We start from the raw sequence: 56683 nt of genomic DNA, 5'->3' as shown, positions 1-56683 counted from the left end.
GCGACGGCCAGGCCCGCGCCGAACTGCTGCCGCGCATGTACGGCGCCGAGACCGTCCGGCTCTTCGAGCGCGCCAAGGCCGTCTGGGACCCCGACGACCTGCTCAACCCCGGCATGCTGGTCCGCCCCGCCCCGCTGGACGCCGGCCTGCGCTTCTCGGTGCTGCCGAGGGAACCCGTCGAGGTGGCCTTCGGCTACCCGGCCGACGGCGGCGACTTCCGTGCGGCCGTCCGCCGCTGCGTCGGCGTCGCCAAGTGCCGTACGGCCACGGCGGCGGGACCCGCCGTGATGTGCCCGTCCTTCCGCGCGACCGGCGAGGAGGAGCACTCCACCCGGGGCCGCGCCCGGCTGCTGCACGAGATGCTGGCGGGGGAACTGGTCACCGACGGCTGGCGCTCCACCGAGGTCCGCGACGCCCTCGACCTCTGCCTCTCCTGCAAGGGCTGCCGCACGGACTGCCCGGTCGGCGTCGACATGGCCACCTACAAGGCCGAGTTCCTGCACCACCACTACGCGGGCCGCCGGCGCCCCGCCGCCCACCACAGCATGGGCCGGCTGCCCGAGTGGCTGCGCTGGGTCGCCCGCACCCGCACGGCCCCCCTGCTCAACGCGCTGGCCTCCGTCCCGCCCCTGGCCGCCGCCGCGAAACGGCTCGGCGGCATCGCCCCCGAGCGCCGGCTGCCCCGCCTCGCGTCGCGGACCTTCACCGGCTGGTGGCGGCGCCGCGGACCCGTCTCCCGGTCCGGTGACCTGGTGGTGCTCTGGCCGGACACCTTCACCGAGCACCTGTCCCCCTCGGTCGGCCGGGCCGCCGTCCGGGTCCTGGAGGCCGCCGGGCTCAGGGTGGCCCTGCCGCCGACGCTGCTGCCCGGCCGGGGAGGCATCGCCCGCGGCGGCCGGCCCGTCTCGGCCGCCGCCCTGCTCACCGTCCGCCGGGCCCGGGTCTGCTGCGGTCTGACCTACCTCTCCACCGGCCAGCTCGACCGCGCCCGCACCGTGCTGCGGCGCACGCTGGACCTGATGGAGCCGGTGCTGGCGGCGGGCGTGCCGGTCGTCGTCCTGGAACCCAGCTGTGCGGCGGCCCTGCGCACCGACCTCCCGGAACTCCTGCACGACGACCCGCGCGCCCCCCGGCTCGCCTCGGCCGTGCGCACCTTCGCCGAGGTGCTGGAGCAGCACGCGCCGCACTGGACCCCGCCCGCCGTCGACCGCCCCGTCGCCGGTCAGACCCACTGCCATCAGCACGCGGTCCTCGGCGACACCCCGGACCGCGGCCTGCGCGCCGCCGCGGGCCTGACCGGTGAACTCTCCGGCGGCTGCTGCGGACTGGCGGGCGACTTCGGCTTCCGGAAGGGCCACTTCGAGGTCTCCCGGGCCTGCGCGGAGGACCAGCTGCTGCCCTCGATACGCGAGGCGTCCGAGGACACCGTGATCCTGGCCGACGGCTTCTCCTGCCGCACCCAGCTGGAGCAACTGGCCGGGACCCGCGGCCGGCACCTGGCGGAGGTGCTGGCCGAGGCGCTGGACGACGACACGAGGCGCGAGGGGGAAGGGAAGTGACGGCCCGGCAGCCGGACGCTGTTTCCATAGGTTGAGGTGATCCGCGCACCGTGAAGGAGCCACGTCCATGAGCGTCACCGTCCGTCCGGTCACCCGGGCCGAACACCTCGCCTTCGTGGCGGCCCGCCCCTCGGCCAGCCATCTCCAGCTGCCGTCCTGGGGAGACGTGAAGCGCGACTGGCAGGCGGAGAGCCTGGGCTGGTTCGAGGCGGACGGGCGGCTCGTCGGGGTGGGGCTGGTGCTGCTCAGACCGCTGCCCAAGCTGAAGCGGTACCTGGCCTATCTGCCCGAGGGCCCGGTCATCGACTGGGACACGCCCGACCTGGAGCGGCTGCTGGAGCCGATGCTGGCCCACCTCAAGCGCCGGGGCGCCTTCTCGGTGAAGATGGGGCCGCCGGTGGTCGTGCGGCGGTGGAGTCCGGACGCGGTCAAGGCCGCCATCGCCGACCCGGGGGCGCACCGGCTGCGGGACGTGCCGCCGACCTCGCAGGAGCCGGCCGCGCTCGCCCTCGTCGACCGGCTGCGCCGGATGGGCTGGCGGCAGACCGAGCCCGGCGGCGAGGACGGCTTCGCCGCGGGCCAGCCCCGCTACGTCTGCCAGGTCCCGTTCGCCGGGCGGTCGCTGGAGGACATCCACCGCGGGCTCAACCAGCAGTGGCGGCGCAACATCAAGAAGGCCGAGAAGGCCGGGGTGAAGGTCGTCCGGGGCGGTTACGACGACCTGCCGGTCTTCCACGGCCTCTACGCGGAGACCGCGGAGCGGGACCGCTTCGTCCCGCGCCCGCTGTCGTACTTCCAGCGCATGTGGACGGCGCTCACCACCGAGGACCCCGACCGGATGCGGCTGTACCTCGCCCACCACGACGGCGAGGTGCTCGCCGCGGCCACGATGCTGGTCGTCGGCGGCCACGTCTGGTACTCCTACGGCGCCTCCACCAGCCGCAAGCGCGAGGTGCAGCCCAACAACGCGATGCAGTGGCGGATGATGTGCGACGCCCATGAGCTGGGCGCCCACGTCTACGACTTCCGGGGCATCACCGACACCCTAGAGGAGTCCAACCACCTCCTCGGCCTGCTCCGCTTCAAGGTGGGCGCGGGCGGCGGGGCCGCGGAGTACGTGGGCGAGTGGGACTTCCCGCTGAACCGGCTGCTGCACAAGGCGCTGGACATGTATATGACGCGCCGCTGAAGAGGACCGCCGGGAAGGTGGCCCGGCATGCGAGAAGAGCCCATCTCACCATCCAGGACAGGCCCATGGCCGGTTCACACCCCTGACGGAGGTCTACTACCCTGGACTCGGTAGTACAGGGAGCTGTACATGATCTGATCCGAGCACCAGGACCGCCGTGAGCACCGTCAACACCCCCAGCGCCCCCTCCGCGTCGTCCGCGAAGACGCCCGTGCCCCCGCGGGCCCCGGGCCGTCTCGGCTCGCTCGGCCCGGTCGGGCTGGTGCTGGCCGGCTGCGTCTCGGTGCAGTTCGGCGGCGCCCTCGCGGTGACCCTGATGCCGAGGGCCGGCGCGCTCGGCGTGGTGACCCTCCGGCTGTGCGCGGCGGCCGTGGTCCTCCTCCTGGTCTGCCGCCCCCGGCTGCGCGGCCACTCGCGCGCCGACTGGGGCACGGTGATCGCCTTCGGTGTCGTCATGGGCGGCATGAACGGCCTCTTCTACGAGGCCGTGGCGCGCATCCCGCTCGGCGCCGCCGTCACCCTCGAGGTGCTCGGCCCGCTGACCCTCTCCGTGCTGACCTCCCGCCGCGCGATCAACGCGCTGTGGGCGGCCCTGGCGCTGGGCGGTGTGTTCCTGCTGGGCGGCGGGGGCTTCGGCGGCGTGGACCCGGTGGGCGTGGTCTTCGCGCTGGCCGCGGGTGCGATGTGGGCGGGGTACATCGTCTTCAGCGCCCGCACGGGACGCCGCTTCCCGCAGGCGGACGGCCTGGCACTGGCCATGGCGGTCGCGGCCCTGCTGATCCTGCCGCTGGGCATCGCCACGTCCGGCAGCCGTCTGTTCGACCCCACGACCCTGGGCCTCGGCTCGGCGGTGGCCCTGCTCTCCTCGGTCCTGCCCTACACCCTCGAACTGCTGGCCCTGCGCCGCCTGCCCGCCGCCACCTTCGCCATCCTGATGAGCCTGGAACCCGCCCTCGCCGCCGCCGCCGGTTTCCTCATCCTCGGCCAGGCCCTCTCGGCCGCCGAGGCCGCCGCGATCGCCCTGGTCATCGCGGCCAGCATCGGCGCGGTCCGCACCCAGGTCTCCCGCGTCAGGACGCCGCCCCCGGCCCCGGAGGCGTGAGCCCGGGGCGCCCGGAAATTGTCCGGAAGGGGCGGTGACCTGGCCGTTCAACCGGGGGCGCGGATGTGTACGTTGGCACAGAGCGTCCGCGTCGCGCCCAGGGGCGGCGGTTACAGGTAGGGGAAACGAACGCATGGCACGTGTCGCCGTCATCACCGCGCCCAACATCGGCTACCGCAACACCGGAATGCTGACCGTCGACCTGGCCTTCGAGACCATGCGGCGGCGGATGGGGGGCGGGATCGAGGCGAACTGGTACACGCTGCACGCGCCGGAGACCGTGGCGCTGCGGCCGGGGGCGCGCGGGCACGCGTTCCCGTTCCGGTTCCGGTCGCTGATCGACGAGGTCGACGACCTGCGCGAGCACGACGCCGTGGTGTTCTGGGGCGACTTCCTGCACGCCCGGCACTACCTCGCCCAGGACGCCACCAACCGGCTGCTCGACTTCGGTTTCGCCGAGGACCGGGGCGCCGCCCGGGCCCTGCTCAACCGGACGCTGCTGCTGGCCGACCAGCCCGACGAACTGCTCTCGCGCACCCTCAGCTACGGCGGGACGATCCTGCACAACACGCAGTCCGACTACGAGGACAAGGAGTACGGCCCGCTGTTCACGCGGCTGATGACGCGCAGCCGCCGGGTCTGGGTGCGCGACCCCCTGTCCGCGGCCAAGCTCGCGCAGCTGCGCGGGGACCGTACGACGGACCACTTCGGCTCCGACGCCGCCCTGCTGAACCGCCCCGGCGATCTCGGCCACCTCCCGGTCACGCCCTGGTCCCAGGACCTCCCGCAGGGCGGCGCCATCGGGGTGTTCCTCGGCGCCCGGACCGAGATCCCCGACTGGCTGCCCGGCTTCTGCCAGGGGCTCGCCGAGCGGTTCGGCGCGCCCCTGGAATGGGTCCCGTGGTTCGACCGGGACGTCCCCCCGCGGGCCGAGCACATCGCGCGGCGCCCCGGTGACCCCACCGTCGGCGACCTGATCGGCGTGCTGCCCCGCTACCGCCTCGTCGTCACCGACACCTACCACCTCGCCGTCAACGCGTGGGGCGCCGGCACCCCGGTGGTCTGTGTCGGCGCCCCCGAGCCGGTGCCGACGACCGACGACGACTACCTGACCCTCAGCGATGTGAAGAAGCACGTCTTCCACATGGCGTACGACGCCGCCGACTTCTACCTCACCACCGTCCCGGACAGCCCCGAGGGGCACGCGCGCCGGGCCGACCGGATCGTCCGCCTCGTGGAGGGCGGGGGCGCCGCCGCCGTGGCCGCGCGGATCCGGGAGCACGCCGACCACTCCGCGCACTCGTTCACCGAGACCCTGGCCGCCCTGCTGTCCTGAACGACCGGCCACCGGCCCCGCGCCCGCGGGCCCTCGAAAAATCATGCAAGCACGCTTGATTGTTTCCCGGGGCGCTGCCATGCTCCCCCCATGGCCGACCCGACGCCCGTCATCGACGACCTGCGTGCCGAGAGTGCCCGACTGGACCGGCTGGTGGCCCGGTTGACGCCCGGGCAGTGGGCGCTCCCCACTCCCGCGCCCCACTGGACCGTCGCCCACCAGATCGCCCACCTCGCCTGGACCGACCGCGCGGCGCTGGCCGCCGTCACCGACGCCGACGCCTTCCAGGCCCTGGCCAAGAAGGCGCTCGCCGCGATCGACTCCTTCGTGGACGAGGGCGCGCAGGAGGGGGCCGGACTGCCGTCCGGGGAACTCCTGGCGACCTGGCGGACGGGGCGCGACGCCCTCGACCGGGCCCTGCGCGCCGCCGCCCCCGGTGCCCGGTTCCCCTGGTTCGGGCCGCCCATGGCCGCCGCCTCCATGGCCACCGCCCGCCTGATGGAGACCTGGGCCCACGGCCTGGACGTCGCCGAGGCGCTCGGTGTCACCCCCGCCCCCACCGACCGCATCCGGCACATCGTCCGGCTCGGCGTGCGGACCAGGGACTTCGCCTACGGCGTGCACCGGCTCACCCCGCCCGCCGAGGAGTTCCACGTCCGGCTCACCGCGCCGTCCGGGGAGGTGTGGACGTACGGCCCCGAGGACGCCGCCCAGCGCGTCACCGGCCCCGCCCTCGACTTCTGCCTCCTCGTCACCCGGCGTGCGCACCGCGACGACCTCGCGCTGACCGCCGAGGGCCCGGACGCGGACCGCTGGCTGGACATCGCCCAGGCCTTCGCGGGACCGCCCGGCAGCGGCCGCCCGCCGAAGGGAGCCGCCCGGTGAACCCCTTGCGCATAGGCAACTTCTCCGGCTTCTACGGCGACCGGTCCGACGCCCTGCGCGAGATGCTCACCGGCGGCGAACTCGACGTCCTCACCGGCGACTACCTCGCCGAACTCACCATGCTGATCCTCGCCCGCGACCGGCTGAAGGACCCCTCGGCCGGGTACGCCCGCACCTTCCTGCGCCGGCTGGAGGACTGCCTCGGCCTCGCCCGGGAGCGCGGGGTGCGCATCGTCACCAACGCGGGCGGCCTCAACCCGGCCGGACTCGCCGAGCGCATAGAGGAGTTGGCGCGCAAGCTCGGCATCCCCCTGCGCGTCGCCCAGGTGACCGGCGACGATCTGACCGCCGCCCACCCCGGCGCCCTCGCCGCCCACGCCTACCTCGGCGGGTTCGGGATCGCCGAGTGCCTGCGGGCCGGCGCGGACGTCGTGGTCACCGGGCGGGTGACCGACGCGGCCCTCGTCACCGGGCCCGCCGCCGCCCACTTCGGCTGGGGGCCGGGGCAGTACGACGAACTGGCCGGGGCCGTCGTCGCCGGGCACGTCCTGGAGTGCGGGACGCAGGCGACCGGCGGGAACTACGCGTTCTTCCGGGAGGGGGACGTGCGGCGGCCCGGCTTCCCGCTCGCCGAGATCCACGCGGACGGCAGCAGCGTCATCACCAAGCACCCCGGCACCGGCGGTTTCGTGGACGTGGGCACGGTCACCGCCCAACTGCTCTACGAGACCGGGGGCGCCCGGTACGCGGGGCCCGATGTCACCGCCCGGCTGGACAGCGTCCGGCTGCGCCAGGACGGACCGGACCGGGTGCGGATCGAGGGGGTGCGCGGGGAGGCGCCGCCGCCGACGCTCAAGGTCGGGGTCAACCGGCTCGGCGGCTTCCGCAACGAGGTCGTCTTCGTCCTCACCGGCCTCGACATCGAGGCCAAGGCCGAGCTGGTGCGCGGCCAGCTGACGGACCACCTGGCCGTCTCGCCGCCCGCCGAGGTCCGCTGGGAACTGGTGCGCACCGACCGGCCGGACGCCGGCACCGAGGAGACCGCCAGCGCCCTGCTGCGGCTCGTCGTACGGGACCCGGACCAGCGGGTCGTGGGGCGGGCGCTGAGCGGGGCGGCGGTGGAGCTGGCGCTGGCCAGCTATCCCGGGTTCCACGTGGCGGCCCCGCCCGGCAAGGGGGAGCCCTACGGGATCTTCGAGGACGTGTACGTGCCCCGGGACGCCGTGACCCACACGGCCGTCCTGCCCGGTCCGGGCGGGCGGGTCCGGACCGTCGCACCGCCGCCCGGGACCCGGCCCCTTGAGGCCGTGCCGCCCCCGCCGCCGCCCGAGCCCCTCCCGCCCGGCCCGGCCCGGCGCGCACCCCTGGGGGCCGTCGCCGGGGCCCGCAGCGGGGACAAGGGCGGCGACGCCAACGTGGGGGTGTGGGTCCGTACCGACGAGGCATGGCGGTGGCTCGCCCACGAGCTGACCGTCGAGAGGTTCCGGGAGCTGGTCCCGGAGAGCCGCGAACTGCCGGTCACCCGGCACGTGCTGCCCCGTCTGCGGGCCCTGAACTTCGTCGTCGAGGGCATCCTCGGCGCCGGTGTCGCCTCCCGGCACCGCTTCGATCCGCAGGCCAAGGCGCTCGGCGAATGGCTGCGCTCCCGCCGGCTGGACATCCCGGAGGTGCTGCTGTGACCGTCCTGACCTCGGCCCTGGACCCGGCCGGCCCCGCCTACCGGGCCAACCGCGAGGCCATGCTCGCCAAGCTCGCCGAGCTGGAGGGCGAGCACGCCAAGGCGCTCGCGGGCGGCGGCGAGAAGTACGTGCGACGGCACCGCGACCGGGGGAAGCTGCTCGCCCGGGAGCGGATCGAGCTGCTGCTCGACCCGGACACGCCGTTCCTGGAGCTGTCGCCGCTGGCCGCCTGGGGGAGCGAGTACACCGTCGGCGCCTCGCTCGTCACCGGGATCGGGGTGGTCGAGGGCGTGGAGTGCCTGATCACCGCCAACGACCCGACCGTGCGCGGCGGCGCCAGCAACCCGTGGACCCTGAAGAAGGCCCTGCGCGCCAACGACATCGCCCTCGCCAACCGGCTGCCCTGCATCAGCCTGGTGGAGTCCGGCGGCGCCGACCTGCCGTCGCAGAAGGAGATCTTCATCCCGGGCGGCGCCCTGTTCCGGGACCTCACCCGGCTGTCCGCCGCCGGAATCCCGACCGTGGCCGTCGTCTTCGGCAACTCCACCGCCGGGGGCGCCTACGTCCCCGGCATGTCCGACCACGTGATCATGGTCAAGGAGCGGGCCAAGGTGTTCCTCGGCGGGCCGCCGCTGGTGAGGATGGCCACCGGGGAGGAGAGCGACGACGAGTCCCTCGGCGGCGCCGAGATGCACGCCCGCCGCTCCGGGCTCGCCGACTACTTCGCCGTGGACGAGGCGGACGCCCTGCGGCAGGCGCGGCGGGTGGTGGCCCGGCTCAACCACCGCAAGGCGTACGGCGATCCGGGACCCGCCGAGCCGCCCGAGCACGACCCCGAGGAACTGCTGGGCATCGTCCCCGGCGACCTCAGGACACCCTTCGACCCGCGCGAGGTCGTCGCCCGGATCGTGGACGCCTCCGACTTCGACGAGTTCAAACCGCTGTACGGCACCAGCCTGGTGACCGGCTGGGCGGCCCTGCACGGCTACCCCGTCGGCATCCTCGCCAACGCCCAGGGCGTCCTGTTCAGCGAGGAGTCGCAGAAGGCCGCCCAGTTCATCCAGCTCGCCAACCAGCGGGACATCCCGCTGCTGTTCCTGCACAACACCACCGGCTACATGGTCGGCAGGGAGTACGAGCAGGGCGGCATCGTCAAACACGGCGCCATGATGATCAACGCGGTCAGCAACAGCCGCGTTCCGCACCTGTCCGTGCTCATGGGCGCGTCCTACGGCGCCGGGCACTACGGCATGTGCGGCCGCGCCTACGACCCGCGCTTCCTGTTCGCCTGGCCCAGCGCCAAGTCCGCCGTCATGGGGCCGCAGCAGCTGGCGGGCGTGCTGTCGATCGTCGCCCGGCAGTCGGCGGCGGCGAAGGGGCAGCCGTACGACGAGGACGCGGACGCGGCCCTGCGCGCCATGGTGGAGCAGCAGATCGAGTCCGAGTCGCTGCCCCTGTTCCTGTCCGGGCGGCTGTACGACGACGGCGTCATCGACCCGCGCGACACCCGCACCGTCCTCGGCCTGTGCCTCTCCGCCATCCACACCGCCCCCTACGAGGGCGCGCGCGGTGGCTTCGGCGTCTTCCGGATGTGAGGTCCATGATCCAGACTCTGCTGGTCGCCAACCGGGGCGAGATCGCCTGCCGGATCTTCCGCACCTGCGCCGGCCTCGGCATTCGTACGGTCGCCGTGTTCTCGGACGCCGACGAGCACGCCCTGCACACCCGGCTGGCGGACACGGCGGTGCGGCTGCCGGGCGCGGCGCCCGCCGACACCTATCTGCGCGGCGACCTCATCGTGCGGGCCGCCCTGGCGGCCGGCGCGGACGCCGTGCACCCCGGCTACGGCTTCCTCTCCGAGCACCCCGGCTTCGCCCGCGACGTCCTGGCCGCCGGCCTGACCTGGATCGGGCCGTCCCCGGAGGCCATCGAGGCCATGGCGTCCAAGACGCGCGCCAAGCGGCTGATGGGCCTGGAACCCCTGGGGGAGGTCACCCAGGGGGACCTCCCGGTGCTGGTGAAGGCGGCGGCGGGCGGTGGGGGGCGCGGAATGCGCGTCGTGCGCCGCCTGGACGAGCTGCCCGCCGCTCTGGAGGGGGCGCGCGCGGAGGCCGCGAGCGCGTTCGGGGACGGCGAGGTCTTCGTGGAGCCGTACATCGAGCACGGCCGCCACATCGAGGTGCAGATCCTCGCCGACACCCATGGCACCGTGTGGCCGCTCGGCACCCGCGACTGCTCCCTCCAGCGCCGCCACCAGAAGGTCGTCGAGGAGGCCCCGGCGCCCGGGCTGCCCGACCGGCTCGCGAACGAGCTGCGCGCGCTGGCCGTGCGCGCCGCCCGCTCCGTCTCCTACGTCGGCGCCGGCACCGTCGAGTTCCTGGTCGCCGACGGCCGCGCGCACTTCCTGGAGATGAACACCCGCCTCCAGGTCGAACACCCGGTGACCGAGGCGGTGTTCGGGATCGACCTGGTCGCCGAGCAGATCCGGATCGCCGAGGGCCGCGCCCTGGAGAAGGACCCGCCCCGCCCGCGCGGGCACGCGATCGAGGCCCGCCTCTACGCCGAGGACCCCGCCCGCGACTGGGCCCCGCAGACCGGCACCCTGCACCGCATCGCCGTGCCGCCGGGCGTCCGCCTCGACACCGGCTACACCGACGGCGACACCATCGGCGTCCACTACGACCCGATGCTGGCCAAGGCCGTCGCCCACGCCCCCACCAGGGCGGAGGCGATCCGGCGGCTCGCGGGCGCGCTGGAGGCGGCGGTGCTGCACGGCCCGGTCACCAACCGCGATCTGCTCGTGCGCTCCCTGCGGCACGAGGAGTTCACCGGCGGCCGCATGGACACCGGCTTCTACGACCGCCACCTTCCCGCACTCACCGCGCCCGCCCCCGACCCGCACGCCCCGCTCGCCGCCGCCCTCGCCGACGCCCACGGCCGCTCCCGCTTCGGCGGCTGGCGCAACCTGCCCGCCCGGCCGCAGAGCAAGCGGTACGAGGTGGCGGGCCAGGAGGTGGAGGTCCGCTACCGGCACACGAGACGCGGCCCGGCCGCCGACGGGGTGCGGATCGTGCGCGTCGACGCGAGCACGGTCGTCCTCGAAGTGGACGGCGTGCGGCGGACGTTCGAGGTGGCCCGGTACGGGGACCAGGTGTACGTCGACGGCACCCGGCTGACGGCGCTGCCGCGGTTCCCCGACCCGGCCGCCCAGCTCGCCCCGGGCTCCCTGCTCGCCCCCATGCCCGGCACGGTCGTACGCATCGCCGAGGGCCTGGCGGAGGGGGCGGCCGTGGCGGCCGGCCAGCCCCTGATCTGGCTGGAGGCGATGAAGATGCAGCACCAGATCTCGGCCCCCGCCGCGGGCGTCCTCGCCGCGCTGCACGCCGAGCCGGGACAGCAGGTGGAGCCCGGCCTGCTGCTGGCGGTGGTGCGGCCGGAGTAAGCGGCGCGACGCACCGCGCGAGCAACCACCCACCACCCGCACGCGGAGGAATCGCATGACCACCCTCATCGAATCCGAAGAGCACAAGGCACTCCGATCGGCGGTGTCCGCCCTCGGCACCCGCTACGGCCGCGACTACCTCACCCGCACCGTCGCCGCGGGCAAGCCCCTCACCGAACTCTGGTCCGAGGCCGGCAGGCTCGGCTACCTCGGCGTCAACCTGCCGGAGGCCTACGGCGGCGGGGGCGGCGGCATCACCGAACTCGCCATCGTGCTCGAGGAACTGGGCGCCGCGGGATCGCCGCTGCTCATGCTCGTCGTCTCCCCCGCCATCTGCGGCACCGTGATCTCCCGCTTCGGCACCGAGGCGCAGAAGCGGGACTGGCTGCCGGGGCTCGCCGACGGCTCCCGGCTGATGGCCTTCGGCATCACGGAGCCCGACGCCGGCTCCAACAGCCACCGCATCACCACCACGGCCCGCCGCGACGGCACCGACTGGCTGCTCACCGGCCGCAAGGTCTTCATCTCCGGGGTGGACATGGCCGACGCGGTGCTGATCGTCGGCCGCACCGAGGACGCCCGCACCGGACGGCTCAAGCCCTGCCTGTTCATCGTGCCGACGGACGCGCCCGGCTTCCAGAAGCGGCCGATCGACATGGAACTGAGCGCCGCGGAGAAGCAGTTCGAGCTGGTGCTGGACGACGTACGGCTGCCCGCCGACGCGCTCGTGGGCGACGAGGACGCGGGGCTGCTCCAGCTGTTCGCCGGGCTCAACCCGGAGCGCGTCATGACGGCCGCGTTCGCCGTCGGAATGGGCCGGTACGCCCTCGCCAGGGCCGTCGAGTACGCCCGCGACCGCACCGTCTGGAAGACGCCCATCGGCGCCCACCAGGCCATCGCCCACCCCCTCGCGCAGGCGCACATCGAGCTGGAGACGGCCCGGCTGATGATGCAGAAGGCGGCCCACCTGTACGACGCGGGCGACGACATCGGCGCGGGCGAGGCCGCCAACATGGCCAAGTACGCGGCCGGGGAGGCCTGTGTGCGGGCCGTCGACCAGGCCGTGCACACCCTCGGCGGCAACGGGCTCACCCGCGAGTTCGGGCTCGCCTCGCTGATAACGGCCGCGCGCGTGGCCCGTATCGCCCCGGTCAGCCGGGAGATGATCCTCAACTACGTCTCCCACCAGACCCTGGGTCTGCCCAAGTCGTACTGAGCCGCGGGCCGCCCGGTGCCGCGCGCCGCCTCTGGAAAGATCCCGCGTCGACAGCTCAGGGAGCAGGCATGACCGTACCGATCGGACGCGCGCGGACCCGCGGCGTCGAGACCCTCAGCCTGGACGCCGCCGACCGGCGCAACGCGCTGTCCGCGAGCCTCGTCGCCGCGCTCGCCGACGCGCTGGCCGACTGCGGCGAGGACCCGGGCGTACGGGCCGTCGTCCTCACCCACACCGGCAACACCTTCTCGGCCGGCGCCGACCTGCGCGAGCCACCGCCGCCGCGGGCGCTGGTCGGGCTGCTGCGGCAACTGGTCGAACTGCCCAAACCGGTGGTCGCCCGGGTCACCGGACACGTCCGGGCGGGCGGCCTCGGACTGCTGGCCGCCTGCGACATGGCCATCGCCTCCCGCGCCGCCACCTTCGCCTTCACCGAGGTCCGCATCGGCGTGGCCCCGGCGGTGATCTCGCTGCCCCTGTTGCCGCGCGCCGACCCGCGCGCCCTCGCCCGCCACTACCTCACCGGGGAGCGCTTCGGGTCCGACGAGGCGGTGCGCACCGGGCTGCTCACCGCCGCGGCGGACGACGTGGACGAGGCCCTGGCCCCCATCCTGGACGGGCTGCGCCGCTCCGCGCCCGAGGCCCTGGCGGAGACGAAACGGCTGCTCACGGCTAGGGTGCTGGAGACGTTCGACCGGGACGCGGCGGAGCTGACCGCGCTCTCGGCCCGGCTGTTCGCCTCCGGCCAGGCGCGGGAGGGGATGACGGCCTTCCTGGAGAAACGGGATCCGGCATGGGTGGTGTGACCAGATGAGGACGACGGCCGACCGCGACCGTCTGCCCAAGCAGGACCGCAGCCGGGTCACCCGGCAGCGGCTCCTGGAGGCAGCCGTCGCCTGCCTCGCCGAACACGGCTGGGCGGGCTCGACCGTCGCCGTCGTCGCCGAACGCGCCGGGGTCTCCCGGGGCGCCGCCCAGCACCACTTCCCCACCCGCGAGGACCTGTTCACCGCGGCCGTCGAGTACGTCGCCGAGGAACGCTCCAGCGCGCTGCGCGCCCTGTTCCCCGAGGGCGCGGCGGGCGACCGGCGGGCCGTCGTCAGCGCCCTGGTCGACCTCTACACCGGCCCCCTCTTCCGGGCCGCCCTCCAGCTGTGGGTGGCCGCCTCCAACGAGGAGCAACTACGCGGGCGGGTCACCGAGTTGGAGGCCCGCGTCGGCCGCGAGACGCACCGCATCGCGGTCGACCTCCTCGGTGCCGACGAGTCCCGCCCCGGCGTCCGCGAAACCGTCCAGGGCCTGCTCGACATGGCCCGCGGCCTCGGCCTCGCCAACGTCCTCACCGACGACACGGCGCGCCGGGAGCGGGTGGTGGCGCAGTGGGCGCGGCTGGTCGACGGCGCGCTCGGCTGAGGCGTGCAAGCGGCGGCACCGGCCGTTGTCGGCGGGGGCCGTCGGAGTTCACCGACGACTTCCGTGCGACGGTCGCCGGGGCGCTGGGCGGCCACCGCACGGTGCTGGTGTGGGGCAACCTCTGAGCGGTGAGCGGTGAGCGGTGAGCCAGTGAGCCGGGACACACGCGGATTCCGGTGCGCGCAGTACGCTGTGCGCATGCTTTTGATGCTCGTTCGCCGCCGCCACGTGGACTACGTGCGCGTCACGAGCACGGGCTGTCGGCGCCACCGCGCCTGACCAGCCCCGAATCCTCCTGCACCACTCCCTTGTCCGGCACGCGGGGCCGCCTACCCTGACGCGGCCGAACCGTGCCCCGTACACCCTGCGGACACACCATGACTTCGCACCACGCGACCACCGCGACGTACGACCAACTGCCCGTGATCGACCTCTCGGCCGCGGATCGCGGCCCCCGGGAGCGGGCCCTGCTGCACGACCGGCTGCACGCCGCCGCGCACGACGTCGGCTTCTTCCAGCTGGTCGGGCATGGCGTGCCGGCCGCCGAGAAGGACGCGCTGCTCACCGCCATGCGCGCCTTCTTCGCCCTCCCCGAGGCCGATCGGCTGGCCCTGGACAACGTCAACTCCCCGCACTTCCGCGGCTACACGCGCACCGGCGACGAGCGCACCGGCGGCGCCCGCGACTGGCGCGACCAGCTCGACATAGGCGCCGAACGCCCCGCCCGCGTCCCCGGTCCCGGCGAGCCGCCGTACTGGTGGCTCCAGGGCCCCAACCAGTGGCCCGCCGCGCTGCCCGAGCTGCGCACCGCGGCCCTCGCCTGGATCGACCGGCTCGGCGCGGTCGCCCGGCGGCTGCTGCACGAACTGCTGACCGCCATCGGCGCCCCGGCCGACTTCTACGACCCGGTCTTCGGCGACGGGGCCCACCCGCAGCTCAAGCTGGTCCGCTACCCCGGCAGCGCGGGCGACGGCACCGACCAGGGCGTCGGCGCGCACAAGGACTACGGCTTCCTCACCCTGCTCCTCCAGGACACCGTCGGCGGCCTCCAGGTGCAGCGCGAGGACGGCCGCTTCCACGACGTACCGCCCATCGAGGACGCGTTCGTCGTCAACCTCGGCGAGCTGCTGGAGGTCGCCACCAACGGCTACCTCCTCGCCACCAACCACCGCGTGGTCAGCCCGCCCGGAGCGACGGAGCGCTTCTCCGTGCCGTTCTTCTACAACCCCCGCCTGGACGCCAGGGTCGCCCCCCTGCCCTTCCCCCACGCGCCCGAGGCCCCCGGCGTCACCACCGACCCGACGAACCCGCTGTTCGCCGAGTACGGCTACAACGAACTCAAGGGCAAGCTGCGGGCGCATCCGCTGGTGGCCGAGCGGCACCACTCCGCCCTGCTGACCCCGGCCTGACCGGTCCCCCGAGGGGCGCGGGCGGCCACCACCGGTCCGCGCCCCGGGCGGCCCGCTCAGCGGGCGATGTCCGCGTACCCCTCGATGTCCTGCGGACGGCGCGCCCCCGGTCCCACGTACCGCGCCGAAGGCCGCACCAGGCGGCCGGTCCGCTTCTGCTCCAGGATGTGCGCCGACCACCCCGCCGTTCGGGCACAGGTGAACATCGAGGTGAACATGTGCGCCGGCACCTCGGCGAAGTCCAGCATGATCGCCGCCCAGAACTCCACGTTCGTGGCCAGCACCCGGTCGGGCCGGCGGTTGTGCAGCTCCTCCAGCGCGGCCTTCTCCAGCGCCTCCGCCACCTCGAACCGCGGCGCCCCCAGCTCCCGCGCCGTGCGCCGCAGGACGCGCGCCCGCGGGTCCTCGGCCCGGTAGACGCGGTGCCCGAAGCCCATCAGCCGCTCGCCCCGGTCCAGGGCCCGCTTGACGTAACCCGCCGCGTCCCCGGTGCGCTCGATCTCCTCGATCATCCCCAGCACCCGGGACGGCGCGCCGCCGTGCAGCGGGCCGGACATGGCGCCGACGGCGCCGGACAGGGCGGCGGCGACGTCCGCGCCGGTGGAGGCGATGACCCGGGCGGTGAAGGTGGACGCGTTCATGCCGTGCTCCGCGGCGGAGGTCCAGTACGCGTCGACCGCGGCGACGTGCCGGGGGTCCGGCTCGCCCCGCCAGCGGATCATGAACCGCTCCACGACCGTCTTCGCCTTGTCGATCTCCCGCTGCGGCACCATCGCCAGCCCCTGCCCGCGCGCGGACTGGGCGACGTAGGACAGCGCCATGACCGCGGCCCGCGCCAGATCCTCGCGCGCCTGCTCCGCGTCGATGTCGAGCAGCGGCTTCAGGCCCCACACGGGGGCGAGCATGGCCAGCGCCGACTGGACGTCCACGCGGATGTCGCCGGAGTGCACCGGGATGGGGAACGGCTCGGCGGGCGGCAGGCCGGGGTTGAAGGCGCCGTCGACCAGCAGCCCCCACACGTTGCCGAAGGAGACGTGGCCGACCAGGTCCTCGATGTCGACGCCCCGGTAGCGCAGGGCGCCGCCCTCCTTGTCCGGCTCGGCGATCTCCGTCTCGAACGCTACGACTCCTTCGAGCCCGGGTACGAACTCGGACATCAGCGGCTCCTCGTGATGGGTCGGGCGCGGCTCGGAACCAGCACGATAACCCCGCGTGCCACGCTTGGGGAGACTTGACGACACTCAGTGCCACGGTCGGGAGATACGGCAAGATGACCGCGTGACCGACCGCGAACCACTCCTGGATCCCGTCCTCGATCCCGCCGCCATGCGCAAGCAGTACCGGGCCGAAGGACTCACCGAACAGGACCTCGCCACCCACCCCATGGACCAGTTCGCACGCTGGTTCGAGGACGCGGCCCGAGCGGCCCTGCACGGCACGCTCTACGAGCCCAACGCCATGGTCGTCTCCACCGCGGACGCCGAGGGGCGCCCCAGCTCACGCACGGTCCTGATGAAGAGGTTCGACACCGAGGGCTTCGTCTTCTACACCAACTACGACTCCCGCAAGGGCCGCGATCTGACGGCGAACCCGCGCGTCTCGCTGCTCTTCCCCTGGCATCCGCTGGCCCGGCAGGTCATCGTCGCCGGCCCGGTCCGGCGCACCGGGCGAGAGGAGACCACCGCGTACTTCCGCAGCCGCCCGCACGGCTCCCAGCTGGGCGCCTGGGCCAGCGCCCAGTCCTCGGTGATCGCCTCGCGCGCCGAACTGGACGCGGCCTACGCGGAGTTGGCGGCGCGCTACCCCGAGGGCGAACAGGTCCCGGTGCCACCGCACTGGGGCGGCTTCCGGATCATCCCGGAGACGGTCGAGTTCTGGCAGGGCCGGGAGAACCGGCTCCACGACCGGCTGCGCTACACCGCCCGCCCGGACGGCACCTGGGGGGTCGACCGCCTCAGCCCCTGAGGGGCCGGGAGACGCAGACGACCCGCGGGCTGGGTTCCTCCGGGGAGGAGCCGGCCGGACGTACCGGCAGCCCGCGGGTCGGGTGACTGCTTGGGATTGGGCCGGCTGCACGCGTCGTTCACGTGCTGGTCCGGCACCGCACAGAGTGTGGTGACGAGCCGCTAGCCCGCAGCCACCTCACGCGTCCGGTTCTCATACATCTGCCGAACCACCTCCCTTCTCGTGTGCTCCACACCTTAGGAACCGTCCGCCCCGGACTCAACCGCTTTTTTTCGGTAGCGTCCGCGCATGGATCTTCGGATGGCGCCGGTCGAGGACGACGGCATGCTGGAGCAGTGGCGGCACGTGCACAACGTGGTGGTACCGCCCGCCGCGATGTCCCTGGCGGACGCCCGCGGGCGGCGGGCGCGCAACCGGCTGGCCAACGCCTACCTGGGCAGCGAGCTGGTGGGCTGTTCGACCGTGCGGCCCCCGGTGGGGGCGGAGCGGGTCGCCACCGTGATCGCCCGGGTGCTGCCGGAGTTCCGGGGGCGTGGGTTCGGCACGGCGGTCTACGCGGAGGCGCTGGAGCACGCGCGGGCGCTCGGGGCGGTGGCCGTCGAGACCTGCGTGCTGGCGGCGAACACGGACGGGCTGCGGTTCGCCCGGCTGCGCGGCTTCGCCGAGACCGACCGGTACACGCTGGACGGGGACCCGGCGGTCTGGGTCGACCTGCGGCTTCGGGCCGCGGAAGCGGGGAATTGATTCCCTCCATCTTGAGGGAACAGGATGTGGGCTGCGTCACGTTCGAGTTGAATGAGGGGCAGTGAGCGGAACAGGCGTCTTCACGTGCGCCGATGCGGCGTCCAGGGGGTCCAGGTGAGTGCTTCCCGGCGGAGTGGGGCCACCGATGAGCTGGGGCCGGACGAGCCCGGCGAGTCGGGCGAGCCCGGTGGGTCCGATCTGCTTGCCGCGCTGCTCGACGGCATGGACGCGGCCCTGTGCGCCTTCGACGCGGAGGGCGTCGTCACCCACTGGAACCGCGAGGCCGAGCGGATCCTCGGCTGGAGCGCCGCCGAGGCCGTCGGCCGGCACGGCTTCGCCGGATGGGCCGTGCGCAGCGCCGACGCGCAGGAGGTGCAGGCCCGGCTGCTGTCGGCGATGCGGGCCCCCGGGCGGCAGGTGCACGAGTTCGCGCTGCTGACCAAGGACGGCGGGCGGGTCCTGGTGCGCACCCAGTCCGCCGCCGTACGGGGCCCCGACGGGGAGCCCGCCGGGGTGTACTGCGCCTTCAGCGAGGTGCACGCGCAGATCGACCTGGAGCGGTCGATCGCGCTCAGCGAGGCCCTGTTCGAGGACGCCGAGTGGGGCGTGGTGCTGGTCGACGCCGATCTGCGGCCGGCCGTGGTCAACGCGCACGCCGCGCGGGCCCTGGGCATCGGGCGCACCTCCGCGCTCGGGCGGCCGCTGGGCGAGCTGTTCGCGCAGGGGGTGGAGGAGCTGGAGGCCGCGCTCACCCATGTCCTCGCCGAGGGCGCGCCGCCCGCGCCCGCCGAGATGTGGGTGACCCTGCGCACCGCGAAGGGCGGGGAGGAGCGGCGGCGGTGCTGGCGCAACGCCTTCCTGCCGCTGACCTCGCCGCTCGCCGAGGAGCCGGTGCCGCTCGGGGTGGGCTGGCTCTTCCGGGACATCACCGAGGCCAAGCGGGGCGAGCAGGAGGCGGCGCTGCTGCGGTTCCGCACCAACCAGCTGCACCGCGCGGGCCGTGCCGCCGCCGAGTGCGAGGACCCGCTGGAGGCGGCCACCGTCCACCTCGACTTCGCCCTCGCCGGGTTCGCCGACCACGCGCTGATCGACCGGGTGGCGCCGACCGCCGGCGCCGGCGGGGCGGTCCGGCTGGTCCGGCTCGCCGCCACGCCCGCCGGGGCGCCGGGGCCCTGTGTGCTCACCGGGGCCGCCGGGCTGCCCGTGCGCTACGAGCCGGGGCATCCGGCGCTGAGCTGCGTGGAGCGCACCGGGTGCGTGCGGGCGGAGGCCGGGTCGGTGCCGGCCGAGCTGGCCCGGGAGTGGGCGCTGCGCCGGCAGTGGCCCGGCGACGCGGTGCACGCGCTGTGCGCGGTGCTGCGCAGCCGGGGCCGCACCCTGGGGGTCGTGACCTTCTTGCGCGGCGCCGCCCGTACCCCCTTCGAGCGCTCCGACGCGGCCTACGCCGAGGACGTGGCGCTGCGGATAGCGGCGGCGCTGGACCTGGCGGGGGAGCGGTAGGCGCGGGCCGCGCGGCCGGCGCCGGCGGTCAGCGGCGGTAGAAGATCCGGTCGCCGTACCGGTCCATCACCCGGTTGTTCCAGTCGTGGCCGCCGTCCACGTTGCCGGAGCGCAGCAGCGGCGGCTCGATGCCGCGGTCGGCGAGGAGGGCGGCGGTGGTGGCCATGACGGCCTGCATCAGGGCCGTGGTGACCACGGTGGAGGCGGGGGCGAAGGGGGCCGGGATGGTGTCGAGGGTGAGTTCCGCGTCGCCGACCGCGATCTTGGAGTCGAGGACCAGGTCGCAGTGGTCCTTCAGGAAGGTGCCGGAGGAGTGCCGGGACGTCGTCTGCGCCGCGTAGGCGACCGAGGTCACGGCGATCACCTTGACGCCGAGGGCGCGGGCGCGCTGGGCCATCTCCACGGGCAGGGCGTTGCGGCCCGACAGGGAGATGATCACGAGGGCGTCGCCCGCGCGGAGCGGGGAGGTGTCGAGGACGGCGCTCGCGAGGCCGTCGACGCGCTCCAGGGCGGAGCCGAGGGTGGCGGGGGTGACGTCCACGCCCACGACGCCGGGCACGGCGAGCAGGTTCATCAGCGCGAGGCCGCCGGCCCGGTAGACGACGTCCTGGGCCGCGAGCGAGGAGTGGCCGGCGCCGAAGGCGAACAGGCGGCCGCCGTCCGCGACGGTGTCGGCGAGCAGCGCGGCGGCGGCCCCGATCGCCCCGGCCTCCTCCTCGCGGAGCCGTTGCAGGAGGTTGATGGCGGCGTCGAAGAACAGGTCGGCAGGCGTGCCGTCGCTCATGCGGTGCCCCTTCGCAGCGTCTGTGTCGCGGATCACCGTGCGGTCTGGACCAGTGCGGTGTCAATACGGCGACGCGGTTCGCCGCGTGCGGTCGCGGCGCCGCGGGCCGGACGGCGCTCGCGGGGCGGTGCCGGTCCGCGAACGACCGGGTGCGGGCCCGGCCGCCCGCGGCGCGCCCGCACCCGGTCGTTCGCCCGCCCGCCCGAACCCGCCCGTTGTCCCCGCTGCCGCCCGCTTGTCAGTGGGATCCGGCAGAATTGGTGCCAGGGCCAGCGCACGCGCCGGGTGCCGGCAGAGGTAATCGAGGGGCACGTATGTCCGGACTGATCGACACCACGGAGATGTATCTCCGCACCATCCTCGAACTGGAGGAGGAAGGCGTCGTCCCCATGCGCGCCCGCATCGCGGAGCGGCTGGACCAGAGCGGGCCGACGGTGAGCCAGACGGTGGCGCGGATGGAGCGTGACGGCCTGGTCTCCGTGGCCAGCGACCGCCATCTGGAGCTGACCGACGAGGGCCGCAGGCTGGCCACGCGTGTGATGCGCAAGCACCGGCTGGCCGAGTGCCTGCTGGTCGATGTGATCGGCCTGGAGTGGGAGCAGGTGCACGCGGAGGCCTGCCGCTGGGAGCACGTGATGAGCGAGGCCGTGGAGCGCCGCGTCATGGAGCTGCTGCGGCACCCGACCGAGTCGCCGTACGGCAACCCGATCCCGGGCCTGGAGGAGCTGGGCGAGAAGGACGGCGCCGACCCGTTCCTGGACGAGAGCATGGTCTCGCTGGCCGACCTGGACGCGGGCACGGACGGCAAGACTGTCGTCGTGCGCCGCATCGGCGAGCCCATCCAGATGGACGCCCAGCTGATGTACACGCTGCGGCGGGCCGGGGTGCAGCCCGGCTCGGTGGTGAGCGTGACCGAGTCGGCCGGTGGCGTGCTGGTGGGCAGCGGCGGCGAGGCCGCCGAGCTGGAGGCGGACATCGCCTCCCATGTGTTCGTCGCCAAGCGCTGAGAAGGGAAGGGCCCCGGCGCCTGACGGCGCCGGGGCCTGTCCTCCCCATTGCTGACCCGGAGCCCCGAGCTCTCAGGGTCAGTCCCCCTCGGACCGTTTTTCCCCGAGCGGTCCGCCTCCCGCCTGAAAGATCCCCTCGGTGGCGGCGATCATGCCTCACGGCATGTCACTCGAAGGAGGGGTGTTGTCCGCAGGGGCAGCATTTTCGAATACTTATTCGATAGTCTGCGTGATCACACGGGGGAATCGGACACCGCGGGCGAAGCTGGGGGTGCCAGGCCCATGGCACGGCGTATCGATGTGACGGGAGCGGGCGGCGTGCGCCTGGCGGCGTGGGAGTACGCCGACCCGCCCAAGGAGACCGAACCCCTGCGGGCGGCTCCCGGCGTGCTCTTCCTGCACGGACTCACCGGCCGCGCCTCCCACTGGGCCGCCGCCGCCCGCCGGCTCGCCGGGCGGTACCGCACCGTGGCCCTCGACCAGCGCGGCCACGGCCACAGCGAGAAGCCCCCGCAGGCCGCCGCCCACAGCCGGGCCGCCCACGTGGAGGACGCGGCGGCCGCCATCGAGCAGCTCGGCCTCGGCCCCACCCTCGTCGTCGGGCACGGCATGGGCGCCCTGACCGCCTGGCAGCTGGCCGCCGAACGCCCCGAGCTGGTGCGCGGCCTGGTCAGCTGTGACATGCGGGCCGCCGCGCTCGGTGCGGCCTCGCAGCGCGAGTGGGCGCAGTGGCTGCGGTCCTGGCCCGTCCCCTTCGCCACCCTGGCCGACGTCCGCCGGTGGTTCGGCGAGGACGACCCCCGGGTGGAGCGCCCCGACCCGGCCCGCGGGGCGTTCTACGCCGAGGTGATGCGGGAGGGCGAGGACGGCTGGCGGCCGGTCTTCGAACCCGAGCAGATGCTCCGCTCCCGGGAGACCTGGGTGTACGACGCCCACTGGGACGACCTGGCCCTGGTCCACTGCCCCGCGCTGATCCTGCGCGGGCTCGACGGCGAGCTGGGCCGGGCCGAGGCCCAGGAGATGGTCCGCGTGCTGCCCCAGGGCGCGTACGCCGAGATACCCGACGCGGGCCACTACGCCCACTACGCCCACCCGGAGGCATGGCACTCGGCGGTCGAGCCCTTCCTGGACCGGATCACGGGCGACCGGGCGGCCGGCGGCTGATCACCCCTTGCCGACCGCGGTCAGGATCTCCGGCAGCCGGGCCGCGGTGCGCGGGGCGGCCAGCCGCAGCCCGAGCAGGGCGAGCCCGGCGCCGTACACCGCGCCGGCCGGCAGCAGCAGCCAGGACAGCCCGCCGCCGCCCAGCCACAGCACGAGCGCGATGACGGGGGAGCAGAGCACGGCGGAGCAGGCCATGCCGCCGAAGATCGCGATCCAGGCGATGCCCGCCTGCCCGGGGGCGACGTTGCGGTGGCCCTCCTGCGGGATGGAGTACGGGAACCGCGCCGAGGCGTACGCCCCGGTCGCCAGCATCGCCCCGAGCAGCGCGAGGGACAGCCCCAGCACCCGCGGCAGCATGGCCCAGGCGTCCATCAGGGCGACGGTCAGCACGGTGACGAGGGTGGCGTGCGGCAGCGTGATCAGCAGCAGGGCGAGGGCCCGGCCGCGCAGCTCCTCGTACGCGTCCCGGGGCGAGCGGATGGTCTGGGCGACCATCCAGAAGGCCGAGGTGTCCTGCCCGAACTGGTTGTTCATCTGGAGGCCCAGCATCCCGGCGGCGAAGCACGCGAAGTAGACCGAGCCGGTGTGCTGGATCGCGTAGAAGACCGGGAGGAGCAGCCCGACCGCCAGCGAGGTCACCCAGGCGGCCTTGGTCTTCGGATCGCGCCAGATGTAGCGCAGGGTGCGCTCCATGACCGCGCCGGTGCGCCCGCCGGGCAGCAGCCGCGCGAGCCCCCGGCCGCGGTGCCGTGCGGCGCGGGCGTCGTCGGCGGCCTGGAGCGTGGAACCGTCCGGCGCGGTCATCAGCTTGGTCAGGCTCCGCGCCCACACCGCGACCAGCACCACCAACCCGGCCGCCGTGACCGCCAGTTGGGCGGCCGCGACGCCGTACGACCCCTCGCTCGCCGTGCGCACCGCCGCCACCGCCGACGCGGGCGGCACCCAGGACAGCACGTCCGCGACCGGCCGCAGCCGCCCCAGACCGCCCGAACCGAGGCTGCGGGCACCGAAGTTGACCAGCTGGGTGCCGATGGCGATCACCAGGCCGCTGAGCACGGCCAGATCGCGGCCCCTCCTGCTGGTGAGCAGCCGCACGTTGGCGACGGCCACGGTCCGGGCCAGCGCCACGCACACCAGCAGCGCGAGGACGAGGGCGAGGACCGCGACGGCCCACCCCGCCGCGCCCCGCGCCGGCACCAGCACGCACCCGGCCAGCAGCAGCACGCTGACCAGCGGGCCGATGCCGACCAGGGAGGCCACGAGCAGCGAGCGCACCAGCGGACCGGGCCGCAGCGGCAGCATCACCAGCCGCGTCGGGTCCAGCGTCTCGTCGCCGGTCGGGAAGAACAGCGGCAGGAACGCCCAGCCCAGCGCCAGCACCCCGGTGCCGACCACGGAGACCGTGTACCCGTGCGGCTGGCCGCGCAGCACGATCATGCCCAGCAGCTGCGCCAGGGCGAACAGCAGCGCGAAGACGGTGGAGGTGATGAACGCGTCGCGCCGGCCCTTCGACTGCCGCAGCCCGCCCCGCAGCAGGGACAGCTTGAGGCGTACGACGGTGGTGGTGAGGTCGGTCATCGGCCCGCCCCGCCGCCCAGCCAGTCCAGCTCGGACCCGGCGTCCCGGCCGTTCGCCCCGACCAGCTCCAGGAACGCGTCCTGGAGCCGGGGGTGCGCGCCGCGCACCTCGGCGAGCGGGCCGGTGGCGCGGATGCGGCCGGCCGCCATGACCGCGACCCAGTCGCACAGCGACTCGACCAGCTCCATCACGTGGGAGGAGAAGACGACGGTGGCACCGGAGGCCGTGTACCGCTCCAGGACGCCCCGGATGGTCTGCGCGGACACCGGGTCGACGCCCTCGAACGGCTCGTCCAGGAACAGCACTTCGGGATTGTGCAGCAGGGCCGCCGCGAGGCCGATCTTCTTGCGCATGCCGGTCGAGTAGTCGACCACCAGCTTGTGCTGGGAGCCGGCCAGGTCGAGCACGTCCAGCAGCTGGGTGGCCCGCTTGTCCACCTCGGCGCCCGGGAGCCCGCGCAACCTGCCGGTGTAGCCGAGCAGTTCGCGCCCCGACAGCCGCTCGAACAGCCGCAGCCCCTCGGGCAGCACCCCGATCCGCGCCTTCACCGCCACCGGGTCGCGCCACACGTCGTGCCCGACGACCTCCACGGTGCCCTCGTCGGGCCGCAGCAGCCCGGTCACCATGGACAGCGTCGTGGTCTTGCCGGCCCCGTTCGGCCCGACCAGCCCGATGAACTTCCCCGCCGGCAGCTCCAGATCGATCCCCCCGACAGCCACCTGCTGCCCGAACCGCTTCCAGAGCCCCCGTATGCAAACCGCCGCATTGGTCATGCCTGAAGGTTAGGCACGCCCGCGGGCCGGGGGAGCGGCCCGGTGGAAGACGCGTGCGGGCCGTGGGTCAGCGGTCCCGGCCGCAGGCGTACGCCAGCGCCGAGATCAGCTCCTCCGCGTCCGGCAGCCACCGGTTGGCCGGGGTCGGCCGCCGCGCCCACTGCACCGCGCCTCGCGCCCCGACCCGCGTCGGCGGCGCGGCCAGGTACGCTCCCTCGCCCAGCGTCACCAGGTCCAGCGACGCCGGCGCCCACCCCAGCTTGCGCACCAGTTCCGGCACCTTCAGCGAGCCGCCCGGCAGTACGAAGAACTGCATCCGCCGGTCGGGGGAGAGGGCGACCGGACCCAGCGTGAGCGCCATCCGCTCCATCCGGGCCAGCGCCAGGAAGCCCGCGCTCTCCGGCACGGACAGCGCGTCGAAGGTGCGGCCCGTCGGCAGCAGCACGGAGGCCGTCGGCTGCTTCTGCCACAGCCGGCGCACGACGGTCGCGCTGCCGGTCGCCTGGGTCGCCCAGTCGGGGCGCGCGGGGTGCGCACCCGGCGCAGGGCAGGAGGCGTCGCCGCACGAGCACCGCGGCATGCCGGCGACGGGCTCCAGCCAGGTGCCCGGGAACACGTCCCAGTGCCGCTCCTCCGCGTACCGCACGGCGGCTTCCTGCGGTGATTCCCCGCGCTGCTGCGGAATCTGCCCGGCAATCTGACTGTCTTCGGCGGCCGCGATCGTCTCTTCCACGCTCCACTCAACTCCCGCGTCCACCTGGAGTTACGGCCCCTGCCCCGGCGGGGGAGGAGCACCGCTTCCCCGGCCGGGCGCATGGGTGCATCCGCGGGGGCGCGTGGTAGGGGGCAGGGCGTGAGTTGGGTAGCCAGGGGTGGGGTTGGCATCAGCCGGTACCCGGCAAACCGCACATGTCACGCATTGACGGTATGTCAGCTGGGCAGTGATCTTTCCGAAATGGTCACGCTCCAGGGGTTCGCAGGGGGTAGCACATGGCCGCAAGGCCTCTCGTGGCGAGGCAGCCGAACGAACGGTTGCAGGCACTCATCCAGGAAGCGGGGTGCTCCAACGCCGGGCTGGCCCGGCGGGTCAACATGTGCGGCGCCGAGCACGGCCTCGACCTGCGCTACGACAAGACGTCCGTCGCCCGCTGGCTGCGCGGCCAGCAGCCCCGGGGCCGCGCCCCGGCGATCATCGCGGAGGCACTCGGCCGCAAGCTCGGCCGCACGGTCACGATCGACGAGATCGGCATGGCCAACGGCAAGAACCTCGCCTCGGGGGTCGGCCTCCAGTTCTCGCCGACGGTGCTGGGCGCCATCGAGCAGGTCTGCGAGCTGTGGCGCAGCGACGTGGGACGCCGGGACTTCCTCTCCGGGTCCTCCGTCGCCGCCTCCGCGTTGGTCGAGCCCAGCCGCGACTGGCTGATCTCCGCGCCGGACGCCCAGGTGGCCCGGCAGGCGGGCCCGCGCGTGGGCCAGGCCGACGTGGCCGCCGTGCGGTCCATGACACAGGCGCTGACCGACCTGGACCACCAGTTCGGCAGCGGACATGTGCGCCCGGTCCTGGTGCACTACCTCAACAGCGTGGTCTCCGGACTGCTCGCCGGCTCCTACCGGGAGTCGACCGGACGCGAACTCTTCGCCGCCGTCGCCCGGTTGACCGAGCTGGCCGGATACATGGCCGTGGACACCGGTCAACCCGGCCTGGCCCAGCGGTACTACATCCAGTCGCTGCGGCTCGCGCAGGCCGCCGGGGACCGCGGGTACGGCGGTTACGTGCTCGCCGCGTCCATGAGCCACCTCGCCGCGCAGCTCGGCAACCCGCGGGAGATCGCCCAGTTGGCGCGGGCCGCGCAGGAGGGGGCGCGCGGGCAGGTGACGCCGCGCGTGGAGGCGATGTTCCACGCGGCCGAGGCCCGCGGGCACGCCCTGCTCGGTGACGCGCGCGCCGCGGACGCCGCCACCGGGCGGGCCATCGCGTCGATGGAGCGGTGCGACGCCGGCTCCGGGGACGACCCGGTGTGGATCCGGCACTTCGACGAGGCCTACCTGGCCGACGAGTTGGCGCACTGCCACCGCGATCTCGGGCAGGCCGAGCAGGCCGCGCGCTGTGCCGAGCAGTCGCTGGCCGGACACCCCGAGTCCCGGGCCCGCAGGCGCGCGATCGGCTATGTGCTGCTCGCCACCGCCCAGGTGCAGCAGCGGGAGGTCGAACAGGCCTGCGCCACCGGCATGAAGGCGGTGGAACTGCTGGAGACGCTGCGCTCCAACCGGGGCGCGGAGTACCTGGACGACCTCCAGCAGCGGCTCGAACCCTTCCGGGACGAGGCGGTGGTGAGGGAGTTCGGGGCGCGCCTCGAACTCCAGCAGGCCGCGTGAACACCGGCCCCGCGCCCGGGTGAACGTGTGGCGAACGCCACCCGGGAGTACGACCGGGGTCATATACAGCGTCGCGCGGGACGGTTCCGTTACTGCCGTGGCAGAAGGGGAGGAAGCGGACTGAGCGGCGTGGCACCCGGCTCCGGGGACCCGGTAGCGTGAGCCGACGATTCACAAGGTCCCCCATTGGTAGGAGTCCCGGTGACGCAGAGTGGACAGGGCGAGGAGCTCTCGGCGCAGCCCGCGCACGAAGGCATCGTGCTGCCCTCCGACGGAGGAGAGCCCCTGCTTCCGGGCACGCACGCCACGCCCGCCGGCGGCCAGGCCTGGGGCGGATCCTGGGGGCCCGGGCAGCAGGCGCCCCAGGCGGGACAGCCGGGCCAGGGCTGGCCCCCGGCGGCCGCCCAGCAGTGGACCGACCACGGCGCCCCGGCGCAGCAGCCCCCGGCCGGCGCCGGACCGCTGCCCCCGGAGGGCGCGCCGGCCCCGTCGTACGGCGGCGGGCAGCCGGGGTACGGCGCCCCGGACCCGTACCACCAGCAGCACCAGCCCCAGCAGCCGCAGTACCCGGCGCCCGGCCAGGCCGCGGCGCCGCTGCCGCCCGCCGCGCAGGGCGGCCACCAGGCCCCCGGCGCCCTGCCCCCGATGGCCGACGGCGCCACCCAGTACCTGCCGCCGGTGCCCGCGGCCCCCGCCGACGAGGGCGCCACGCAGTACATACCGCCGGTGACCGGGGGCGCGCTGCCGCCCCAGTCGGCCGGCGAGGAGACCCGCTACCTGGGCCTGACGGACAAGCGGCCGTCGCCGGACGCCGAGGCCACCCAGTACATCCCGCCGTACCAGGAGCAGGGCCGGGCGCCGGGCCAGGCACCGGGCCAGGGCCAGGGCGGGGACCGGCAGCCGCCCGCCGAGTTCGACAACCTCTTCCGCAACGGCCCGGCCGGCGGGGACGGCCCGGCCGGGGCCACCGCGCAGCTGCCGCGGGTCGAGCAGCCGGACGCCTACCCGCCGCCCTACGCCTCGCCCCAGACGGCGTACTCCGCCCGGCCCGGGCGCGAGGACGGACAGGACGAGCGGCCGCGGCGCAAGCCGTCGAAGGTGCCGCTGATCGCGGCCGTCGGCGTCGGCATCGTCGTGGTCGGCGTGGGCGCGGGCGCGCTGCTCAGCAGCGGCGGCGGCTCGGACAGCACGGACGACAACAAGACGGTCGCCGCCACCTCCGCGGCCCCGCAGAGTTCGGCGCCGGCCGTCGATCCGGCGCGGGCGCAGGCGGTCGAGCTGGACAAGCTGCTCGCCGACAGCGGCAGCAGCCGGGCCGCGGTGATCAAGTCGGTGGCCGACGTCAAGCAGTGCGCGAGCCTGGACCAGGCCGCCTCCTCGCTGCGCGGCGCGGCCGGGCAGCGCGGCCAGCTGGTCACCCGGCTCGGCAAGCTCAGCGTGGACAAGCTGCCGGACAACGCCGCCCTGACGGACGCCCTCACCAAGGCCTGGCAGGCGTCGGCGTCGGCCGACAACCACTACGCGGCCTGGGCCGACCAGGTCAAGGGCGGCGGCAAGCGGACCTGCCACAAGGGCCACGCCAAGGTCACCGACGAGGCGCAGGCCGGCAACCGCGCGAGCGGCACCGCCAGCCAGCAGAAGACCAAGGCGGCGGCGCTGTGGAACGCCATCGCCCAGAAGTACGGCCTGACCCAGCGCCAGCCGACCCAGCTCTGAGCCGGCCGGGCACGCGGGCGTGCGTCAGCGCACGTCCGCGTTCTCCAGGGTGCCGGTCATGTCCGTGGTGCCGTCGATCCCGCCGACGCTCTTGCCGGCCGCGACCAGCTCGCCGCCGCGCACCACCTGGAGGGTGACGTCGGCGTTGACCATCCGCGGGAAGCCGACCGAGGCCAGCTTGCCCTCGTAGGGCCAGTTCAGGGTGGGGGTGAGCCCCCCGGTGGAGACCCGCAGACCGCCGTCCAGGGTCTTGCGCACGGAGTCGGCGCTCACCTCGCCGCCGCCGATCTTGTCCAGGACGGCCTTGAACACGGTGTAGGCGATCCAGGTGGTCTGCACCCCGGCGTCCCCGGGATCGATGCGGTTGTCGTCGAAGGCCTCCTCGCTGATCACCCGCTTCATCGGCTTCCAGCGCGGGTCGGAGGCAGGCGGGTACCAGCCGGTGACGTACGCCCCCTCGTACGGCCCCGACGCCCCGCCGGTGGAGTTGATCATCGTCTGGTCGACGCTGCCCAGCACGGTGCCCAGGCGCACCGCCGGGAAGTCCTCGCGGACCCGGCGGAAGGAGTCCATGAAGGTGTCCGTGCGGTCCCCGAGCGCGGGCACCACACAGCCCTTGCGCGGCGTGTCGCCGCTCGCGAACCGCAGCGCCCGGCCGGACTGGTCGTCGTACCCGGTGAGGTCCTCGGCGACCAGCTGGTCGCCCGCCTCGGGATGGCCGGCCGCCTTCAGCCCCGAGTCGAGCATGGCGGGCAGCTGGTCGCCGGCGATGCTGTCCGGCCGGACCAGGGCGACCCGGCCGCAGCTCGTGCCGAGCGCCCGGCCGAGACCGGCGAGCAGGGCGGGCTGCCCGCCGTTGACCGGGTACGACATCGGGCCGGTGAACTCGTCGTCGGTGACGCCGTAGCCGCCGATGTAGGGGATGCCGGCGCTCTCCAGCGGGGCGAGGAAGGAGTCGCCGAACTGGCTGTAGGAGCCGACGACCGCGACCACGTTCTCGGCCGCCGCGCGCCGGGCGCACTTGGCGGCGGCCACGCTGTCGTTGTGGTCGTTGCAGGTCAGGACCTCCAGCTTGCGGCCGTTCAGGCCGCCGTGGGAGTTGATCCACCTGGCGTAGGCGAGGGCCATCGCGGGCATGCCCGGCTTGTTGGTGGCGCCGGTGTCCTGCGGTGCCCAGGTCATGACCTTGACGGTGTCCCCGGCGTCGCCCGTGACCGAGGGCAGCACCCCGCAGCCGGCGGTGAGCGACGCGCACAGGGCCATCGCGCCCAGGGACAGGGCGGCGGCCCTGCCGGGGCGGGAGGACGGGGTGGTGGGGGAGGGGGACGTGCTGGTGGTGCGGGGCCTGCCGGTCATGGACCCGCACGATTCCCTCACACCGCTAACCCGGGAGTGATCCACGGTCGACGGAAGGTGACGCCGGGGTGAATTACAGGGGCCGCTGAAACTCCGGGCGCGAGGAACGTACGATCGGTGACCGTGCAAGGTTCGGAGAACTCTTCCCGTCGCGGCCGTCGCTCCTCCACCATGGGCGGCATGCCCCTGAACGACATGCCGTGGTGGCGCTGGCGCACACATGTGCGTTCCGCACTGCACATGCTCTCCGACCCCGTCTTCCAGCGGGACGTCTGGCTGGCCGGCGTGGACGGCTACGGCGACGTCACCGACGCCGTGTACCGGCTGGTGGAGGACACCTGGCTGGACAACTGGTCCGCGGAGAAGTACGTCGGCACCATCTTCCGGGACTCGCAGGAGGCGGCGCTCGTCGACACCGCCGTGCTGCGGGTGCTGCGGATCATGCACCAGGTCGGCCCGGACGCCCCGGTCGCCGCCTACCTCGACCACCAGGGCTGGCCGGAGGCGGTGCGCGCGGCGCGGGACGCCCACATACGGCTCGCGGCGAGCGACGGCGAGGATCCGGACGCTCCGCCGAAGAGCCTCGAAGTGCTGCGGATCATGACCAGGTCCGCTTAGCGGACGTCGGCCCGCGGCCGGGGGGCGGTGTGGGATTCTTTGGTGCATGAATGAGCAGCCCGCGCCCGTCGCCCCGGCCGACCAGTACGTCCTCACCCTGTCCTGCCCGGACAAGCAGGGCATCGTGCACGCGGTGTCCAGCTATCTGTTCATGACCGGTTGCAACATCGAGGACAGCCAGCAGTTCGGGGACCACGACACGGGCCTGTTCTTCATGCGCGTCCACTTCACGGCCGAGGCGCCGGTCACCGTGGACAAGCTGCGCGCGAGCTTCGCCGCGGTCGGCGACTCCTTCCACATGGACTGGCAGATCCACCGGGCCGACGCGAAGATGCGCGTGCTGCTGATGGTGAGCAAGTTCGGGCACTGCCTGAACGACCTGCTGTTCCGGGCGCGCAGCGGCGCGCTGCCGGTGGAGATCGTCGGCGTGGTCTCCAACCACACCGAGTTCGAGGAGCTGGTCGGCTCCTACAACATCCCCTTCCACCACATTCCGGTCACCAAGGACACCAAGGCCGAGGGCGAGACGAAGCTGCTCGACATCGTCCGCGACGAGCGGGTCGAGCTGGTGGTCCTCGCCCGGTACATGCAGGTCCTCTCGGACGACCTGTGCAAGCGGCTCAGCGGCCGGATCATCAACATCCACCACTCCTTCCTGCCGAGCTTCAAGGGCGCCAAGCCGTACCACCAGGCGCACGCCCGCGGCGTCAAGCTGATCGGTGCCACCGCGCACTACGTGACGGCGGACCTCGACGAGGGGCCGATCATCGAGCAGGAGGTCGAGCGCGTCCGCCACGACGTCACCCCGGACCAGCTGGTGGCCATCGGCCGGGACGTGGAGTGCCAGGCGCTGGCCCGCGCGGTGAAGTGGCACGCGGAGCGCAGGATCCTGCTGAACGGGCGGCGCACGGTCGTCTTCGCCTGAGCGTTAAGGCCGCCCGCCCCGGCTCACTGCTCGGCGATGGTGAAGTAGCGCGCGAACGCGGGTACGACGTCCCGCTCGCCGATCCCCCCGTCCCCGTCCGCGTCCAGCGCGGCGGCGACGGGACCGGCGATCTCCTCCGGCACCTGGCACACCCGCAGCACGCGCACGGCCTCCGCGACCGTGACCCGGCCGTCCCCGTCGGCGTCCGCGACGGCCAGGGCCGCGTGCAGGAAGGGACGGGCGATCTCGGCGAACCGCTCGGGGTTGTCGCGCAGCCGCTTGACCGCGCCGCTGACGAACTCCTGCCGGGTGATGCGCTGGTCGCCGTCACGGTCCGCGATCCCGGCCATGCCCTGCCAGAACGCCTCGGCGCCGGCGTACAGCGCCTGACCCTTCACGGAGCGGGCGGGCACGGCGAACTCGGCCAGCAGCGCCTTGGCCACCGCGTTGAAGTCCTCGCGGGCGATGAAGCCGTTGCCGTCCTGGTCGAAGGTGGCGAACCGGGCTGCGATCCGGCGCTCGTACTCGGTGCTGACCATGTCGTTCGGGCCGCCTTACGTGTGCGTGGGGGGTGATCCACGGAGCGTACGACGTGGGTGACGGCAAGGTGACGGAAAACCGATGGTTATGCCAAGTCCGGGGGAATTCGGCGCCAAGAGTGTGGTCTTGTCGCAAAATCCGGCGCGTGAGCGGATTCACGGGCCCACACGGGTTCGGGTTCGGGGGTCACGCGGAAAGGGGCCCCGCCTCCTCCGTCGTGGCGGAGTCGAGGTCCGGGTGGACGTCGAAGAGGCGGCGCACGCCGAGCGCGCCGAGGACGCGGTTGACGTGCGAGCCGTCTTCGGCGCCCCGGTCGGGCAGGATCAGCCGCAGCCGGCCCTGACAGGAGCGGATCAGCCGGCGGGCGGCGACCAGCACGCCGACCCCGCTGGAGTCGCAGAAGAAGACGTCGGAGAGGTCCACGACGAGGCTGTGGTGGCCGTCGGCCACCACGTCGTGCACCCGTTGGCGCAGCACCGGCGACGTCATGAGGTCCAGCTCGCCGCGCACGTGGAGCACGGCCCATTCGCCTGCTTCGACGCCGGTCACATTGAATGCCACGGCCCAGCCCCTCCGCTCGCCGGTTCTCCCGGAACAGCCCGGAAACGGAAGCAGTTCCTACGTTTCATTCCGCGCGGCTGCCCAGCCGCGTTTCCCTGAAACTCAATGCGGTAAACAGCACACGATCACTTAGGGGCTTGTTCCGGTCACTACCGATCTACTTTGATCAAATATGCAGGAGTCGCGTGTGAAGGAAATGTGAAGGGGGCACTATCACCTGCGGCGCGCCGGGGGGCGCACTTTGGCACAAAGAAGCATGCGTCGTGCATCGTGCCGACTACATTCGGGACGACGGCCGCACAGGTCCGGCAGGCCGGACGACGGGCGAGGGGAGGGGACCCCATGGCCACGAAGGACGCACCACCGCGCTGGGACCGGAAGATGCAGCAGCGGCTCGCCCGGGGCGAGGCGGCCGCGCTGGGCGAGGTCTACGACCGGTTCGCCTCCCTGGTGCACAGCCTGGCCCACCGCGTCCTCGGCGACGACAAGGCCGCCGACGGCGTCACCCGCGAGGTCTTCGCGCACATCTGGGAGCACCCCGAGACCTACGACCCCCGGCAGAGCCCGCTGCGCACCTGGATCGCGGACGTCACCCACCGGCTCGCCGTCCAGCGGCTGCGGGACCGCGAGGAGGGACGCCGGCAGGAGGCCGACCGGGACCCCGGCGAGCCGCCGGCGCACGAGGAGCTGGAACACAAGGTGCGCCACGCCTCCGTGGCCGCCCGCGCCGACTACATCGTCCACTCCATGCCCCTGCCGCTGCGCCGCGCCCTCGAACTGGCCTACTTCCAGCGCCGCGACTACCGCCAGACGGCGGCCGACCTCGGCGTCACCGAGGACGAGGCCCGCCGCCGGCTCCGCCTCGGCCTCCAGCTCCTCGCCACGGCCCACGACACGGGCACCCCTCCGGGCCACGGCGGTGCGGTGTGAGCGGCGCGGAGGACTACCGGGCGGACCTCGGCGAGCCGCACGAGCGGCGGATACCGATGCCCCGCACCGCCGTCGAGGACGGCGGGTGCGCGCCCACCGGACGCCCCGGCCCCGGCGAGGTGCCGCCGCCGGACCTGCCGCACGACGTGCTGAAGTCGCTGCTCGGCGCGTGGGCGCTGGCCGCCTGCTCGACGGCGGAGACCGCGGCCGTGGAGCACCACCTGGGCGACTGCGGCGGCTGCGCCGACGAGGCCCGCCGGCTGCGCGAGGCCGTCGGTCTGCTGCACCAGCCCGAGACCCTCGACCTGGACCCGGCGCTGCGCACCCGCGTCCTGCGCTCCTGCCTGGACCGCCGCCCGCCGCGCATCCCGGTGCCGGAGTGGGCGGCGCCGTACGACGCGGAGACCGCCCGCCTGGACGCGCTGCTCCAGGACTTCGGGGACGCGGAGTGGCACGCTCCGGTGCGGCTGCGCTGGTTCGAGGACGACACCCAGGCGGGCCGTCGTACGACCGTCGCCGGGGTGATCGCGCACCTGCTGTCGGTGGACGGACTGATCGCGGCGGCGCTCGGCCTGGAGGACCCGCTGGCGGACCTCGCGAGCCCGGCGGGCCCGGCCGCGCGCACGGAGGCGTTCTGGCGCGCCGCCCCCTGCCCGCCGACCCGCGCGGTGCGGGAGCCCTGGCGGGAGCAGAGCCACGGCCTCGTGCGGACGGTCTCCTTCACCGGCGGCAGCGCGGGCGGACTCACCGTGTCCTACGGCGACTTCGAACTCCCGTTGCACGACGCGATGCTGGAGCGCGCCTTCGGCTGCTGGGTGCACGCGGAGGACATCGCGGTCGCGGTGGACTACCCGTACCGGCCCCCGGCCCCGCGCCATCTGCACAAGATGATCGACCTGGCCGCCCGCCTGCTGCCGGGCGCCCTCGCCGAACGCCGCCGGGCCGGCCTGTCCGCCCCGCCCGGCGGCGCCCGCCACCTGGTCCCCGCCGGCGCCCCGGGCCGCAGCCTGCGCCTGGAGATCGAGGGTGCCGCGGGCGGCGAGTGGCTGATCCCCCTCGACTCCCCGGCCGCGGCGGGCTCCGCCGACCACGAGGTCGCCCATGTCGCCCTGGACGGCGTCGAGTTCTGCCACCTGGCCGCCGGCCACCTCTCTCCCGAGGAAGCCGCCGCCGGCCAGCTGGGCGACCGCGAGGCGATCAGGGACGTGCTCTTCGCGACGGCGTCGCTGAGCCGGATGTGAGCGGGGCGGTCCCACCGCTCCCCGGTCCGCCTCCACGCAAGCACGGTCCGTGCCACGCGCGGTCCCGGCACGGCGACGGGGGCACGGAGAGTGAGGAGTCGCCCGCGGCCGCCCCGCTCCCGTGACCGGCCCGGCGCCCGCCCGGAGCGGCCACGCGACCAAAGCATTGGCCCAAGATGTCGCGGATCGTGGCGCCCCGAAATCACAGAGCGTTGATATCGGGTTGTGTCCTGGACGGGGGCTCGTCACGGCCCGCAGTCGGCTGGTGCTCCGGTACCTTGTGTGGGATGCGAGTGGCAGCGAGCGCGGGCGGTGCCGGCGGTGCCCCTGGGGCGGCGCCGGGAAACGCGGTGCGCGCCGCTTCTCGCGGGGCGGACCGGGCCGCGGCCCCCGCCTGTTCGACTCCCCGGCGTGAGCGTCGCACAGTATGCCCTACGCGTACTCCTTCGCGAGGGAATATGCCCGAAGCGCTTGTTGGGGTGACTGTACGTCAACCATGCTGTGCTGCAAGGAAATCACGTTCCGTGACCCTTGCTCGGGCTGTTGTCCAGGCCATGCAGAAAATGGCTACGATCGTGGCCCTCGTGATCGTCGTCACGGCTGACGCCGGGACGGTTCGATGGCGCGGGGCCGTGGTATCGCCGGTTCGGATGGTGTGAGCGGTGCAGGTGCTTCAAGTGCAGCTGGAGATCCGGCCCGACCCCGCGGAAGTGGGGCGCGCCAGGAAGTGGGCCCGGTCGCGGCTCGACGGGCTGGGCATAGCGGCCGACGAGCCGCTGGCCGAGACCCTCGTCCTGCTCGTGTCCGAGCTGGTCACCAACGCCGTGGTGCACACCGGCCGTCCGGCGGTGCTGCGGCTGTCGCTGCCGGGCGCGCGCACCGTCGCCGCCCCCTCGCCGACCGTGCGGGTGGAGGTCACCGACACGTGCTCGCGCGCCCCCGTGCCGCGCTGCGTCGGCCAGGACGCCACCGGTGGCCGGGGCCTCGCCCTCGTGGACTGCCTCGCCGACCGCTGGGGCTGGAGCCGTGAGGGCGCCGGCAAGAGCATCTGGTGCGAGGTGGACCGCTGCGGGCAGAGCGACGGGAGCGCCGCGGTGGCGTACGGCGGCGGGCCGACCGGCTACGAGGACTTCGCCTTCGAAGCGGTGTGACCCCGCCGGCCGCGCGGATGCGCCGGCCTTGAGGCGGTGCCGGGGTGCCTCGCCGGACGGCGGTGTGCGCGTGCGGCGAGGGACGGCCGGAGCGCCGCCGGGCCGGGACGCGTCGGAAGGCCGCGACCGGTGCCGTCGGCGATCCCGTCGTCCCGGCGAACGGCTCGGGCGTCGCAGGCGAGAGGGAACGCGCACCGCCCGCTTTCTCCACAGGCTGTGGACAACCCCTCCGGCTTCCGGTTCCGGCCCCGGAGCACTCGGGTGGGCGGCTACCGGGTCGCGAGCGTCCGGAACGTCCGCCGGTAGGCCGTCGGCGTGACCCCGAGCGCCTGCTGGAGGTGCTGCCGCATCGACTGGGCCGTACCGAAGCCCGACTCCTGCGCCACCTGGTCCATGGACAGGTCGGTGGACTCCAGCAACTGCCGTGCCCGCTCGACCCGTTGGCGGGTGAGCCACTGCCCCGGGCTGATCCCGACCTCCTCGCGGAAACGACGGGTGAAGGTGCGCACCGACATGGCCTGCTGCCCGGCCAGGTCGCGCAGCTGGATCGGCTCGTGCAGCCGGCGCAGCGCCCAGGCGCGCGCGGCGGCCGTGGTGGCGAGCTGCGGCTCGGGCAGCGGGCGCTCTATGTACTGGGCCTGGCCGCCGTCGCGGTACGGGGGGACGACCGTGCGCCGGGCCACGTCGTTGGCGACCGCGGTGCCGAAGTCGCGGCGGATCATGTGCAGGCACAGGTCGATCCCGGCGGCCACCCCGGCCGAGGTCAGCACGTCCCCGTCGTCGACGAACAGCACGTCCGCGTCCACCTTGACCCGCGGGAACATCCGCTGGAAGCGGTCGGCGTCGGCCCAGTGGGTGGTCGCCGGGCGGCCGTCGAGGCGGCCGGCGGCGGCGAGGACGTACACGCCCGTGCAGATGGAGGCGAGCCGGGTGCCGGGCCGGATCTGGGCGAGCGCGGCGGCCAGTTCCCCGGTCAGCCGGCCCTCCTCGTAGAGCGGGCCGAGTTCGTACGACGCGGGGAAGATCACCGTGTCGGCGCGGGCCAGCGCCTCCGGGCCGTACGGCGCGTGGATGCTGAAGTCGGCGTCCGTCTCCACCTCGCCCGGCGGCCGCACCGAGCAGGTGAAGACCTCGTACAGGGGCCGGCCCCGCTCGTCCCGGGCGCGGCCGAAGAAGCGGTGCGGGATGCCCAGTTCGAAGGGGAGCAGGCCGTCCAGGGCGAGGACGGCGACCCGGTGCGCGCGGAACGTCTCGGATGCGGCCATGGCCCGATCCTAGCGAAGGCTGTCCTTCGGGCCACTCGATGCGCGGGAGCCCGGACCCGAGGCTTTACGACGTGACTCAGACAAACCGAGACGCGGCCACAGTCGCCGACCCGGCCGCGGCCCCCGGCGCGCCCGCCGCCCCCGTCCCACCCGAGCCGGAACGCCGGACCCGCCCGAGGGTGCACCGCGCCTGGTTCGTCGCCGCCGTCACCTTCGTCACGATCACCGGCGCGGCCGCCTTCCGCTCCCTGCCCGGACTGCTGATCGACCCGCTGCACCAGGAGTTCGGCTGGTCGCGCGGCACGATCGGCGCGGCCGTCTCCCTCAACCTCGCGCTCTACGGCCTCACCGCGCCCTTCGCGGCCGCGCTGATGGACCGCTTCGGCATCCGGCGGGTCGTCGCCCTCGCGCTGCTCGTGATCAGCCTGGGCTCCGGCCTGACCGTGTGGATGACGGCCGCCTGGCAGCTGTGGCTGTGCTGGGGGCTGCTGGTCGGGCTCGGCACGGGGTCGATGGCGCTGGCGTTCGCCGCGACGGTCACCAACCGCTGGTTCACCGAGCGGCGCGGCCTGGTCAGCGGCATCCTGACCGCCGCGTCCGCCTCCGGCCAGCTGGTCTTCCTGCCGCTGCTGTCCTGGATGGCCGAGCACCACGGCTGGCGCCCCGCCGCCGTGACGGTCGCCCTCGCCGCCCTCGCGGTGGTCCCGCTCGTCTGGCTGCTGCTGCGCGACCACCCCGCCGACGTCGGCCAGAAGCCGTACGGCGCCCCGGAGTTCATACCCAGGCCGCCCGCCGTCACCGGCGCCGCCCGCCGCACCCTCGGGGTCCTGTACACCGCGGCGCGCACCGGCACCTTCTGGCTGCTCGCCGGCACCTTCGCGATCTGCGGCGCCTCCACCAACGGCCTGGTGCAGACCCACTTCGTGCCCGCCGAGCACGACCACGGCATGCCGGTGACCACGGCGGCCTCGCTGCTCGCGGTGGTCGGCGTGTTCGACGTCGTCGGCACCATCGCCTCCGGCTGGTTCACCGACCGCTTCGAGCCCCGCCGCCTGCTGGCGCTCTACTACGCCCTGCGCGGCCTCTCCCTCGTCTTCCTGCCGATGCTGCTGGCCCCCTCGGTGCACCCGCCGATGATCTTCTTCATCGTCTTCTACGGCCTCGACTGGGTGGCCACCGTCCCGCCCACCCTCGCCCTGTGCCGGGAGCGGTACGGCGAGGACAGCGCCATCGTCTTCGGCTGGGTGCTCGCCTCCCACCAGGTCGGCGCGGCCGTCGTCGCCTACCTCGGCGGTGTCGCCCGCGACGCCTTCGGCTCCTACGACCTCGTCTGGTACGCCTCCGGCACGCTGTGCGCCGCGGCGGCGCTGATGTCGCTCGTCATCCGCAGGAGACCCGCACCGCTGCCGGCCCTCTGACCGGCGGCCGCCCGGCCTCGGCGTCGCGGTGCGGTCAGGAGCGGGTGCGCGACCGGGCCACCGCCTTCGCGATCCGTCCCGCGTCCCGCGCCAGCTCGCGCAGCATCCCGCTGATCGGGTTGGTGAACCCGGTGAAGTACAGGCCCGGTGCGCGCGCGGGCGTCCGGCCGCCGCGCACCACGGGCCGCCCGCGCTCGTCCAGCACCCCCAGGTGCCCCACGAGCCCTTCGAGCCCCCGTGTGTACCCGGTCGCCGCGATCACCGCGTCCGGCGCGATCCGGGTGCCGTCGGCGAGGACCACCTTGCCGTCCTCGAACGCCTCCACGGCCGCCACCACCTCCACCTTCCCCCGGCGCACCGCGTCCACCAGGCCGACGTCCTGCACCGGGATCGCGCCCTGCCGCACCCTGCTGTACAGCCCGGTGTCCGGGCGGGGCAGCCCGCGCGCGGACAGGTCCGGCAGCAACCGGGCCTGCTGCCGGGCGAGCAGGTCCACGAGGCGTACCGGCAGCCGCCGTACCAGCACGGCCGAGTACTGCGCGGGCCAGCCCAGGGTGGAGCGGCGCACGATGTGCGGCACGGTGCGCACCGCGAGCCGCACCCGCGCGGCGCCGCCCTCCACCAGGTCCACGGCTATCTCGGCCCCGGTGTTGCCGACGCCGACGACCAGCACGTCCCGCCCGGCGTACGGCTTCGCGTCGCGGTAGGCGCCCGCGTGCAGGAACTCCCCCTCGTACGCCTCCCGGCCCGGCCAGTCGGGGACGCGCGGGGTGTGGTTGTAGCCGGTGGCGACGACCACCGCGGCGCCGGTCAGCTCGCGGCCGCCGGAGGCGCGCAGCAGCCAGCCGGTGCCGTCCCCGGTGCGCTCGATCCGGTGCACGGTCACCCCGGTGACGATCTCCAGTTCGTGGTGCTCCGCGTACTTCTCCAGGTAGCGCACCACGTCGTCGCGGGCGACCCAGCGGCCGAACCGGCGGGGGATGCGCAGGCCGGGCAGGGCGGACAGCCGGCGGGTGGTGTGCAGCCGGAGCCGGTCGTAGTGGCCCCGCCAGGAGGCGGCGACCCGGTCGGACTTCTCCAGGACGACCGCCCGTACGCCGTGCTCCCGCAGCGCGTACGCGGCGGCCAGACCGCCCGGACCGGCACCTATGACGTACACCGGGCGGTCGGCGGGGGCCGGGGAGGGAGGTGTGGGGGCGGGGCGGGAGTCGGTCATGAGCGGGAGCGTAATCAGACGTCCGGTTGATGGGTCTCGGTCAAGACCGGAATTGGTTGCGGATTGATCACGGGTGTGCGCGCAGTGTATGCGGATGGTGTGCAAGCGGTCGGCGGGCGACGGGCTCTGACGAGACGTCAACCCTGCTGGTCCGTCGACCGGATGGAGCGAGCGGGGTTGTCCGGTTCTCCTGTCGGCCGGTTGCGCCGAGCATGGGGCCATGCACCCCGAGTCCTGGCAACTGACCGACGACCTCGACGACTTTCTCGCCCGTGCGGGCGGATTCCTGCGCTCCCGCCCCGCGTTGCACACCGTGCCGCTGACGGTGACCGACACGCTCCGCAGACACGGGCAGCGCTTCCACGGCGCCGACGCACCCCTCTTCGGCACCCTGACGGCGGCGGACGGCACGGTGGTCGCGGCACTGTTTTGGACGCCGCCCTCCGGCCTCTACCTCACCCCGGTCACCGCCCGGCAGGCCGACGCGCTGGCCGAGCGACTGGCCGGCCTCGGCCACCGGCTCCCGGAGGCGTGCGCCGAGCGGGACTCGGCGGCGGAGTTCGCCCGGGCGTGGCAGCGGCGGACCGGCGTCACCGCGCGGGTGCGCCGTCGCGAACGGCTGTACCGCCTCGGGGAACCGACCCCGCCGAGCCCCGCGCCGCGCGGCCGCCCGAGGGTCGCCGGACCCGCGGACCGGGACCTGCTGATCCGCTGGTACGGGGAGTTCGCGCGGGCCATCGGCGAGGGCGCGGGCCGGGACGCGGGGGCGTGGGCCGACGGCCGCCTCTCCTACGGCGGTGTCACCCTGTGGGAGGCCGCCGACGGCACGCCGCTCGCGATGGCCGGGGCGACCCGGGAGATCGCCGGGCAGGTGCGCGTCGCCCCCGTCTACACCCCGCCCGGGCTGCGCGGACGCGGATACGCCGGGGCGGTCACCGCCGAGGTGAGCCGGGCCGCGCGGGCCGCCGGGGCCGCCGAGGTGCTCCTCTTCACCGACCTGGCGAACCCCACCAGCAACGCCCTCTACCAGCGGCTCGGCTACCGCGAGGTCGCGGACTTCACGGTGTGGGGCTTCGGGGCGTGAACGGGCCGGCCGCAGGGGCGTTCCCCTAGGGTCTTTCGTTTGGATCGGGCCGGATCAGGGCGCGGTGCCAGGGCCCGCGAGCCCGGCAAGATCCAAACGAGAGGCCCTACGGCCACAGCAGCGCCCTGCTCCAGCCGAACCCCGTGCTGCGGTACTCCAGGCGGATGTGCGCGCGGTCGGCGGCGCCCTGGAAGAACTCGACGGTGTCCGGGCGCAGACGGTAGAGGGTCCAGGTGGGGGCGGGCTCGGACGGGTTCTCCCGGGCCCTGGTCCACGCGGCGGCCGAGGCGTCGCGCAGCTCGTCCGCCGAGGCCAGCTCCTCGCTCTGCCGCCCGGTCAGGGCCGCCGCCAGCGCGCCCGTCGACCGGGCGTGCAGATCCGCCTGGCTCTCCTCGTACGGCGCGGGCGCCACCGGCCCGCGCACCCGCACCTGCCGGCCCAGCACCGGCCAGTAGAAGGCCAGGGCGGCGTACGGGCGCGCCTCCAGCGCCCGGCCCTTGCGGCTGGTGGCGTGCGTGGCGAAGGACCAGCCGTCCGGGTCGGCGCCGTGCAGCATCACGATCCGCACGTCCGGCCGCCCCTCCTCGTCCACCGTGGCCAGCGACATGGTGTGCGGCTCCGGCTGTCCCGCCGTCACGGCCTGCGCGAACCAGTCGGTGAACAGCGGCAGCGGGGTGGGCGGGGCGGTCTCGGGGTCGAAGGCGGGCAGCGTCGTCGTGCCCGCGTCCCACACCCGCAGCGACCTCAGCAGCGCCGGGAGATCAGTTCCCATTCCCCCATCGTCACATCCGTGCCGCCGCGCTCACAGCCGGCCCGGAGCACGCGTCCCCGCCCGGCCGGGCGCCACCGTCCCCCTGAGACGCGACACAGCCCCCGAGCGCTCTCCCCTAGAGGGTCGCCAGCCGCTCCACCAGGAGGAGCGCGCCGATGCCCAGCATGGCCGCCCCCGAGGTGCGGGCGACCGCGCGGGCCGCCGCCGGGCGGGCGGCGAGCAGGACGCGGGCGAGCGCACCCACGGCGAGGTAGACGACCGCGCAGCACGCCATGTGCAGCACGCCGAGCGTCGCCGTCTGCGCGGGGACGGGCAGATGGGCGCCGCGCAGGGTGAGGAACTGGGGCAGCACGGAGAGGTAGAGCAGCAGACCCTTCGGGTTCAGGCCGCTGATCGTGGCCCCGCGCAGAAAGGGCCGCCCCTCGGCCGGCGCCGCCGCGCCCGCCGCCGGGGTCGCCGGGCGGCGCAGCACGCCCCAGCCCAGCCAGAGCAGATAGCCCGCGCCCGCCACCGTCAGCGCCGTCAGCAGCGTCGGCGAACTCGCCACCAGGACCGCGAGACCGGCCGTCGCCAGGGCCGTGTGCAGCGCGTATCCGCAGACCAGGCCCGCCACCGCGCGCGGCACCCGGGCGCCGCGCAGGGCGGTCGCGATGACGTACGCCCAGTCGGCGCCCGGCACGCACACCAGCAGCAGGTCCACGACGAGGAAGGAGAAGAGCAGTCCCGAGTCCATGAAGGGGACATTAGGCGCGATCGGCCCGAAAGTGTTCCTGAAAATTGCCCTTGATCCGCCATCGCGAGCAAGAATCTTCTTCATGGACGACGTGGACCGGAAGATCCTTGCCGAGCTGCAACAGGACGGGCGGCTGACCGTGACCGAGCTGGCCGCGCGGGTGCGGCTCAGCGTCTCGCCCTGCCACCGGCGGCTGCGTGAGCTGGAGCGTTCCGGTGCCATCCAGGGCTACCGGGCGGTGGTGGACGCGACGGCGCTCGGGCTGAACTTCGAGGCGTTGGTCTTCGTGTCCATGCGCCAGGAGGACCGCGCCACCATCGCCGAGTTCGAGCGGGCCGTCGGCGAACTCGACCACGTCCTGGACGCCCAGCGGCTGTTCGGCGAACCGGACTACCTGCTGCGGGTCGCCACGGCCGACCTCGCCGCCTTCCAGCGGCTGTACGACGACCGGCTCGCGACCCTGCCGGGCGTGCAGCGGCTGACCTCCACGCTGGTGATGAAGCACGTCGTACGGGACCGTCCGCTGCCCTCCTGACGCCTGCGGCAAGCACGGCGGGCGGCGGCTCACCCGAGGTGAACCACCGCCCGCGAGACAGGACTTGGTGCAGTGCAGGAGATAAGGGAACGTACCGGTACCTACCGAGGGGAAGAGGAGCGGGCTATTTCGAGGGCTTGCGGCCGGTCACGCCCAGGTGGACCAACAGGGCGAGATTGGGCTTGAGTTCGGCCTGCTTCACGCCCCAGGAGGAGAAGCCCTTCTGGTGGGCGGCCACCGCGGCGAGCATCGCGACGAGCGAACCGGCCACCGCCGCGGGGTTCACGTCCTTGTCGACGCGGCCCTTGGTCTGGAGCTCCGTGATCGAGTCCGCGAGGGAGCTGTTCACCGAGTTGAGGATCTTCATGCGGATCTTGTAGAACCGTTTGTCCCCTTCGGCGGCGCCGAGGTCGACCACGCGCAGGATCGCGTCGTGCTTCTTCCAGAAGTCCAGGAAGCCGTCCACGAGTTCCTGCGAGGTCTGCCATCCGGACCTGCCGGCCCAGGACCGCCCTTCGAGCAGCTCGGTCAATCCGGCGCCCTCGGCCGCCATTTGCTCGGCGATCTCCAGGACGGCGCCCTCGACGTCCGGGAAGTACTGGTAGAAGGTCGCGGGCGAAGTGCCCGCCTTCCGAGCGACATCGATGACCTTGACGTCCCGGTACGGGGAGGAGCTGAGCATCTCGCTGAGGCAGTCGAGCAGCTTCTGCCGGGTCGCCTGCCCACGCCGACCGGCCACGCGGCCGTCGACGGTACGCACTTGTCCTGTCATGCCGTCAGCTTACCGAGGGGGGCTGGGAGCGCGATTCGGCCGAGTGCAAATGGGGTGCACGGGTGTATCGGGGGCGCTGTGCCTGGTCTGCGCGGTGCGCGCCGCCCGGTTACTTTGACGACATGGCCGAAAACAGGGCATCCGCGAACGAAGAGCCACACGGGGGTCACAGCGGCGTACCAAAGGGCCGGGAGCACCCCGGACCGGAGGCGGGACGCCAGGAGCCGGACACCGGGAAGTCGCCCGGGGCACCCACCGCAGGGGCCCCTTCTTCCGAAGAGTCCGCGGAAGGGGACCGGCTCGCCGACACCCAGGAGATGCCGCGGCCCGACACGGAGGAGATCCCGCGCGCGGGCACCGGCCCCCGGCAGCCGCCGCCCGCCGCGCAGCCGGCCGCCCCGGCCCCCTACCGGGAGGGCACCCCCTGCTGGATCGAGGCCCAGCTGCCGGACCTCGAAGCGGGCAAGCGCTTCTACGGGGAGCTGTTCGGATGGAGCTTCGAGGAGGGGCACGGCGGCTCGGTGTGGGCGCGGCTCGGCGGGGAGCCGGTCGCCGCGCTGGAGCGCAAGACGGACGGGCGGATGCCCACCGTGTGGACGGTCTACTTCGCCACCCCGGACGCCCAGACCCTCGGCCGGCGGATCGTCGCGGCCGGCGGGCAACTGGTCGTGGCCCCCTACCCGGTGGGCGACCTCGGCCGGGCCGCGCTCGCCGCCGACCCCGAGGGCGCGGTGTTCGGGCTCTGGCAGGCCCGCCGGCACCCCGGCTTCGGCCGCCGCCACGAGCCGGGCACCTTCGCCTGGGCCGAGCTGTACACCCGCGACACCACCGGCGCCAACACCTTCTACGGCGGCCTCTTCCACCACGCCCTGTTCGCCCCCGGCGCCGAGCCCGACTTCGGCCGCGCCGACGTCACCGACGTCTTCCCCGCCGAGATGCCCCCGCACGTCCTCACCCACTTCCGGGTCACCGGCCTCGACGACGCGCTCGCCGCCGTACGGCGGCTCGGCGGCCGGGTGCAGGCGGCGCCGTTCGAGACGTCGTACGGGCGGGTGGCCGTCGTCACCGACAATCAAGGGGCGTCGTTCGCGCTGCTGCGACGGTGAGCGGAGCCGGTTGCTCCGGAAATGATCCTGGAGTGTCCGTGATGGAAAGGAGACATCCCGATTTGTCGCCGGGTTCGCAACCGGCCGTCCGGCCAGGAAGAATCGGGGTGCGACCGCCGTGGCGGTGCGGTGGTGAGACGCTGCGCTGCGGTCGCGTACCAATGGGGTGGCACGGCCAGTACGGGGAGGTGGCAGGCAAGTGGATCAGCTGACGCAGCACGATCCGCGGCGGATCGGGCCGTTCGAGGTGCTGGGCCGGCTGGGTGCCGGCGGCATGGGGCTGGTCTATCTCGCGCGCTCGGCGTCCGGCCGGCGGGTGGCGATCAAGACGGTGCGCACCGAGCTGGCCGAGGACCAGCTCTTCCGGGTCCGCTTCACCCGTGAGGTGGAGGCGGCCCGCGCGGTCTCCGGCTTCTACACGGCGGCCGTGGTCGACGCCGATCCGCGCGCCGCGGTGCCCTGGCTGGCCACCGCGTACGTCCCCGCGCCCTCCCTCGAGGAGATAGTGAACGACTGCGGGCCGCTGCCGGCGCAGGCCGTGCGCTGGCTCGCCGCGGGCGTCGCCGAGGCCCTCCAGTCGATCCACGGCGCCGGGCTGGTCCACCGCGACCTCAAGCCGTCCAACGTGCTGGTGGTCGAGGACGGCCCCCGGGTGATCGACTTCGGCATCGCCTCCGGCGTCTCGAACACCCGTCTGACGATGACGAACGTCGCCGTCGGCACCCCCGCCTACATGTCCCCCGAGCAGGCCAAGGACTCCCGCAGCGTCACCGGCGCCAGCGACGTCTTCTCCCTCGGCTCCATGCTGGTCTTCGCGGCCACGGGCCACCCGCCCTTCCACGGCGCCAACCCGGTCGAGACCGTCTTCATGCTGCTGCGCGAGGGCCCGGACCTCACCGGTCTGCCCGACGAGCTGCGCCCGCTCATCGAGCTGTGCATGCAGATGGACGCGTCCGCCCGGCCCACCCCGGCGGATCTCCAGGCCCAGCTCGCACCCCATCTGTACGGCTCCGGTTCCGACGACAGCGGCACCGCCTCCGCCTGGCTGCCCGAGAAGGCCGTGGCCCTGATCGAGGCGCGCCGCGGCGGACGCCCCGCCGCCAAGCCCGCCCCGGCGACGACCGGCGCCGGGCCGCGCGCCGCCGTCCGCCCGACCGTTCCGCCGCCGCCCCCGTACGACCCCCCGGTCCCCCCGGCCCCCTCCGTCGCGCCGGCCCAGGGCCCCGCCTCCTTCGCCGCCCCGGCCGCCGCCCCCGACACCGGTCCGGTGCGGCTGGCCGGCGCCCCGGTGCCGATCGGCCCCGGCCCCCGGGTCGCCGACGCCCGCGCCGCCGCCGTCAAGGCGCCCCCGCCGGAGGCCGGACTGGTCGCCAACTGGACCCGCCCGCGCCCCGGACCGGCCGGCGCCGACCCCGCCGTGCCGGCCGCCCCGCCCGGCCCCCCGGAGCCGAGCGGCTGGCGCCCCTGGCGGTTCCGGATGTCCAACGACGTCTGGGGCACCCCGTCCGTCGACGGCGACCTCGTCTACGTCACCTCCTTCGAGGTGCACGCCCTCGACGTGGCCACCGGCCGGCGCCGGTTCAAGACGCGGGACGTGGCCTGGTCCATGGCGGTCGCGGACGGCCGGGTGCACGCCTCCGACGGCCCCACCCTGTTCGCGCTGGACGCCCGGGGCGGCACCGATCTGTGGCGGCTGTCCACGGACGCCTGGGTGTACTCGCTCAGGGCCGACCGCGGCACCGTCGTCACCGGCACCCGGGGCGGCGGCGTCCAGGCATGGGAGGCGGCGACCGGGCAGAAGCTCTGGGAGATCGCCGGCTGCCAGACCGACTTCGAGTCCCCGGAGGCCGGCCCGCTCGTCCACGACGGCACGGTCTACGTCTGGCAGGACGCCCGGCTGCGCGCCCTGGACGCCCGTACCGGCGAGGAGCGCTGGTCGTACCCGATCGGCGACGCGGCCTCCTGCGGCGGCGTCCCGGTGCGGCTGACCCCGGCCCCCGACGGCCACGTCTACATCGCCGCGGGCAGCCGCGTCCTCGCCGTCGAGGCGGCCGGCGGCCGGGTGCGCTGGCACTTCGAGGCCCCCGCGGTCTTCCTCAGCCCGCCCGCCTTCGCCCCCGGACCGGCCGTCACCGGCGGCGGCGTCTACCTCGCCGACTACCTCGGCACGGTCTACGCACTCGACGCCGCCGACGGCCGCGACCGCTGGCGCATCGCGACCGAGGCCCGTACCTCCGTCGAACCGGTCCTGGTGGCCGCCGGGCACGTGCACGTCGGCAGCGGCAAGGGCCTCTACACCCTGGACGCGGTCACCGGCACCCCCAAGTGGCGCTTCCAGGCGGGCGGCGACGTGGTGGGCGCCCCGGCGGTGGCGGAGGGCCGGATCCACTTCGGCTCCACCGACCACCTGCTCTACACCCTCAAGGCCGACGACGGCCGGCTGCGCTGGAAGCTGGCCACCGGCGGCGAGATCACCGGCTCCCCGGTGGTCAAGGACGGGGTGGTGTACGCGTGCAGCAAGGACCGCTGCGTGTACGCGCTGGACGCGGAGAAGGGCACGGGGACGGCTCGTACGGCGTGACGGCGGGTCGTGCGACGGCCGTCGCACCGGTTGTCACGGAAGGGCTCCGGACGGCGGCCGTCCCAGGGCCGACGCTACCCGGGGTGCCGGAACCCCGCCACGCGGTGAACGCCGCTGGATAAGGTGGCCGGCATGCCCATGCCTGCACGGACGCGCACCCTGAAGTTCACGGCCGTGGTCGCCTTCGTGGTCCTCGGCCTCACCGGTTTCTCCCGAGGGGGGCACTACACCGGCCACAACTACGGTCACGGCGACCACTCGGGCGGTGGCGGCGGCGGGTGCAGCAGCTCGCGCCAGGACCACGACGGGGACCAGTCCGACTACGACGACGACGATGAGGACTTCGGCGCCGGGGATGACGGCAGCGGAACGGGCGCCGACGCGACGCCGACGCCCGACGCGAGCACCAACGCGGTGCTCGGGTACGGCATGGTGGAACTGGTGAGCTGCGCCACCGCGAAGAAGCCCTATGCGACGGTCGAGGTCACCAACCCGACCGACCACGAGGACACCTTCACGGCGCGGGTGAACTTCGTGGCCGACGACGACCTCACGATCTCCTTCGGCAGCACGGACGTCCCGGTCCCCGCGCGGGGCACGAAGACCGTCGAGGTCCCCTTCGGCGAGGACGCCGACCTCCACGCACTCGACCACTGCGAGGCCCAGCCGGACGCGTATCCCGCGGACTGAGGCGTAGCGGGGCGCGACACACGTCGGCCGCGACGGCTCCCCCTCCGCGCCGCCGCGGCCGATCCCCCTGTGCGGCCCCCGTCGGGCCGGTCCCCCCGTGGTCTGTCGTCAGGCCGGCTCGGACGTGATGTGCACGTTGTCCGGGCTGAAGGTGCCGTCGTTCTCGGCGTCGGTGATGTGGACGTTGCCGGCCGGAGTCATGGTGTTGGCCTTGGCGTCGGTGATGTGGACGTTGCCGGCCGGGACCGCGGTGTTGTCCTTGGCGTCCGTGATGTGGACGTTCCCGTCCGGGGCGACGGTGTTCTCGTCCTTCGTGGCGTCGCTCATGGTGCTTCCTCCCCAGTGGTGCTGGACTCGTTTTGCGGAGCTCGCCCGGCCGTCCCCCGTTGAAACAACGGCCGGACGAGCTCACTGATCGCCCAACCCTAGATCGGTCCTGTGGGCGATCTCACCGGCGGTCCGCCTGCCCCCCGACGCGACGGATCGACAGAACGAGAGTGCCGCAGGGCGATAAACGAACGATGAACGCCCCGGCCGGACGGCCCCGGCTCACGCCACCGTCGTTCCTTCCAGCAGCGACCGGACCGAGTCGGCCTCCGGCGTACCGAGCGACTCGTGGATGGACAGGGCCTCCTGCCAGCACACCCGGGCGCGCCCCGACTGCCCTATACCGTCAAGTGCCCGGCCCAGCACGGTGAGTACGTTGCCCCGTCGCCACTCGCCGCCGATCCCCCGCAGGACGGTCAGCGCGGCTTCGGCGTTGGCCGAGGCCTGGGCGGGCCGCTCGGCCGTGAGGTCGAGTTCCGCGAGCCGGAACAGCGTCATGCCCTCCCACAGCCGCTGGCGGCTCTCCCGGAAGACCTCCAGTGCTTCCTGCAGCCGCTCGGCGGCCTCCAGGTGGCGGCCGTTCTGGGTGAGGGCCATGCCGAGGGCGTAGCGGCCGTTGGCACTCTTGACGGCATGGCCCAGGGCCTCGTACATGTCGACGCCCTGCTGGGCCAGTTCCACCGCGCTCTGGGGCCGGCCGGTCACCACGTGGATGCGGGAGAGGTTGCACAGGACGCTGGCCTCACCGGCGCGGTCCTCACAGTTCCGGAAGTCCGTGAGCGCCTGCTTGAGGTGCGTTTCCGCGTCGTCGTACCGACGGCGGTAAAAGGCCATGGCGCCACGGATGTTGGCTGCCCAGCAGCGGGCCAGCGGGTCGCTGCAGGAGGCACCGAGGCGCAGTGACTCCTGCGCCGACTCGTCGGCCTCCGTGAACCGGCCGGACAGCTGGTGCGCGTTGGCCAGGACGACCGACGCCCGCACCTGCGCGGCGCCGTCCCCGCTCGCCCGGGCCGCGTCGAGCAGAGCGAGGGCGGCGGCGTCGTACTCCCGTGAGTTGGCGCCGGACTCGGTCAGGTCGACGGCGGTCCACAGCAGGTCGATGGCGCGCGGCAGGGTGTCCGCCCGCGCGAACTGGCGCACGCACGCCAGCAGCGAGACCGCCTCGGCGTACAGCCAGTCCTGCGCCTGGTGCCGGTCCCGGAACCGCAGTCCGGGGTACTCCGTCGGCCGCAGGTGGTCCACCACCCGGTCCCCGGGCCGCTCCATCGCGTACACCTGCGCCGCCGTCGCCAGATAGAAGTCCAGCAACCGCGACATCGCCGCCCCCCTCCCGCTCGCCGGCTGCTCGTCGCGTTCGGCGCACGCGCGGGCGTAGAGGCGGACCAGGTCGTGGAAGCGGTAGCGGCCGGGGGCGGCGGATTCCAGGAGGGAGGTGTCGACCAGGGACTCCAGGAGGTCTTCCGTGTCCTCCGGCGGCAGGTCCAGGACCGCGGCCGCGGCCGGCAGGGAGATGTCGGGGCCGTCGGCCAGGCCCAGCAGGCGGAAGGCACGGGCCTGGGCCGGGTCGAGCTGGCCGTAGCCGAGTTCGAAGGTGGCCTTCACCGCCAGGTCCCCGGCCTGCAACTCGTCCAGCCGGCGGCGCTCGTCGGCGAGCTTGGCGGCGAGGACCGAGACCGTCCAGGTGCGCCGGGCCGCGAGGCGGGACGCGGCGATGCGGATGGCGAGGGGGAGGAAACCGCAGGCGGCGACCACGTCGAGGGCGGCCTCCCGCTCGGGCGTCACCCGCTCCGCGCCGACGATCCGGGTGAACAGGGCCAGCGCCTCGTCGGGGGACATGACGTCCAGGTCGACCAGGTGCGCCCCGGCCAGCCCCACCATCCGCATCCGGGACGTCACGAGGGCCGCGCAGCCCTCCGTGCCGGGCAGCAGCGGGCGCACCTGTGCCGCGTCCTTGGCGTTGTCCAGGAGGACCAGGACGCGGCGGCCGTCCAGCACCGAGCGGTAGAGGGCCGCGCGTTCCTCCAGCGAGTCCGGGATCGCGGAGTCCGCCGTGCCCAGCGCGCGCAGGAAGGAGCCGAGGACGGTCTCCGGTTCCGCCGGGCGGTGGCCGGCGCCCTGGAGGTCGACGTAGAGCTGCCCGTCCGGGAAGGAGGAGCGGGCCCGGTGGGCCACGTGCACCGCGAGCGTGGTCTTGCCGACGCCGCCGATGCCGGCCATCGCGGAGACCGCCATGACGCTGCCCTCCGTCTCGGTGGCCGACGCCAGCACCGCGCTCAGCTCGTCCACGAAGGCGGCCCGGCCGGTGAAGTCCGGGACCGAGGCAGGGAGTTGGGCCGGGCGCACGGGCGCCGCGGGCGGCTCGGCGACCGGCGCGGAGGGCTCCGCGAGCGCCGGGTCGGCCTGGAGGATGCGCTGCTGGAGCTCGCGCAGTCCGGGGCGCGGGTCCACGCCCAGTTCCTCGGCGAGCAGGCGGCGCGTGTCGGCGTACACCGCCAGCGCCTCGGCCTGCCGGCCGCTGCGGTACAGCGCCAGCATCAGCAGCTCGCGCAGCCGCTCCCGCAGGGGGTGCGCGGCGGTGAGCGCGGTCAGCTCGGAGACCGCCTCCGCGTGGCAGCCCTGCTCCAGGTCCATGTCCAGGCGGGACTCCAGCAGTCCGAGCCGCCACTCCTCCAGGCGGACGCGCTGCGTCTCGGCGTAGGGGCCGGGCACGCCCGCGAGGGGCTCGCCGTCCCACAGGTCCAGCGCCTCGTTGAGCAGGGCACGGGCCCGGGCGAGATCGCCGGTGCCGCGCGCCTTCTCCGCCTCCGCGCCGAGGTCCTGCGCCCGTACGAGGTCCAGCGCGCCCTCGCCGAGCCCGCGCACCGCGTAACCGCCGGACTCGGTGACCAGGACGCCGGAGCCCAGCACCTTGCGCAGCCGGGACGCGTACGTGCGGACCGCAGCCAGCGCCTGGGACGGCGGTTCGGGGCCCCACAGCGCGTCGATCAGCTCCGCCGCCGTGGCCGTACGGCCCTCGCGCAGCAGCAGGGCGGCCAGCAGGGCCCGCTGCTGGGGGGAGCCCGTGCTCAGGGCTTCCTCACCGCGCCAGGCCCGCACCGGACCGAGCACGCCGAACCTCAGCGCCACCGGCTCCGCACCTGTCGCGGAGCCGGGTCGCCGCTGCTCGGGTACTCGCGGCCGACCGTCCATGCGTTCGCCCCCTCGGCATCACAGACAACCCCGTCAGTTTGCCTTGTTCCGGGTGGTTGCGTCAGCCGTGGGAGACGCCGATCACAGGCCGCCGCACGGCAGTCCACAAACCTCTCACACGCTCTTCGCACGCGCGTGACCCCGCCGGGCGGTTGACGGTGTGTCAGACGGCGTCCCGGTGGGCGTGCGCGCCCTGTGCGCGTACGGCGAGGCGCAGGTCATCGCCCGGCCTGGTGATCAGTCCTCCAGATCCACCCGCACGGTCAGCAGATCCGTGCCGAACGCCCGCACCGCCGCGCTGTTGAACCGGGGCAGGGAACGCAGCCGGGCGCGGGGGTCGTCGTCGGGCAGCAGCCGGGCGACGCCCCGGTGCCAGCGCCCGCCGACGCGCACCCGCACCCGGGGGTCGGCCTGGATGTTCCGGACGTACTGCGACCCGTACCCGTACTCGGAGACCAGCCAGAACGACCCCCCGACCCGCCGTCCTCCGACCGGTGTCCGCCGGGGCTTCCCGGAGACCCGCCCGGTGGTCTCCAGCAGCGTCTGGAACGGCAGCCGCCGGTTGACCGGGTTGGCGACGTACCGCTGGAAGCGGGTGACGAGGCGCTGCTTGCGTCCCGCGGTTCCTGGCATCCGCGTCCTCCTCCTGTTCCCGGCGGTCGTCCGGGCGACGCCGGTGTGTCGGCCCCGTGCGGGGCCCGTGACGCCCCGGTGGCGGCCCGACTGCCGTGTGGCCGCCGCGTGTTAGCCTCCCCCGCGATCAGGGTCTTCGCAACGGGGGAGCGGGATGGGCGCGTCTTCGGACGGCTACACGGTCAGATCCGGCATGTCCGGGCAGGCGGGCGCGCTGGACGACGCGGGCGACGAGGCCGGGCGCATCCACCGGGCCGTCCAGCCCGCCATGTGCTACACCCAGGACACCCTCGGCGGGCCCGAAGCCGCCGCGGCGTTCGACGCGTTCGCCGCGGCCTGGCTGGACGAGGCCGCCACGCTGGAGTCCGCGCTGCGCGAACTGGCCGACAAGGTACGGCTGGCCAAGCGGGCGTACCACGGCGGCGACCACACGGCGGCGGAGCGCGCCGCGAGCGTGACCGTCGGCCGTCCGTCGGCCCTGACGGGCTACTGAGGGCGGCCCGGTGACCGGAATCCTGGGCATGCCCGCCGACTTCCTCGCTCCGCTCGGCACCCCGTCCGGCCGCCGCTCCTGGCTGGCCGGACTGTGTACGAGCATCGCCAAGGCCGCGAGCAAGGACGACCTGCTGGACCAGATCGACGCCGCCCTCCTCGTGCACGCGCCGGTCGGCGACACGGCCACCCTCGAAGCGCTCGGCAAGGTCTACCGCGACCAGGTCGACCAGGCCGGTGACGTGCACGACCGGGCGGACAAGGTGGCCAGGAAGGGCCTGCCCGAGGTCTGGGTCGGCGACACCAGGGTCCTCGCCTCCGCTGCGGTGGCCGCCGTGGCCCGCGACGCGACGCGGATGGCCGAGGCGTTCCAGGGCGGCGCCAAGGCGCTGCACGCGCTGGCCGACTCGCTCGGCACCGCCCGCCGGCAGGACGCCGACGGCCGCGCCAAGATGCACCAGGCCCAGCAGCGGCTCGGCCCGCGGGACGACTTCTTCGACCTGACCCGCCTGCTGGAGACCGAGGAGGAGCGCGAGGCCGCCCTCACCGCGGGCCGGGCCCTCGCCGCGGACGGGGCCGACCTGATGCACCGGGCGGCCGTGACCGCGGACGACGCGGTGCGCGCCGCGGTCCGCGACCTGAACAAGTGGGCCGCCGAGGCCCGCGCGGGCAAGCTGCACACCGGCGGACTGACCGCGGTGGACCGGCTGATGCTCGCCGACGCAGGCGGCGCGTCCGGCCCGGCCGACCTCAACGAGATCCTCACGGCCAACGACCTGGAGCGCTCCGGCCGGGCCATGGACCGCCTGTCGGCGGCCGACCGGGCCCGCATGGACCGGCTGCTGGCGGACGCGAAGACCCCGCAGGAGAAGGCGTACCTGATGAAGGCCCTCGCCGCGGGCCACGACGTGGACGACGTCCAGACGTTCGCCGGCAAGATCCACGGCAAGGACGCGGCGTGGCTGCAGCGGCACTTGACGCCGATCGTCAACCCGGCGGGGAGCATGAAGGACGAGGGGACGGACCCGGTCAGAGGCTCCAACATGAACACGCAACTGCAGAGCTTCGACGGACAGCAGTGGGCGCAGGGCGGCGACGGCCAGGACGGCACCTGCGTCGCCTCCACCACGGTCGCCGCACGCGCCCTGGTCGATCCCGTCTACGCCCTGTCGCTCACCGGCGGCCCCGGCGGACAGGAGGACGACCCGGCGGCCTTCCGGCAGCGCCTGGTCGCCGAACAGCACCGGATGCACGTCGAGGGTCACGGCGACCCCAACTGGAACGGCATGAGCCTGAAGGGCCAGACCGACATCTCCAACAAGGAGATCAGTCCGGAGACCGGAAGCTCCTACACGCTGCACCAGGTCGGGGACACGGCCTCCCGGCGCGACATCCTGCCGCGGATCGAGAAGTCGGTGGCGGAGGGCAAGCCGGTGCCCTTCGACGCCCAGGGGCGGGAGCCGGACGGCACATGGAACGGCCACTCCATGATGATCGTCGGCCAGGAGGGCGACAAGCTGGAGATCTACAACCCGTGGGGCCAGACCACATGGGTGAGCGAGGACGACTTCGTCAACGGCGGCATGGCGAAGGCCGGCGACAACCGATTTCCCGACGCCTACGCCGTCCATCTGCCACAGGACTGAGAACATTGCGACCGACGACAGCACGTGTACCGCTCCTCGGCACGGCCGCCACCCTGCTGCTCGCCCTCACCGGCTGCGGCGGCGGGGACGGCGGCACCGGCTCGGTCGCCACGCCCAGCCCGCCGGCCACCACCCAGCCCACCCGCGAGCCCACCGCGAGTTCCGAGGCCGCCCGGTACGGCCTCGACCACCCGGCCGTCACCGTGGCACCGGGCGGGGAGTTCACCCTCACCGTCCCGTCGGCCGCGACCCTCGGCCGGCACTGGTACCTCGCCCGCCCGGAACCGGACGCGGCCGTGCTGACCTACCGGGGCACGCGCGCCTCGGGCGGCGACAGCGACGTCATCGGCAGCACGAGCGGCACCCAGTCCTTCGACTTCACCGCCCGCGCCGAGGGCAGGACCTCGGTACGCCTCCTCTACTGCCCCCTGTACACCTGCACCGGCCCCGGCCCGGACGACCGCTCCACTTTGTCGCCCAGCGGCGCCCCGTCCGCCTCCCCGTCGCCCTACCCCACCCTGACCGCCCGCCCGCGCGCCCAGGCCGGCTACTACGTCTTCACCGTCACCGTCCGCTGACCCGGACCACCCGGACCGGAACCGAGGCCCCATGTCCCCGACACCCGAAAGCCGCACCGACGACGAGGTCCTGGCCGCGACCGACGTCGCCGTGCTGCTGCGCTACGGCCTGGACCAGGAGGCCCTGCGGGCGACGCTGTTCGGCGACGGGGCCATCGCCGCCGCGGTCGCCCTCGACCGGCTCGGGGTGCCGCCGCGCTCGCTGGTGTTCCTCGCCGAGATCGTCCGCTCCGGCGGCCTCGCCTACGCCGCCGCGCTGCCCGAGCCGTTGCCGGACCCGGAGGCGGCCCGCCTGGTGCGGGAGTGGCTGGCCGGGGCCGCGGGGACCGCGACCGGCCCGGAGGCCGAGTCCTGGGCCGCCCGCTGGCTGGCCGCGGTCGCCGAGATCATCGGCCTGCGCCGGGCCGCCCGCCGCCCTCGCCCAGGAAGATCGGATTCGTGAACGCCGCCAGCGCCCCCGGCACCGGGCCGAGCGCCGTCTCGTGGCGGACCTCGGCGCGCACGTAGGCCGCGTAGGCGGGCGTGGTGCGCCACTCCACCGAGCCCGTGCCCGACACCGGCAGGGGATCGCTGGTGAAGAGGGTGCCCTGGTCGGTGACGAGGCGCAGCGAGCAGCGGGGTGCGCCGGAGACGTCGAGGCGGACGGTGACCGGGGTGTCGGCGGGCACCGGCAGGCGCTCGCCGAGGCCGGCCCGCAGACCGCGGCCGCCCGTCGCCGTGAGGGAGACGGTGACGTGCCGGGACTCGGCCACGTAGGAGCGGCCCGCCCGGATGCCCTCCTGGACGGCCTCGCGGGTCAGGTCGTCGGCGAGCACGACCGTCTGGGGCAGGCCGACCGAGTCCGGGTCGCGGTGGGCGTCGCTGTTGCCCATCGCCGGGAGCCAGTCCCGGCCCGCGCGCACCGAGGCGACCAGCTGGTTGTCCCACTCCGCCAGCGTCACCTCGTCGTCCGGCGTGTACGGGCCGTTCCACACCTCCACGGCGTCCGCCTCGGCGAAGCCGAACTTCCAGCCGCAGCCGACGCAGGTGGCGTGCGGGTGCGCGGGCACCACCAGGCCGCCGGCGCGGCGGATGTCACGGGCGAAGCGGGCCCAGCGGTTGTCCCGGGCCCGGTAGCGCCAGTCGACGAACGTGCCGGGGTCGGTACCGAGCGCGAGCACGTGCCCGTTGCGGGTGGTGATCTCCTCGCCGAGCATGATCAGCAGGTCGTCGCCCGCCTGGTCCGCCCAGTGCGGGTGGGCCGAGTGCGTGTTGTGGTCGGAGGAGTTGATGAAGTCCAGGCCCGCGGCGCGCGCGAGGGCCGCGATCTCGGCCGGGGTCCGGCGGCCGTCGGAGTACCAGGAGTGCAGGTGGCAGTCGCCCCGGTACCAGTCCCGGCCCCGGCCCCGCGCCCGGGAGGGCGGGTACACCGGCCGGGGGGTCGTGCCGGGCTCGCCGTAGGCCAGCGTGATCGTCAGCTCGTACGACAGCCCCTGGGGCGCCACCGT

Annotated in this window: 51 protein-coding genes (2 of these 51 only partly in view); 34 read left to right on the top strand and 17 right to left on the bottom strand. The window is 74.2% G+C overall.

The genetic code is table 11. The features are described 5' to 3' along the window. From BLW85_RS18130 to BLW85_RS18075, 12 genes are all read left to right on the top strand, one after another. On the top strand, positions 1-1559 hold the 3' portion of the coding sequence (locus BLW85_RS18130) for an FAD-binding and (Fe-S)-binding domain-containing protein (protein ID WP_074992600.1). The gene continues 1336 nt to the left of window position 1, outside the view; 1559 of the gene's 2895 nt are visible here — the last part of the coding sequence; its start codon lies off the left edge, out of view; the stop codon is at positions 1557-1559. Between the two features lie 67 nt (positions 1560-1626). Further along, on the top strand, positions 1627-2748 hold the full coding sequence (locus BLW85_RS18125) for a lipid II:glycine glycyltransferase FemX (protein ID WP_070023940.1): 1122 nt from the start codon (positions 1627-1629) through the stop codon (positions 2746-2748). A gap of 157 nt (positions 2749-2905) precedes the next feature. After that, on the top strand, positions 2906-3850 hold the full coding sequence (locus tag BLW85_RS18120; RefSeq protein WP_074992599.1) for an EamA family transporter: 945 nt from the start codon (positions 2906-2908) through the stop codon (positions 3848-3850). A gap of 133 nt (positions 3851-3983) precedes the next feature. Next, positions 3984-5186, top strand: a complete 1203-nt coding sequence (locus tag BLW85_RS18115; protein WP_070023930.1) for a polysaccharide pyruvyl transferase family protein — start codon at positions 3984-3986, stop codon at positions 5184-5186. Between the two features lie 90 nt (positions 5187-5276). Beyond that, on the top strand, positions 5277-6071 hold the full coding sequence (locus tag BLW85_RS18110; protein WP_074992598.1) for a TIGR03084 family metal-binding protein: 795 nt from the start codon (positions 5277-5279) through the stop codon (positions 6069-6071). Further along, positions 6068-7750, top strand: a complete 1683-nt coding sequence (locus BLW85_RS18105; protein ID WP_070023926.1) for an acyclic terpene utilization AtuA family protein — start codon at positions 6068-6070, stop codon at positions 7748-7750. Before BLW85_RS18110 ends, BLW85_RS18105 begins: the two co-directional genes overlap by 4 nt. Continuing rightward, complete coding sequence (locus BLW85_RS18100) at positions 7747-9345, top strand: acyl-CoA carboxylase subunit beta (protein WP_074992597.1); 1599 nt, start codon at positions 7747-7749, stop codon at positions 9343-9345. The genes BLW85_RS18105 and BLW85_RS18100 overlap by 4 nt, the downstream gene beginning before the upstream one ends. Before the next feature lie 5 nt (positions 9346-9350). Continuing rightward, positions 9351-11192: an acetyl/propionyl/methylcrotonyl-CoA carboxylase subunit alpha gene (locus BLW85_RS18095; protein ID WP_074992596.1), complete on the top strand. Its 1842-nt coding sequence runs from the start codon at positions 9351-9353 to the stop codon at positions 11190-11192. Positions 11193-11247: 55 nt separating this feature from the next. Continuing rightward, entirely contained in the window at positions 11248-12408 is a 1161-nt protein-coding gene (locus tag BLW85_RS18090; RefSeq protein ID WP_070023920.1) for an acyl-CoA dehydrogenase family protein, read from the top strand. 68 nt (positions 12409-12476) lie between these two features. Further along, on the top strand, positions 12477-13214 hold the full coding sequence (locus BLW85_RS18085; RefSeq protein WP_070023917.1) for an enoyl-CoA hydratase family protein: 738 nt from the start codon (positions 12477-12479) through the stop codon (positions 13212-13214). A 4-nt stretch (positions 13215-13218) separates the two neighbouring features. Next, positions 13219-13821, top strand: coding sequence for a TetR/AcrR family transcriptional regulator (locus BLW85_RS18080; protein WP_070023915.1), 603 nt, complete (start codon positions 13219-13221; stop codon positions 13819-13821). Between the two features lie 377 nt (positions 13822-14198). Then, complete coding sequence (locus BLW85_RS18075; RefSeq protein WP_070023913.1) at positions 14199-15230, top strand: isopenicillin N synthase family dioxygenase; 1032 nt, start codon at positions 14199-14201, stop codon at positions 15228-15230. Positions 15231-15286: 56 nt separating this feature from the next. On the opposite strand, the gene BLW85_RS18070 is transcribed toward BLW85_RS18075, so the two are convergent. After that, entirely contained in the window at positions 15287-16387 is a 1101-nt protein-coding gene (locus BLW85_RS18070) for a citrate synthase 2 (RefSeq protein ID WP_177329891.1), read from the bottom strand. Positions 16388-16508: 121 nt separating this feature from the next. Here BLW85_RS18070 and pdxH point away from each other — a divergent pair, with 121 nt between their 5' ends. The 3 genes from pdxH to BLW85_RS18055 all read left to right on the top strand — a co-directional run bounded on the left by pdxH (position 16509) and on the right by BLW85_RS18055 (position 19439). Continuing rightward, on the top strand, positions 16509-17195 hold the full coding sequence (gene pdxH / locus BLW85_RS18065) for a pyridoxamine 5'-phosphate oxidase (protein ID WP_074992595.1): 687 nt from the start codon (positions 16509-16511) through the stop codon (positions 17193-17195). A 288-nt stretch (positions 17196-17483) separates the two neighbouring features. After that, positions 17484-17939, top strand: a complete 456-nt coding sequence (locus tag BLW85_RS18060) for a GNAT family N-acetyltransferase (protein ID WP_070023909.1) — start codon at positions 17484-17486, stop codon at positions 17937-17939. Positions 17940-18053: 114 nt separating this feature from the next. Beyond that, positions 18054-19439, top strand: a complete 1386-nt coding sequence (locus BLW85_RS18055; protein WP_074996116.1) for a PAS domain-containing protein — start codon at positions 18054-18056, stop codon at positions 19437-19439. 28 nt (positions 19440-19467) lie between these two features. Here the strand turns inward: BLW85_RS18055 and BLW85_RS18050 are convergent, their stop codons facing one another. Further along, complete coding sequence (locus BLW85_RS18050; RefSeq protein WP_070023907.1) at positions 19468-20223, bottom strand: SIS domain-containing protein; 756 nt, start codon at positions 20221-20223, stop codon at positions 19468-19470. A gap of 314 nt (positions 20224-20537) precedes the next feature. Here BLW85_RS18050 and BLW85_RS18045 point away from each other — a divergent pair, with 314 nt between their 5' ends. Both BLW85_RS18045 and BLW85_RS18040 read left to right on the top strand, forming a co-directional pair. Then, complete coding sequence (locus tag BLW85_RS18045) at positions 20538-21230, top strand: iron-dependent transcriptional repressor DtxR (RefSeq protein ID WP_070023905.1); 693 nt, start codon at positions 20538-20540, stop codon at positions 21228-21230. Between the two features lie 282 nt (positions 21231-21512). Beyond that, positions 21513-22394, top strand: coding sequence for an alpha/beta fold hydrolase (locus BLW85_RS18040; RefSeq protein ID WP_074992594.1), 882 nt, complete (start codon positions 21513-21515; stop codon positions 22392-22394). Here the strand turns inward: BLW85_RS18040 and BLW85_RS18035 are convergent, their stop codons facing one another. From BLW85_RS18035 to BLW85_RS18025, 3 genes are all read right to left on the bottom strand, one after another. Continuing rightward, on the bottom strand, positions 22395-23972 hold the full coding sequence (locus BLW85_RS18035) for a transporter (protein ID WP_074992593.1): 1578 nt from the start codon (positions 23970-23972) through the stop codon (positions 22395-22397). Then, complete coding sequence (locus BLW85_RS18030; protein ID WP_070023897.1) at positions 23969-24745, bottom strand: ABC transporter ATP-binding protein; 777 nt, start codon at positions 24743-24745, stop codon at positions 23969-23971. The genes BLW85_RS18035 and BLW85_RS18030 overlap by 4 nt, the downstream gene beginning before the upstream one ends. Before the next feature lie 67 nt (positions 24746-24812). Further along, positions 24813-25478, bottom strand: a complete 666-nt coding sequence (locus BLW85_RS18025; protein WP_070023895.1) for a bifunctional DNA primase/polymerase — start codon at positions 25476-25478, stop codon at positions 24813-24815. A 257-nt stretch (positions 25479-25735) separates the two neighbouring features. Here BLW85_RS18025 and BLW85_RS18020 point away from each other — a divergent pair, with 257 nt between their 5' ends. Both BLW85_RS18020 and BLW85_RS18015 read left to right on the top strand, forming a co-directional pair. Continuing rightward, positions 25736-27121: an NsdA family TPR-like regulatory protein gene (locus BLW85_RS18020; RefSeq protein WP_070023893.1), complete on the top strand. Its 1386-nt coding sequence runs from the start codon at positions 25736-25738 to the stop codon at positions 27119-27121. A 201-nt stretch (positions 27122-27322) separates the two neighbouring features. Further along, complete coding sequence (locus BLW85_RS18015) at positions 27323-28837, top strand: hypothetical protein (protein ID WP_074992592.1); 1515 nt, start codon at positions 27323-27325, stop codon at positions 28835-28837. Between the two features lie 24 nt (positions 28838-28861). Here BLW85_RS18015 and BLW85_RS18010 read toward each other — a convergent pair whose 3' ends face one another. Continuing rightward, complete coding sequence (locus BLW85_RS18010) at positions 28862-30193, bottom strand: ABC transporter substrate-binding protein (RefSeq protein ID WP_167381415.1); 1332 nt, start codon at positions 30191-30193, stop codon at positions 28862-28864. A 117-nt stretch (positions 30194-30310) separates the two neighbouring features. Between BLW85_RS18010 and BLW85_RS18005 the strand changes: the two genes are divergently transcribed. Then, the gene (locus BLW85_RS18005) at positions 30311-30811 is read left to right on the top strand and encodes an SCO4402 family protein (protein WP_071828476.1); all 501 of its coding nucleotides are present in this window, start codon (positions 30311-30313) and stop codon (positions 30809-30811) included. Between the two features lie 46 nt (positions 30812-30857). Further along, on the top strand, positions 30858-31736 hold the full coding sequence (gene purU / locus BLW85_RS18000) for a formyltetrahydrofolate deformylase (protein ID WP_074992591.1): 879 nt from the start codon (positions 30858-30860) through the stop codon (positions 31734-31736). Positions 31737-31759: 23 nt separating this feature from the next. Here the strand turns inward: purU and BLW85_RS17995 are convergent, their stop codons facing one another. Together BLW85_RS17995 and BLW85_RS17990 are read right to left on the bottom strand one after the other, a co-directional pair. Next, complete coding sequence (locus tag BLW85_RS17995) at positions 31760-32275, bottom strand: EF-hand domain-containing protein (RefSeq protein ID WP_074992590.1); 516 nt, start codon at positions 32273-32275, stop codon at positions 31760-31762. 187 nt (positions 32276-32462) lie between these two features. Next, positions 32463-32837, bottom strand: a complete 375-nt coding sequence (locus tag BLW85_RS17990) for an STAS domain-containing protein (RefSeq protein WP_074992589.1) — start codon at positions 32835-32837, stop codon at positions 32463-32465. 342 nt (positions 32838-33179) lie between these two features. Between BLW85_RS17990 and BLW85_RS17985 the strand changes: the two genes are divergently transcribed. The 3 genes from BLW85_RS17985 to BLW85_RS17970 all read left to right on the top strand — a co-directional run bounded on the left by BLW85_RS17985 (position 33180) and on the right by BLW85_RS17970 (position 36159). Further along, positions 33180-33767 carry a sigma-70 family RNA polymerase sigma factor gene (locus BLW85_RS17985; protein WP_070023882.1) on the top strand — a complete coding sequence of 196 codons (588 nt, stop codon included), beginning with the start codon at positions 33180-33182 and terminating at the stop codon, positions 33765-33767. Positions 33768-33823: 56 nt separating this feature from the next. Then, positions 33824-35008: a maleylpyruvate isomerase mycothiol-dependent enzyme family protein gene (locus BLW85_RS17980; RefSeq protein ID WP_074996114.1), complete on the top strand. Its 1185-nt coding sequence runs from the start codon at positions 33824-33826 to the stop codon at positions 35006-35008. Between the two features lie 677 nt (positions 35009-35685). Then, positions 35686-36159: an ATP-binding protein gene (locus BLW85_RS17970; protein ID WP_070023881.1), complete on the top strand. Its 474-nt coding sequence runs from the start codon at positions 35686-35688 to the stop codon at positions 36157-36159. A 269-nt stretch (positions 36160-36428) separates the two neighbouring features. Here BLW85_RS17970 and BLW85_RS17965 read toward each other — a convergent pair whose 3' ends face one another. Beyond that, positions 36429-37424: a GlxA family transcriptional regulator gene (locus tag BLW85_RS17965; protein ID WP_070023878.1), complete on the bottom strand. Its 996-nt coding sequence runs from the start codon at positions 37422-37424 to the stop codon at positions 36429-36431. Between the two features lie 38 nt (positions 37425-37462). On the opposite strand from BLW85_RS17965, the gene BLW85_RS17960 reads away from it, so the two are divergent. After that, positions 37463-38842: an MFS transporter gene (locus tag BLW85_RS17960; protein ID WP_425275337.1), complete on the top strand. Its 1380-nt coding sequence runs from the start codon at positions 37463-37465 to the stop codon at positions 38840-38842. A 34-nt stretch (positions 38843-38876) separates the two neighbouring features. Here the strand turns inward: BLW85_RS17960 and BLW85_RS17955 are convergent, their stop codons facing one another. Beyond that, positions 38877-40058, bottom strand: coding sequence for a flavin-containing monooxygenase (locus BLW85_RS17955; RefSeq protein ID WP_070023874.1), 1182 nt, complete (start codon positions 40056-40058; stop codon positions 38877-38879). A 220-nt stretch (positions 40059-40278) separates the two neighbouring features. Between BLW85_RS17955 and BLW85_RS17950 the strand changes: the two genes are divergently transcribed. Next, positions 40279-41142, top strand: a complete 864-nt coding sequence (locus BLW85_RS17950; RefSeq protein ID WP_074992587.1) for a GNAT family N-acetyltransferase — start codon at positions 40279-40281, stop codon at positions 41140-41142. Positions 41143-41248: 106 nt separating this feature from the next. Here BLW85_RS17950 and BLW85_RS17945 read toward each other — a convergent pair whose 3' ends face one another. Both BLW85_RS17945 and BLW85_RS17940 read right to left on the bottom strand, forming a co-directional pair. Beyond that, positions 41249-41914: a pyridoxine/pyridoxamine 5'-phosphate oxidase gene (locus BLW85_RS17945; protein WP_074992586.1), complete on the bottom strand. Its 666-nt coding sequence runs from the start codon at positions 41912-41914 to the stop codon at positions 41249-41251. 115 nt (positions 41915-42029) lie between these two features. After that, a complete protein-coding gene (locus BLW85_RS17940) occupies positions 42030-42647 on the bottom strand; it encodes a LysE family translocator (protein ID WP_070023870.1) in 618 nt (205 codons plus the stop codon). A gap of 82 nt (positions 42648-42729) precedes the next feature. Between BLW85_RS17940 and BLW85_RS17935 the strand changes: the two genes are divergently transcribed. Next, the gene (locus BLW85_RS17935; RefSeq protein WP_070023867.1) at positions 42730-43182 is read left to right on the top strand and encodes an Lrp/AsnC family transcriptional regulator; all 453 of its coding nucleotides are present in this window, start codon (positions 42730-42732) and stop codon (positions 43180-43182) included. A gap of 124 nt (positions 43183-43306) precedes the next feature. On the opposite strand, the gene BLW85_RS17930 is transcribed toward BLW85_RS17935, so the two are convergent. Continuing rightward, positions 43307-43942, bottom strand: coding sequence for a TetR family transcriptional regulator (locus BLW85_RS17930; protein ID WP_070023865.1), 636 nt, complete (start codon positions 43940-43942; stop codon positions 43307-43309). Positions 43943-44271: 329 nt separating this feature from the next. On the opposite strand from BLW85_RS17930, the gene kbpA reads away from it, so the two are divergent. The 3 genes from kbpA (at position 44272) to BLW85_RS17915 (ending at position 48331) form a co-directional block, all read left to right on the top strand. Continuing rightward, the gene (gene kbpA / locus BLW85_RS17925) at positions 44272-45060 is read left to right on the top strand and encodes an AfsK-binding protein KbpA (protein ID WP_167381414.1); all 789 of its coding nucleotides are present in this window, start codon (positions 44272-44274) and stop codon (positions 45058-45060) included. A 199-nt stretch (positions 45061-45259) separates the two neighbouring features. Next, positions 45260-47641, top strand: coding sequence for a protein serine/threonine kinase AfsK (gene afsK / locus BLW85_RS17920; RefSeq protein WP_074992585.1), 2382 nt, complete (start codon positions 45260-45262; stop codon positions 47639-47641). A gap of 132 nt (positions 47642-47773) precedes the next feature. Further along, positions 47774-48331 (top strand): hypothetical protein, encoded by a 558-nt coding sequence (locus tag BLW85_RS17915; RefSeq protein ID WP_244174877.1) that lies wholly within the window; start codon positions 47774-47776, stop codon positions 48329-48331. Between the two features lie 108 nt (positions 48332-48439). Here the strand turns inward: BLW85_RS17915 and BLW85_RS17910 are convergent, their stop codons facing one another. The 3 genes from BLW85_RS17910 to BLW85_RS17900 all read right to left on the bottom strand — a co-directional run bounded on the left by BLW85_RS17910 (position 48440) and on the right by BLW85_RS17900 (position 52480). Continuing rightward, the gene (locus BLW85_RS17910; RefSeq protein ID WP_070023859.1) at positions 48440-48658 is read right to left on the bottom strand and encodes a hypothetical protein; all 219 of its coding nucleotides are present in this window, start codon (positions 48656-48658) and stop codon (positions 48440-48442) included. A gap of 222 nt (positions 48659-48880) precedes the next feature. After that, complete coding sequence (gene afsR, locus BLW85_RS17905) at positions 48881-51847, bottom strand: SARP-family global regulator AfsR (RefSeq protein ID WP_070023857.1); 2967 nt, start codon at positions 51845-51847, stop codon at positions 48881-48883. A gap of 237 nt (positions 51848-52084) precedes the next feature. Further along, positions 52085-52480: a nitroreductase/quinone reductase family protein gene (locus BLW85_RS17900; protein WP_070023854.1), complete on the bottom strand. Its 396-nt coding sequence runs from the start codon at positions 52478-52480 to the stop codon at positions 52085-52087. A 154-nt stretch (positions 52481-52634) separates the two neighbouring features. Between BLW85_RS17900 and BLW85_RS17895 the strand changes: the two genes are divergently transcribed. From BLW85_RS17895 to BLW85_RS17880, 4 genes are read left to right on the top strand one after another with little or no spacing between them, the layout of a single operon-like run. Further along, entirely contained in the window at positions 52635-52973 is a 339-nt protein-coding gene (locus BLW85_RS17895; RefSeq protein ID WP_074992584.1) for a hypothetical protein, read from the top strand. 10 nt (positions 52974-52983) lie between these two features. Next, positions 52984-54618 (top strand): peptidoglycan-binding protein, encoded by a 1635-nt coding sequence (locus BLW85_RS17890; RefSeq protein WP_239697572.1) that lies wholly within the window; start codon positions 52984-52986, stop codon positions 54616-54618. Between the two features lie 5 nt (positions 54619-54623). Next, complete coding sequence (locus BLW85_RS17885; RefSeq protein ID WP_074992583.1) at positions 54624-55196, top strand: protease inhibitor I42 family protein; 573 nt, start codon at positions 54624-54626, stop codon at positions 55194-55196. Positions 55197-55227: 31 nt separating this feature from the next. After that, on the top strand, positions 55228-55638 hold the full coding sequence (locus BLW85_RS17880) for a hypothetical protein (protein ID WP_074992582.1): 411 nt from the start codon (positions 55228-55230) through the stop codon (positions 55636-55638). Here BLW85_RS17880 and BLW85_RS17875 read toward each other — a convergent pair. Continuing rightward, positions 55583-56683, bottom strand: the 3' portion of a protein-coding gene (locus BLW85_RS17875; protein ID WP_074992581.1) for a CehA/McbA family metallohydrolase. 441 nt of this gene lie beyond the right edge of the window; the window shows 1101 of its 1542 coding nt (coding positions 442-1542); its start codon lies off the right edge, out of view; its stop codon occupies positions 55583-55585. The two genes, BLW85_RS17880 and BLW85_RS17875, sit on opposite strands and share 56 nt — an antisense overlap.

The organism is Streptomyces misionensis (assembly GCF_900104815.1).
Lineage (GTDB): Bacteria > Actinomycetota > Actinomycetes > Streptomycetales > Streptomycetaceae > Streptomyces > Streptomyces misionensis.
The sequence above is the reverse complement of the archived record's forward strand: the minus strand, read 5'-3'. Positions and strand labels throughout refer to the sequence as shown.

Bases quoted from the DNA above. Each gene is read 5' to 3' on its own strand.
- BLW85_RS17910 (WP_070023859.1), bottom strand. From the start codon at position 48,658: ATGAGCGACGCCACGAAGGACGAGAACACCGTCGCCCCGGACGGGAAC.
- BLW85_RS18020 (WP_070023893.1), top strand. From the start codon at position 25,736: ATGGCCGCAAGGCCTCTCGTGGCGAGGCAGCCGAACGAACGGTTGCAG.
- BLW85_RS18050 (WP_070023907.1), bottom strand. From the start codon at position 20,223: ATGAGCGACGGCACGCCTGCCGACCTGTTCTTCGACGCCGCCATCAAC.
- BLW85_RS17940 (WP_070023870.1), bottom strand. From the start codon at position 42,647: ATGGACTCGGGACTGCTCTTCTCCTTCCTCGTCGTGGACCTGCTGCTG.
- BLW85_RS17960 (WP_425275337.1), top strand. From the start codon at position 37,463: ATGCGCGGGAGCCCGGACCCGAGGCTTTACGACGTGACTCAGACAAAC.
- BLW85_RS18110 (WP_074992598.1), top strand. From the start codon at position 5,277: ATGGCCGACCCGACGCCCGTCATCGACGACCTGCGTGCCGAGAGTGCC.
- BLW85_RS18035 (WP_074992593.1), bottom strand. From the start codon at position 23,972: ATGACCGACCTCACCACCACCGTCGTACGCCTCAAGCTGTCCCTGCTG.
- BLW85_RS18090 (WP_070023920.1), top strand. From the start codon at position 11,248: ATGACCACCCTCATCGAATCCGAAGAGCACAAGGCACTCCGATCGGCG.
- BLW85_RS18045 (WP_070023905.1), top strand. From the start codon at position 20,538: ATGTCCGGACTGATCGACACCACGGAGATGTATCTCCGCACCATCCTC.
- kbpA (WP_167381414.1), top strand. From the start codon at position 44,272: ATGCCGCGGCCCGACACGGAGGAGATCCCGCGCGCGGGCACCGGCCCC.
- BLW85_RS18040 (WP_074992594.1), top strand. From the start codon at position 21,513: ATGGCACGGCGTATCGATGTGACGGGAGCGGGCGGCGTGCGCCTGGCG.
- BLW85_RS18070 (WP_177329891.1), bottom strand. From the start codon at position 16,387: ATGTCCGAGTTCGTACCCGGGCTCGAAGGAGTCGTAGCGTTCGAGACG.
- afsR (WP_070023857.1), bottom strand. From the start codon at position 51,847: ATGGACGGTCGGCCGCGAGTACCCGAGCAGCGGCGACCCGGCTCCGCG.
- BLW85_RS18030 (WP_070023897.1), bottom strand. From the start codon at position 24,745: ATGACCAATGCGGCGGTTTGCATACGGGGGCTCTGGAAGCGGTTCGGG.
- BLW85_RS17945 (WP_074992586.1), bottom strand. From the start codon at position 41,914: ATGGGAACTGATCTCCCGGCGCTGCTGAGGTCGCTGCGGGTGTGGGAC.
- BLW85_RS17915 (WP_244174877.1), top strand. From the start codon at position 47,774: ATGCCCATGCCTGCACGGACGCGCACCCTGAAGTTCACGGCCGTGGTC.
- BLW85_RS18080 (WP_070023915.1), top strand. From the start codon at position 13,219: ATGAGGACGACGGCCGACCGCGACCGTCTGCCCAAGCAGGACCGCAGC.
- BLW85_RS17895 (WP_074992584.1), top strand. From the start codon at position 52,635: ATGGGCGCGTCTTCGGACGGCTACACGGTCAGATCCGGCATGTCCGGG.
- BLW85_RS17900 (WP_070023854.1), bottom strand. From the start codon at position 52,480: ATGCCAGGAACCGCGGGACGCAAGCAGCGCCTCGTCACCCGCTTCCAG.
- BLW85_RS17955 (WP_070023874.1), bottom strand. From the start codon at position 40,058: ATGACCGACTCCCGCCCCGCCCCCACACCTCCCTCCCCGGCCCCCGCC.
- BLW85_RS18010 (WP_167381415.1), bottom strand. From the start codon at position 30,193: ATGACCGGCAGGCCCCGCACCACCAGCACGTCCCCCTCCCCCACCACC.
- BLW85_RS17950 (WP_074992587.1), top strand. From the start codon at position 40,279: ATGCACCCCGAGTCCTGGCAACTGACCGACGACCTCGACGACTTTCTC.
- BLW85_RS17880 (WP_074992582.1), top strand. From the start codon at position 55,228: ATGTCCCCGACACCCGAAAGCCGCACCGACGACGAGGTCCTGGCCGCG.
- BLW85_RS18060 (WP_070023909.1), top strand. From the start codon at position 17,484: ATGGATCTTCGGATGGCGCCGGTCGAGGACGACGGCATGCTGGAGCAG.
- BLW85_RS17980 (WP_074996114.1), top strand. From the start codon at position 33,824: ATGCCCCGCACCGCCGTCGAGGACGGCGGGTGCGCGCCCACCGGACGC.
- BLW85_RS17995 (WP_074992590.1), bottom strand. From the start codon at position 32,275: ATGGTCAGCACCGAGTACGAGCGCCGGATCGCAGCCCGGTTCGCCACC.
- BLW85_RS18095 (WP_074992596.1), top strand. From the start codon at position 9,351: ATGATCCAGACTCTGCTGGTCGCCAACCGGGGCGAGATCGCCTGCCGG.
- BLW85_RS18075 (WP_070023913.1), top strand. From the start codon at position 14,199: ATGACTTCGCACCACGCGACCACCGCGACGTACGACCAACTGCCCGTG.
- BLW85_RS18125 (WP_070023940.1), top strand. From the start codon at position 1,627: ATGAGCGTCACCGTCCGTCCGGTCACCCGGGCCGAACACCTCGCCTTC.
- BLW85_RS17935 (WP_070023867.1), top strand. From the start codon at position 42,730: ATGGACGACGTGGACCGGAAGATCCTTGCCGAGCTGCAACAGGACGGG.
- purU (WP_074992591.1), top strand. From the start codon at position 30,858: ATGAATGAGCAGCCCGCGCCCGTCGCCCCGGCCGACCAGTACGTCCTC.
- BLW85_RS17985 (WP_070023882.1), top strand. From the start codon at position 33,180: ATGGCCACGAAGGACGCACCACCGCGCTGGGACCGGAAGATGCAGCAG.
- BLW85_RS18115 (WP_070023930.1), top strand. From the start codon at position 3,984: ATGGCACGTGTCGCCGTCATCACCGCGCCCAACATCGGCTACCGCAAC.
- BLW85_RS18085 (WP_070023917.1), top strand. From the start codon at position 12,477: ATGACCGTACCGATCGGACGCGCGCGGACCCGCGGCGTCGAGACCCTC.
- BLW85_RS17965 (WP_070023878.1), bottom strand. From the start codon at position 37,424: ATGGCCGCATCCGAGACGTTCCGCGCGCACCGGGTCGCCGTCCTCGCC.